General features: G+C 63.3%; 57 protein-coding genes (1 of these 57 running past the window's edge). 34 read left to right on the top strand and 23 right to left on the bottom strand.

Annotation, left to right across the window (positions count from 1 at the left end):
• The 6 genes from C7441_RS23880 to pqqE form a co-directional block, all read left to right on the top strand.
• On the top strand, window positions 1-17 hold the 3' end of the coding sequence (locus C7441_RS23880; protein WP_146201542.1) for a hypothetical protein. The gene continues 172 nt to the left of window position 1, outside the view; 17 of the gene's 189 nt are visible here — the last part of the coding sequence; the start codon falls outside the window, past its left edge; the stop codon is at window positions 15-17.
• Window positions 14-109, top strand: a complete 96-nt coding sequence (locus C7441_RS21190; RefSeq protein ID WP_106725802.1) for a pyrroloquinoline quinone precursor peptide PqqA — start codon at window positions 14-16, stop codon at window positions 107-109. Before C7441_RS23880 ends, C7441_RS21190 begins: the two co-directional genes overlap by 4 nt.
• A gap of 144 nt (window positions 110-253) precedes the next feature.
• Entirely contained in the window at window positions 254-1,192 is a 939-nt protein-coding gene (gene pqqB, locus C7441_RS21185; protein ID WP_109614569.1) for a pyrroloquinoline quinone biosynthesis protein PqqB, read from the top strand.
• Window positions 1,189-1,947, top strand: coding sequence for a pyrroloquinoline-quinone synthase PqqC (gene pqqC, locus C7441_RS21180; RefSeq protein ID WP_109614568.1), 759 nt, complete (start codon window positions 1,189-1,191; stop codon window positions 1,945-1,947). Before pqqB ends, pqqC begins: the two co-directional genes overlap by 4 nt.
• Window positions 1,944-2,243 carry a pyrroloquinoline quinone biosynthesis peptide chaperone PqqD gene (gene pqqD / locus C7441_RS21175; RefSeq protein ID WP_019171279.1) on the top strand — a complete coding sequence of 100 codons (300 nt, stop codon included), beginning with the start codon at window positions 1,944-1,946 and terminating at the stop codon, window positions 2,241-2,243. The genes pqqC and pqqD overlap by 4 nt, the downstream gene beginning before the upstream one ends.
• Window positions 2,240-3,358, top strand: coding sequence for a pyrroloquinoline quinone biosynthesis protein PqqE (gene pqqE / locus C7441_RS21170; protein WP_109614567.1), 1,119 nt, complete (start codon window positions 2,240-2,242; stop codon window positions 3,356-3,358). The genes pqqD and pqqE overlap by 4 nt, the downstream gene beginning before the upstream one ends.
• 40 nt (window positions 3,359-3,398) lie before the next feature.
• Here the strand turns inward: pqqE and C7441_RS21165 are convergent, their stop codons facing one another.
• A complete protein-coding gene (locus tag C7441_RS21165) occupies window positions 3,399-4,040 on the bottom strand; it encodes an MBL fold metallo-hydrolase (protein ID WP_109614566.1) in 642 nt (213 codons plus the stop codon).
• A 327-nt stretch (window positions 4,041-4,367) separates the two neighbouring features.
• Here C7441_RS21165 and C7441_RS21160 point away from each other — a divergent pair, with 327 nt between their 5' ends.
• Window positions 4,368-4,643, top strand: a complete 276-nt coding sequence (locus tag C7441_RS21160) for a hypothetical protein (protein WP_146201541.1) — start codon at window positions 4,368-4,370, stop codon at window positions 4,641-4,643.
• A 129-nt stretch (window positions 4,644-4,772) separates the two neighbouring features.
• Here the strand turns inward: C7441_RS21160 and C7441_RS21155 are convergent, their stop codons facing one another.
• Both C7441_RS21155 and C7441_RS21150 read right to left on the bottom strand, forming a co-directional pair.
• Window positions 4,773-5,060: a hypothetical protein gene (locus tag C7441_RS21155; protein ID WP_109614564.1), complete on the bottom strand. Its 288-nt coding sequence runs from the start codon at window positions 5,058-5,060 to the stop codon at window positions 4,773-4,775.
• A gap of 153 nt (window positions 5,061-5,213) precedes the next feature.
• Entirely contained in the window at window positions 5,214-6,107 is an 894-nt protein-coding gene (locus C7441_RS21150) for a branched-chain amino acid aminotransferase (RefSeq protein ID WP_109614563.1), read from the bottom strand.
• A gap of 248 nt (window positions 6,108-6,355) precedes the next feature.
• On the opposite strand from C7441_RS21150, the gene C7441_RS21145 reads away from it, so the two are divergent.
• The 3 genes from C7441_RS21145 (at window position 6,356) to C7441_RS21135 (ending at window position 9,267) form a co-directional block, all read left to right on the top strand.
• Window positions 6,356-6,889 carry a MarR family winged helix-turn-helix transcriptional regulator gene (locus C7441_RS21145; RefSeq protein ID WP_019171274.1) on the top strand — a complete coding sequence of 178 codons (534 nt, stop codon included), beginning with the start codon at window positions 6,356-6,358 and terminating at the stop codon, window positions 6,887-6,889.
• On the top strand, window positions 6,876-7,595 hold the full coding sequence (locus C7441_RS21140) for a response regulator (protein WP_019171273.1): 720 nt from the start codon (window positions 6,876-6,878) through the stop codon (window positions 7,593-7,595). The genes C7441_RS21145 and C7441_RS21140 overlap by 14 nt, the downstream gene beginning before the upstream one ends.
• Window positions 7,596-7,854: 259 nt before the next feature.
• Window positions 7,855-9,267, top strand: coding sequence for an ATP-binding protein (locus C7441_RS21135; protein WP_109614562.1), 1,413 nt, complete (start codon window positions 7,855-7,857; stop codon window positions 9,265-9,267).
• Window positions 9,268-9,342: 75 nt separating this feature from the next.
• On the opposite strand, the gene C7441_RS21130 is transcribed toward C7441_RS21135, so the two are convergent.
• From C7441_RS21130 to C7441_RS21120, 3 genes are all read right to left on the bottom strand, one after another.
• A complete protein-coding gene (locus tag C7441_RS21130; protein WP_109614561.1) occupies window positions 9,343-9,705 on the bottom strand; it encodes a tRNA-binding protein in 363 nt (120 codons plus the stop codon).
• Window positions 9,706-9,728: 23 nt separating this feature from the next.
• Window positions 9,729-10,229 carry a type III secretion system chaperone family protein gene (locus C7441_RS21125; RefSeq protein ID WP_109614560.1) on the bottom strand — a complete coding sequence of 167 codons (501 nt, stop codon included), beginning with the start codon at window positions 10,227-10,229 and terminating at the stop codon, window positions 9,729-9,731.
• 321 nt (window positions 10,230-10,550) lie between these two features.
• The gene (locus tag C7441_RS21120; protein WP_109614559.1) at window positions 10,551-10,862 is read right to left on the bottom strand and encodes an accessory factor UbiK family protein; all 312 of its coding nucleotides are present in this window, start codon (window positions 10,860-10,862) and stop codon (window positions 10,551-10,553) included.
• Window positions 10,863-11,026: 164 nt separating this feature from the next.
• Here C7441_RS21120 and lgt point away from each other — a divergent pair, with 164 nt between their 5' ends.
• From lgt to C7441_RS21050, 14 genes are all read left to right on the top strand, one after another.
• Complete coding sequence (gene lgt, locus C7441_RS21115) at window positions 11,027-11,881, top strand: prolipoprotein diacylglyceryl transferase (protein WP_109614558.1); 855 nt, start codon at window positions 11,027-11,029, stop codon at window positions 11,879-11,881.
• Window positions 11,878-12,966, top strand: coding sequence for a class I SAM-dependent methyltransferase (locus tag C7441_RS21110; protein WP_109614557.1), 1,089 nt, complete (start codon window positions 11,878-11,880; stop codon window positions 12,964-12,966). The genes lgt and C7441_RS21110 overlap by 4 nt, the downstream gene beginning before the upstream one ends.
• A 107-nt stretch (window positions 12,967-13,073) precedes the next feature.
• Window positions 13,074-13,868 (top strand): peptidoglycan editing factor PgeF, encoded by a 795-nt coding sequence (gene pgeF / locus C7441_RS21105; protein WP_109614556.1) that lies wholly within the window; start codon window positions 13,074-13,076, stop codon window positions 13,866-13,868.
• The gene (locus C7441_RS21100; protein ID WP_109614555.1) at window positions 13,868-15,019 is read left to right on the top strand and encodes a M24 family metallopeptidase; all 1,152 of its coding nucleotides are present in this window, start codon (window positions 13,868-13,870) and stop codon (window positions 15,017-15,019) included. Before pgeF ends, C7441_RS21100 begins: the two co-directional genes overlap by 1 nt.
• 48 nt (window positions 15,020-15,067) lie before the next feature.
• Window positions 15,068-15,640 (top strand): hypothetical protein, encoded by a 573-nt coding sequence (locus tag C7441_RS21095; protein WP_040692535.1) that lies wholly within the window; start codon window positions 15,068-15,070, stop codon window positions 15,638-15,640.
• Window positions 15,641-15,785: 145 nt separating this feature from the next.
• Window positions 15,786-16,721 carry a ribose-phosphate pyrophosphokinase gene (locus tag C7441_RS21090; protein ID WP_109614554.1) on the top strand — a complete coding sequence of 312 codons (936 nt, stop codon included), beginning with the start codon at window positions 15,786-15,788 and terminating at the stop codon, window positions 16,719-16,721.
• Between the two features lie 207 nt (window positions 16,722-16,928).
• Window positions 16,929-18,710 (top strand): DEAD/DEAH box helicase, encoded by a 1,782-nt coding sequence (locus tag C7441_RS21085; protein WP_109614553.1) that lies wholly within the window; start codon window positions 16,929-16,931, stop codon window positions 18,708-18,710.
• A 163-nt stretch (window positions 18,711-18,873) separates the two neighbouring features.
• Window positions 18,874-19,503, top strand: a complete 630-nt coding sequence (locus C7441_RS21080) for a 50S ribosomal protein L25/general stress protein Ctc (protein WP_109614552.1) — start codon at window positions 18,874-18,876, stop codon at window positions 19,501-19,503.
• 26 nt (window positions 19,504-19,529) lie between these two features.
• Entirely contained in the window at window positions 19,530-20,261 is a 732-nt protein-coding gene (gene pth / locus C7441_RS21075; protein WP_109614551.1) for an aminoacyl-tRNA hydrolase, read from the top strand.
• A gap of 123 nt (window positions 20,262-20,384) precedes the next feature.
• Entirely contained in the window at window positions 20,385-21,488 is a 1,104-nt protein-coding gene (gene ychF, locus C7441_RS21070) for a redox-regulated ATPase YchF (RefSeq protein WP_019171259.1), read from the top strand.
• Between the two features lie 56 nt (window positions 21,489-21,544).
• The gene (locus tag C7441_RS21065; RefSeq protein ID WP_109614550.1) at window positions 21,545-22,243 is read left to right on the top strand and encodes an adenosylcobinamide amidohydrolase; all 699 of its coding nucleotides are present in this window, start codon (window positions 21,545-21,547) and stop codon (window positions 22,241-22,243) included.
• 234 nt (window positions 22,244-22,477) lie between these two features.
• Window positions 22,478-23,449, top strand: a complete 972-nt coding sequence (locus C7441_RS21060) for a magnesium transporter CorA family protein (protein WP_109614549.1) — start codon at window positions 22,478-22,480, stop codon at window positions 23,447-23,449.
• A gap of 96 nt (window positions 23,450-23,545) precedes the next feature.
• Entirely contained in the window at window positions 23,546-24,007 is a 462-nt protein-coding gene (locus tag C7441_RS21055) for a MaoC family dehydratase (protein ID WP_109614548.1), read from the top strand.
• The gene (locus C7441_RS21050; RefSeq protein WP_109614547.1) at window positions 24,004-24,474 is read left to right on the top strand and encodes a MaoC family dehydratase; all 471 of its coding nucleotides are present in this window, start codon (window positions 24,004-24,006) and stop codon (window positions 24,472-24,474) included. The genes C7441_RS21055 and C7441_RS21050 overlap by 4 nt, the downstream gene beginning before the upstream one ends.
• A 170-nt stretch (window positions 24,475-24,644) precedes the next feature.
• Here C7441_RS21050 and C7441_RS21045 read toward each other — a convergent pair whose 3' ends face one another.
• The 8 genes from C7441_RS21045 to C7441_RS21010 form a co-directional block, all read right to left on the bottom strand.
• Window positions 24,645-25,190, bottom strand: a complete 546-nt coding sequence (locus C7441_RS21045; protein ID WP_026060205.1) for an adenine phosphoribosyltransferase — start codon at window positions 25,188-25,190, stop codon at window positions 24,645-24,647.
• A 249-nt stretch (window positions 25,191-25,439) separates the two neighbouring features.
• Complete coding sequence (locus C7441_RS21040) at window positions 25,440-26,303, bottom strand: cytochrome c1 (protein ID WP_019171252.1); 864 nt, start codon at window positions 26,301-26,303, stop codon at window positions 25,440-25,442.
• 26 nt (window positions 26,304-26,329) lie between these two features.
• Entirely contained in the window at window positions 26,330-27,634 is a 1,305-nt protein-coding gene (locus tag C7441_RS21035; protein ID WP_109614546.1) for a cytochrome b, read from the bottom strand.
• Window positions 27,635-27,654: 20 nt separating this feature from the next.
• On the bottom strand, window positions 27,655-28,218 hold the full coding sequence (gene petA / locus C7441_RS21030; protein ID WP_019171251.1) for a ubiquinol-cytochrome c reductase iron-sulfur subunit: 564 nt from the start codon (window positions 28,216-28,218) through the stop codon (window positions 27,655-27,657).
• Between the two features lie 226 nt (window positions 28,219-28,444).
• A complete protein-coding gene (locus tag C7441_RS21025; RefSeq protein ID WP_109614545.1) occupies window positions 28,445-28,759 on the bottom strand; it encodes a DUF6665 family protein in 315 nt (104 codons plus the stop codon).
• 64 nt (window positions 28,760-28,823) lie between these two features.
• Window positions 28,824-30,689, bottom strand: coding sequence for an ABC transporter ATP-binding protein (locus tag C7441_RS21020; protein ID WP_026060204.1), 1,866 nt, complete (start codon window positions 30,687-30,689; stop codon window positions 28,824-28,826).
• A 2-nt stretch (window positions 30,690-30,691) separates the two neighbouring features.
• The gene (locus C7441_RS21015; protein WP_109614544.1) at window positions 30,692-32,560 is read right to left on the bottom strand and encodes an ABC transporter ATP-binding protein; all 1,869 of its coding nucleotides are present in this window, start codon (window positions 32,558-32,560) and stop codon (window positions 30,692-30,694) included.
• A 20-nt stretch (window positions 32,561-32,580) separates the two neighbouring features.
• Window positions 32,581-33,021: a hypothetical protein gene (locus C7441_RS21010; protein ID WP_146201540.1), complete on the bottom strand. Its 441-nt coding sequence runs from the start codon at window positions 33,019-33,021 to the stop codon at window positions 32,581-32,583.
• 284 nt (window positions 33,022-33,305) lie between these two features.
• Between C7441_RS21010 and C7441_RS21005 the strand changes: the two genes are divergently transcribed.
• Window positions 33,306-33,764 (top strand): tRNA (cytidine(34)-2'-O)-methyltransferase, encoded by a 459-nt coding sequence (locus C7441_RS21005; RefSeq protein ID WP_019171246.1) that lies wholly within the window; start codon window positions 33,306-33,308, stop codon window positions 33,762-33,764.
• Window positions 33,765-33,940: 176 nt separating this feature from the next.
• Window positions 33,941-34,423, top strand: coding sequence for a redox-sensitive transcriptional activator SoxR (gene soxR, locus C7441_RS21000; protein WP_109614543.1), 483 nt, complete (start codon window positions 33,941-33,943; stop codon window positions 34,421-34,423).
• On the opposite strand, the gene C7441_RS20995 is transcribed toward soxR, so the two are convergent.
• Window positions 34,392-34,649 (bottom strand): hypothetical protein, encoded by a 258-nt coding sequence (locus C7441_RS20995; protein WP_109614580.1) that lies wholly within the window; start codon window positions 34,647-34,649, stop codon window positions 34,392-34,394. The two genes, soxR and C7441_RS20995, sit on opposite strands and share 32 nt — an antisense overlap.
• A gap of 120 nt (window positions 34,650-34,769) precedes the next feature.
• On the opposite strand from C7441_RS20995, the gene hemF reads away from it, so the two are divergent.
• The 3 genes from hemF (at window position 34,770) to C7441_RS20980 (ending at window position 37,169) form a co-directional block, all read left to right on the top strand.
• Entirely contained in the window at window positions 34,770-35,687 is a 918-nt protein-coding gene (gene hemF / locus C7441_RS20990; RefSeq protein ID WP_109614542.1) for an oxygen-dependent coproporphyrinogen oxidase, read from the top strand.
• A gap of 228 nt (window positions 35,688-35,915) precedes the next feature.
• Window positions 35,916-36,848 carry an alpha/beta hydrolase gene (locus tag C7441_RS20985; RefSeq protein ID WP_109614541.1) on the top strand — a complete coding sequence of 311 codons (933 nt, stop codon included), beginning with the start codon at window positions 35,916-35,918 and terminating at the stop codon, window positions 36,846-36,848.
• A gap of 135 nt (window positions 36,849-36,983) precedes the next feature.
• Entirely contained in the window at window positions 36,984-37,169 is a 186-nt protein-coding gene (locus tag C7441_RS20980; RefSeq protein ID WP_019171241.1) for a DUF1059 domain-containing protein, read from the top strand.
• A 106-nt stretch (window positions 37,170-37,275) separates the two neighbouring features.
• Here the strand turns inward: C7441_RS20980 and C7441_RS20975 are convergent, their stop codons facing one another.
• Genes C7441_RS20975 through C7441_RS20965 form a run of 3 tightly spaced genes read right to left on the bottom strand, consistent with a single transcriptional unit; the run spans window position 37,276 to window position 39,816 of the window.
• Complete coding sequence (locus C7441_RS20975; protein ID WP_109614540.1) at window positions 37,276-38,553, bottom strand: CCA tRNA nucleotidyltransferase; 1,278 nt, start codon at window positions 38,551-38,553, stop codon at window positions 37,276-37,278.
• Window positions 38,550-39,182, bottom strand: a complete 633-nt coding sequence (locus tag C7441_RS20970) for a CoA pyrophosphatase (RefSeq protein WP_109614539.1) — start codon at window positions 39,180-39,182, stop codon at window positions 38,550-38,552. The genes C7441_RS20975 and C7441_RS20970 overlap by 4 nt, the downstream gene beginning before the upstream one ends.
• 4 nt (window positions 39,183-39,186) lie before the next feature.
• Window positions 39,187-39,816 carry a DUF1285 domain-containing protein gene (locus C7441_RS20965; protein WP_026060201.1) on the bottom strand — a complete coding sequence of 210 codons (630 nt, stop codon included), beginning with the start codon at window positions 39,814-39,816 and terminating at the stop codon, window positions 39,187-39,189.
• A gap of 136 nt (window positions 39,817-39,952) precedes the next feature.
• Between C7441_RS20965 and C7441_RS20960 the strand changes: the two genes are divergently transcribed.
• The 4 genes from C7441_RS20960 to C7441_RS20945 are packed head-to-tail and all read left to right on the top strand — an operon-like array spanning window position 39,953 to window position 46,770.
• Window positions 39,953-40,957, top strand: coding sequence for an AAA family ATPase (locus C7441_RS20960; protein WP_109614538.1), 1,005 nt, complete (start codon window positions 39,953-39,955; stop codon window positions 40,955-40,957).
• Entirely contained in the window at window positions 40,957-41,874 is a 918-nt protein-coding gene (locus C7441_RS20955) for a DUF58 domain-containing protein (protein ID WP_109614537.1), read from the top strand. Before C7441_RS20960 ends, C7441_RS20955 begins: the two co-directional genes overlap by 1 nt.
• The gene (locus C7441_RS20950) at window positions 41,871-44,699 is read left to right on the top strand and encodes a DUF4159 domain-containing protein (protein WP_109614536.1); all 2,829 of its coding nucleotides are present in this window, start codon (window positions 41,871-41,873) and stop codon (window positions 44,697-44,699) included. The genes C7441_RS20955 and C7441_RS20950 overlap by 4 nt, the downstream gene beginning before the upstream one ends.
• A gap of 1 nt (window position 44,700) precedes the next feature.
• Entirely contained in the window at window positions 44,701-46,770 is a 2,070-nt protein-coding gene (locus C7441_RS20945; RefSeq protein ID WP_109614535.1) for a hypothetical protein, read from the top strand.
• 394 nt (window positions 46,771-47,164) lie between these two features.
• Here the strand turns inward: C7441_RS20945 and C7441_RS20940 are convergent, their stop codons facing one another.
• The 5 genes from C7441_RS20940 to C7441_RS20920 all read right to left on the bottom strand — a co-directional run bounded on the left by C7441_RS20940 (window position 47,165) and on the right by C7441_RS20920 (window position 53,537).
• Window positions 47,165-49,594 carry an autotransporter outer membrane beta-barrel domain-containing protein gene (locus C7441_RS20940; protein ID WP_210205689.1) on the bottom strand — a complete coding sequence of 810 codons (2,430 nt, stop codon included), beginning with the start codon at window positions 49,592-49,594 and terminating at the stop codon, window positions 47,165-47,167.
• Between the two features lie 195 nt (window positions 49,595-49,789).
• Window positions 49,790-50,413 (bottom strand): alpha/beta hydrolase family protein, encoded by a 624-nt coding sequence (locus C7441_RS20935; RefSeq protein WP_109614533.1) that lies wholly within the window; start codon window positions 50,411-50,413, stop codon window positions 49,790-49,792.
• Between the two features lie 53 nt (window positions 50,414-50,466).
• A complete protein-coding gene (choV, locus tag C7441_RS20930; protein WP_109614532.1) occupies window positions 50,467-51,651 on the bottom strand; it encodes a choline ABC transporter ATP-binding protein in 1,185 nt (394 codons plus the stop codon).
• Complete coding sequence (gene choW, locus C7441_RS20925) at window positions 51,648-52,502, bottom strand: choline ABC transporter permease subunit (RefSeq protein WP_109614531.1); 855 nt, start codon at window positions 52,500-52,502, stop codon at window positions 51,648-51,650. The genes choV and choW overlap by 4 nt, the downstream gene beginning before the upstream one ends.
• Before the next feature lie 87 nt (window positions 52,503-52,589).
• Window positions 52,590-53,537, bottom strand: a complete 948-nt coding sequence (locus C7441_RS20920; RefSeq protein WP_019171230.1) for a choline ABC transporter substrate-binding protein — start codon at window positions 53,535-53,537, stop codon at window positions 52,590-52,592.
• 323 nt (window positions 53,538-53,860) lie between these two features.
• On the opposite strand from C7441_RS20920, the gene C7441_RS20915 reads away from it, so the two are divergent.
• Complete coding sequence (locus tag C7441_RS20915; protein ID WP_019171229.1) at window positions 53,861-54,961, top strand: DUF2333 family protein; 1,101 nt, start codon at window positions 53,861-53,863, stop codon at window positions 54,959-54,961.
• Window positions 54,962-55,271: the final 310 nt, after the last annotated feature.

Raw genomic sequence — 55,271 nt, 5'->3', positions numbered from 1 at the left:
ACGGGAGAAGATCATGAAGAAGAACTGGACGAAGCCAAGCATGTGCCAGGTCGCGGCAGGCATGGAAATTTCGCGTTACCTGCCGGCTGAGATCACTCCGAAGAAGTAAGTCCAAAGGACGCGTGCTCGCCACCGGCGGGCACGCGTCGAACTGGTCGGAGGTGGTCAGGTCGGTTTCGACCGCATCCCTTGTGGCAAGCAGGACTTGCAACGGGGTCTTGCGGCCGGAATTCCCGTCAGTTTGGAATTTGCAATGCGTCTGAAGATCGTCGGGTCGGCGGCGGGCGGCGGTTTCCCGCAATGGAACTGCAATTACTATCTCAGCCGCGCCGCGCGCAGCGGGGTGGTGGGGGTCTGGCCGCGCACGCAATCCAGCCTTGCAGCCTCTGCCGACGGGCAAGGCTGGGTGCTGTTCAACGCCTCGCCCGACATCCGCCAGCAGATCGCAGCCACGCCCGAGTTGCAGTCGCAAGCCGGCCGGGGATTGCGCAACACCCCGATCCGGGCCGTGGTGCTGACCAATGCCGATGTCGATCACATCGCCGGCCTCCTCAGCCTGCGCGAGCGCGAGCCTTTCGCGATCTACGCCACAGACCGGGTGCTTGCCACGCTGCGGGCCAACTCCATTTTCAACGTGCTCGACCCCGCCTTTGTGCCACGGCGGCAATTGCAGGAAGGCGAGGATATCGAGATTACCGATGCGGAAGGCCAAGGCACCGGCGTGAGGGTCGAGGCATTCTCCGTGCCCGGCAAGGTCGCGCTCTATCTCGAAGACACCGCACGCCCGGATGAGAATTACGGCTCCGAAAGCGGCGACACCGTCGCCGTGCGCATCAGCAATACGCAGGGGAACCCCGCGGCTTTCTATATCCCCGGCTGCGCGCGTATCGACCCCGGCTTGCGCGAACGGGTGTCGGGTGCAGCCTGCCTGCTTTTCGACGGTACACTCTATGACGATGACGAAATGATCGCAGCCGGCGTCGGGCCCAAGACCGGCCGGCGCATGGGCCACATTGCCATGTCCGGCGTTGATGGATCGGTAAGCAGCCTTGCCGATGTGCCGGTCGGCCGACGCATCTTCGTGCACATCAACAACACCAATCCGGTGCTGGATGAAAGCTCGCCCGAACATGAAGCGATACGTGCCGCGGGGTGGGAAATAGGTCGCGACGGGATGGAGATAAGATTGTGAAGGATTTTCACGACGCTGCCAAAGGAGGACTTTCGGCGTCGCAACTGGAAACGGTGCTGCGTGAAGTCGGCGCCGAGCGCTATCACAACCGCCATCCGTATCACCATCGCATGGTGGCCGGAACCTTGAGCAAGGGCGAACTCCAGGCCTGGGCGCTCAATCGCTATTGCTATCAGGCGGTGATCCCGCGCAAGGATGCGTCCGTACTCGCGCGCGCCGAGGATCCCGCCTTCCGCGCCGAATGGCGCAAGCGCATCGAGGACCATGACGGCGAGGACGGCTGGAGCGGCGGCATCGCCCGCTGGCTGAAGCTTGCCACCGGCCTCGGCCTGCCCGCCGACATGGTGAAAAGCCAGCGGCTGGCCCTGCCGGCCACCCGCTTCGCGGTCGGTGCTTATCTGAATTTCTGCGCACAGCGCCCCCTGCTGGAGGCCGTCGCCTCGTCGCTCACCGAGCTTTTTTCTCCGGTCATCATCGGCGAGCGCGTGCCGGCGATGCTCGCAAAATACGATTACGTGACAAAGGAAACGCTGGCCTATTTCGACAAGCGCCCGGAGCAGGCCTCGCGCGATTCCGATTTCGCGCTTGCCTATGTGCTCCAGCATGCAGACACAACGGAGCGCCAGCAGTCGGTCATCGATGCGCTGGTCTTCAAATGCGACGTGCTGTGGGCAATGCTGGATGCGCTGATGCACGCCTATGGCGAGGCCGGTCACATTCCACCCGGTGCGTTCCGGCCGGAGGAAGGCCGATGATGATCTCCCGGCCGGAACGGAGTACCATAACGACGCTGTCGATGCCGTCCCTGCCGGATCATGTGAGGATTCAGTTCGACCCCATTCGACAGGCCTGGGCGGTTCTCTCACCCGAACGGGTGTTCTGGCCCAACGATGTCAGCCTCGACATTCTGCGGCATTGCGACGGGCAGACCACGGTCGCCGCCATCATCACCGCGCTGGCGGGCGAATATGACGCCCCCGAGGAAGATGTCGCCGCTGATGTCCTGGATTTCCTTCAGGAGTGGAACGACAAACTGCTGGTGAAGTCATGACTGCCCCCCTCTTCCCACCGATCAGCATGCTGGCCGAACTGACACACCGCTGCCCGCTGCAATGTCCCTACTGCTCCAATCCCGTCGAACTGATGAAGGCAAACAGCGAGCTCGACACGAAAACCTGGCTCGACCTGTTCCGGCAGGCCGCCGACCTCGGCGTGTTGCAGGTGCATCTTTCCGGCGGCGAGCCGACCCTGCGCCGCGACCTGGAGGAGCTGGTGGACGGGCTCGCCATGCGTGGCGTCTATACCAACCTCATCACCGCCGGCGTGCTCATCCCGCCAGGGCGCATCCATGCGCTGGCGGAAGCCGGCCTCGACCATGTGCAGCTAAGCATCCAGGGCGCGCATGCCGACACCACCGAACTCATCGGCCATTATCGCGGTGCCTACGAGCAGAAGCTGGAGACCGCGCGGCGCGTGCGTGCCGCCGGCCTGCCGCTCACCGTCAACGCGCCCATCCACCGGCACAATATCGAACAGGTTCCGGAATTCATCGAGCTGGCGCTTGCGCTCGGCGCCGAGCGGCTGGAAATCGCCAATGTGCAATATTCGGGCTGGGCGCTGGTCAATCGCGACGCGCTGATGCCGGATCGCGAGGCGGTCGACCGGCAGGTCGAGATCGTGACGGCGGCGCAGGAGCGCTTGCGCGGCATCATGAACATCGATTTCGTCACGCCCGACTATTTCGCCACCTACCCGAAACCCTGCATGGGCGGCTGGGCACGCGACGCCTTCGTCGTGGTGCCGGATGGCACGGTGCTCCCCTGCCATGCCGCGCAGACGATCCGCTCGCTCAGCTTCGCGCGCTTCGGCGAGCACTCGCTTGGCGATATTTGGGCCAACTCATCGGCCTTCAACGCCTTTCGCGGTACGGACTGGATGCAGGAACCATGCCGCAGTTGCGAACGCCGCGAGATCGATTGGGGCGGCTGCCGCTGCCAGGCCATGGCGATTGCCGGCGATGCTGCCGCCACCGATCCGGCCTGCATCAAGTCACCCATCCATGCGCGCATGGCCATGCTGATCGAGGATGCGCAGACGGCCGCCCGCGAGCACAAGGGCGACGAATTCGTCTACCGCCGCATCACGCATGCGCGCGAGCCGGTGTGAGATAGCTCAACACCTCCGCAGATCGCGCGTTCTACCGGGTTTACACCAGAAACGGATTGTTGCGCCGTTCCTCGCCAAACCGTCCACCGGGACCATGGCCACAGATGAAGCCGATGTCGTCGCCCAGCGGCAGAAGCTTTTCCTTGATCGAGCGGATCAGCGCGGCGTGGTCGCCGCCGGGCAGGTCCGTGCGGCCGATGGAGCCATGGAACAACACATCGCCGACATGCGCGAACTTTGCGTCGCGATTGTAGTAGACGACATGGCCCGGCGCATGGCCGGGGCAATGCAGCACCTCGAAGCTGTGATCGCCGAACGAAACCGTCTCGCCTTCGGTCAGGAAGCGGTCGGGCACGCAGTTGCGCACCTCGCCGGGCAGGCCGAAGCGCTGCGCCTGGCTTTCCAGATTGTCGAGCAGCGGGCGGTCGGCCTCATGCGGGCCGATGATATCGACGCCGAGCGCGTCCTTCAGTTCCATCGCGCCGCCGGCATGGTCGATATGGCCATGTGTCAGCCAGATCGCGGTGATCTTGATGCCGTTGCCTTCGATTGCCGCAAGAATCTGCTGAACATCGCCGCCGGGATCGACCACCACGCCGGTCTTGTCATCGGCGTCAAAGAGAATCGTGCAATTCTGCTGGAAGGGCGTGACCGGCACGATCCCCGCATTGAGCTGGCCCATGATGTTCCTTTCATTCGTTCGGCGCTCATTTAGAGCATGATCCCGAAAAGTGGAAACCGGTTTCGGAAAACACTGTGCCCAACAAATAGGACGCCGGCGACGTGCAGGTTGTCGAGATCGTCGAGGACCTTCCCGCGCACTGACCGTGCCTCAAGCTCAACGCGTGCCCATGCGTGCCAGCATGGCGGCGTTCCGCCGTATTTTCGCTTCACGCCGGCGGCTTCGTTTCCTTGCAGTCTGACCTGAATGCTCTCTGAACGCCCCGTTCAAACCGAGTTCAAGGCGCGAATGACATTCTCCTATTGTTTCCAACAGGAGGAGAATGTCATGAACTTCAGGAATATCGTCAAAGCCGCCATCGCATCCGCCGTGATGCTTGTTCCGATCTCCAGCGCCTATGCATATTCGATTCACGTCGTGGACGGCGTTTATACGATAGAATGCGCAAACGGTGTGAAATCGACCGGTAGCACTTTGCAAGTATCGCATGCACAGGCCGCATATTTCTGCAAGGTTCGTGGCAGCAGCATCACAGTGCCGGGCGGCAAATCACCGAAGCCGGACAGCATGAAAAAGGCTCCGGCCGTTTTGAAAACCAATTAGAGTTTCAGTCCCGGCATTTGCCGGAGTGGATTTAACGTGAAACGTGCCGGCGGGACTGTCCAGGTCTGAAAACGGGCGACCACAAGGTCGCCCGTCAAGAGATCGGTCGCGACTATCGTCAGCGGTTGTTCAGGCCCGCTTGCCCATGGCGTTCATGACGGCTCCGACAATGGCCGTCAGCACGCCGCCACCGACGAGACCGCCAACGCCATCACCCAGGGCGCCCGAGAGCGCGCCCTGCACGTTCGGATCGGTGAGGACATTGGTAAGGATCTGACCGCCGGCCACGCCGCCGATCGCACCTGAGATAATCTTCACTGCTGCACTCATCGCCGCCTGTTTGAATGCGGCTCCGACACCAAGACCACCGATGGCGCCGGTTACAAGCTGTATAATGATGGGAAGAAGCGCTTCCATTCTACTTTCCCTCCAACAGTAAGACCGACTCGCGCGAGTCGATAATATCATGAGACGCGAAATTGAATGAAAGTCAAATAGTTGCATTGAAACAGAAGGCGGCCCGAAGGCCGCCTCCATACCGTGGTGACAATCGAATACTGCCTGCCGATGCTACTCGGCGGCAACCGCCCGCCGCGGCTGCACGGCCTCCATATAGTCTTCCATCATCGTCTCGCAGAGCGGACCGGGCCGGAAGCGGTAAGGCCCGATTTCAGCCACCGGCGTGACTTCGGCGGCCGTGCCGCACAGGAAGCACTCCTCGAAATCTTCCAGTTCCTCCGGCATGATCACCCGCTCCGCCACCTCGATGCCGCGCGCCTTCGCCAGCTCGATAACGGTGCGCCGCGTGATACCGTTGAGGAAACAGTCCGCCTTCGGCGTATGCAGCTTGCCGTCCCTGGCGAAGAAGATATTGGCGCCGGTCGCTTCCGCCACCTGGCCGCGCCAGTCGAGCATCATCGCGTCGGAATAGCCCTTGGCTTCCGCCGCATGCTTGGAGATGGTGCAGATCATGTAGAGGCCGGACGCCTTGGCATGGGAGGGCGCGGTGCGCGGGTCGGGCCGGCGATATTCGGCAATGTCGAGGCGAATGCCTTTCAGCCGCTGCTCCGGATCAAAATAGCTCGGCCACTGCCAGATGGCGATGGCGCAATGGATGCGGCTGTTAGGTGCAGAGACGCCCAGCGAGTCGCTGCCGCGCCAGGCGATCGGCCGCACATAGGCGTCCTGGAATCCCTGTTTTTTCAGGAGTTGCCGGCATGATTCGTCTATTTCCGCCACCGAAAACGGTATTTTGAAGCCCATGATGCGGGCGGATTCATGCAATCGCTCGGTATGTTCGGTCAGTTTGAAGATCTCGCCGCCATAGGCGCGCTCGCCCTCGAATACGGAACTCCCATAATGCAGTCCGTGGGTAAGTACGTGGATTTTGGCCTCGCTCCATTTGACAAACTCCCCGTCCATCCAGATGAAGCCGTCAAGCTGATCAAAAGGAACCGATGCCATAATAAACCTCCGGCGAGCCCTGCCCGCACAAGTTCATTGTTTGAGATGAGGACAGCCTTGAAGGCTGCTGCTGATGGAAAAGACGGATCGTTCGGAACTGCGTACGATTTTGCACGAAGTTCCGCAGAACACGCCATTGTCTTGCATTTTCGTTCGCTTTCGGCCGAAAAGCTTGGCAAAAATTACCAGCGGCTCCTAAATATGTCAACAAGGCTGACATAAATTTGGAAATCATGCTAAGGAAAGCCATGACGGATCGAAACGGCGCGGAAATCCGCCCAGCCACAGACGCGAGCAGCACCGAGGACGCGGTCGATTTTTCCATCATCGAACTGCTCTTCTTCGCCTATCGCGACTTCACGTCCGATCCGGACCAGATGTTGGCGGACTATGGATTCGGCCGGGCGCACCATCGGGTATTGCACTTCGTCAACCGCATGCCGGGACTGACCGTCGCCGAATTGCTGGACGTGCTCAAGATCACCAAGCAGAGCCTTGCGCGCGTGCTCAAGCAGTTGATCGATACGGGCCACATCACCCAGGTGCCGGGGCCGCGCGACCGCAGGCAACGTGAGCTATACTGCACCGACAAGGGCCGCATGCTGGCCCTGGCGCTGGCGCGGCCACAGTCACGCCGCATCCGTGAGGCATTGGGAAATGCTTCCGCGACCGAGCGCGAGGGGATCGAACGGTTTCTCAAAGCGATGGTCAACCCCGAATTGAGAGCGCAGATTGACAAGTTACCCGGAAACACGTCAGGAAAAGATCATGGAAACGAATGAGATTTCCGATAATCCCGTGGCGCCGGACGACGACGCCCCGCATCTTCTGGTTGTCGATGACGACACCCGCATCCGCAACCTGCTGAAGCAATATCTGAGCGAGAACGGCTTCCGCATCACGGTTGCCGGCACCGCCGCCGAGGCGCGCCGCAAGCTGGCCGGGCTCGATTTCGACCTGCTCATCCTGGACGTGATGATGCCCGGCGAAAACGGCGTCGATCTCACCAAGTCGCTGCGCGAGCAGAAATCCGTGCCGATCCTGATGCTGACGGCGCTGTCGGAAACCGACAGCCGCATCACCGGCCTGGAAGCAGGCGCCGACGACTACCTGCCCAAACCCTTCGATCCACGCGAGTTGATCCTGCGCATCAACAATATCCTGCGCCGCGGCGGCCCCCCGCCGACGCCGAAGGTGGAGCAGATCGTTTTCGGTCCCTACACGTTCCAGATCGCGCGGCGCGAGTTGAAGAAAGGCGGCGAGCCGCTCAAGCTCACCGACCGCGAACAGGAAATCCTCGCAATCTTCGCCGAGCGCGCAGGCGAAACCATCCCGCGCCACGAACTGGTGGGCGAGGAAGCCGAAGTGGGCGAGCGCACCATCGACGTGCAGATCAACCGCCTGCGCCGCAAGATCGAGCGCGACCCGTCCAATCCGGTCTGGCTGCAGACCGTGCGCGGCATAGGCTATCGGTTGAGCGTGGAATAGCATCCTCGCCGGCTCCTGCTGGCCGTTCGTCAAAGCCGCCCGGACCACGGCTTGGAGGCCCAAGCGCGCGGCCTATATAGAACGGGCCACGCGAGCGGCTTCAGCGGCAGCCAAAATCTCCACCTGCGGGATCGGGTCGCATGGCTTTCGCGCCTGTGCGGCTTCCCGAAGGCTTCTTTGCCCCTGTTGCCGGTCCCACTCGTGGCGTAAAGTTTTACCTGATGCCCGGCGCGCCCCGATCGCCGGCAATGGAAAAGCGATGACAACGTCGGAACTGAACGGCCCCGAAGACGATAGCCTGATGGCACGCGCCCGGCGCGGTTTCATCTCCGTGCGCCGCAACTGGAAGCGGTTCTGGCGGCTGGTTTCGCTCTACATGCCCAAGCGACTCTATCCGCGGTCGCTCATCATCATCATCACGCCGATGATCCTGCTGCAATCGGTCGTCGCCTTCAACTTCATGGAGCGCCACTGGCAGACGGTGACGTTGCGCCTGTCGCAGGCCGTCACCCGCGACATCGCGGCAATCATCGACATGATCGAGACCTATCCGCATGACGACGACTATGCCAACGTCATCCGCATCGCGCAGGATCGTCTGGCGCTGAAGGTGGATTTGCTGCCGCCCGATCCGCTGCCGCCGCCGGGACCGAAGCCGTTCTTCTCCATCCTCGATCAGATTCTGTCCTCGGAGATCACCAAGCAGATCAACCGGCCCTTCTGGATCGACACGGTCGGCAACTCCAACATCGTGGAGGTGCGCATCCAGCTCAAGGACAAGGTGCTGCGCGTGTTCGTGCGCCGCAGCCAGGCCTACGCCTCCAACACCCACATCTTCCTGATATGGATGGTGGGGACGTCGCTGGTGCTGCTGTTGATCGCCATTCCCTTCCTGCGCAACCAGATCAGGCCGATCCTGCAGCTTGCCGAGGCCGCCGAAAGCTTCGGCAAAGGCCGCCCCGCGCCCCGCGATTTCAAGCCGCGCGGCGCGGAGGAAGTGCGCCGCGCCGGCCTTGCCTTCATCCAGATGCGCGAGCGCATCGAGCGGCAGATGGAGCAGCGCACGGCCATGCTGACAGGCGTGAGCCACGACCTGCGCACCATCCTGACCCGTTTCAAGCTGCAGCTTGCGTTGTCGGGCAAGAAACCCGATCTGGCCGCGCTCAATCAGGACATCGAAGACATGCAGTCCATGCTGCAGGGCTATCTGGACTTCGCCCGTGGCGAAGCTTCCGAGGATACCGGCCGCTTCGATCTGGAGAGTTATTTCGCCAAGATCACGGAAGAAGCGAGGTTGCGCCAGCGCGAGCTCGTCACCTCTCTTACCGGCACGAGCATCGTGCATGTGCGGCCCAACGCCTTCACCCGGCTGCTTGCCAATATCGTCGGCAATGCGTTCCGCTATGCCAGCGAAGTTCATGTCAACGCCACCCACACACGCGGTTCGCTCACGATCATCGTGGACGACAACGGGCCGGGCATACCGGAGGATCAGCGCGAAGAGGTGTTCAAGCCGTTCCTGCGTCTCGATGAAGCCCGCAATCTGGATTCCAGCGGAACCGGGCTCGGCCTGCCGATCGCCCGCGACATTGCCCGCAGCCATGGCGGCGACATAACGCTGGACGACAGCCCGCTGGGTGGCTTGCGCGTCATCATCCGGGTGCCGGCGTAACGGGCGGTCACATCGGCCAGGGCCCAAAAGATTGCGTATGCGGCAGTATCCGGGCTTTACGTCAGGGTAATAATCTCAAAAAAGGCGCCCGCCATCGGGCACCCGGCGCTCGATGGCGCCCAGAACGACTTCCCCGTCTTCATCCGGAAAGCCCAGCGTCAGCACCTCCGACATGAACTTGCCGATCTGGCGCGGCGGGAAGTTGACCACCGCGAAGACCTGACGGCCGATCAGCGTCTCCACCGTGTAGTGCTTCGTGATCTGGGCGGACGACTTCTTTATGCCAATCTCAGGGCCAAAATCGATCTTCAGCTTGAACGCAGGCTTGCGCGCCTCGGGAAAGGATTCGGCCTCCACGATGGTGCCGGCGCGGATATCGACACGGTCGAAATCGGCGAAGGTGATCTCGGCTTTTCTTCCGGTGCTATGCGCAGTCATTCCAAACGTCCCGATCAGGCGTCTCAGGCATTGCCGTGGGTTTCGAACAGGACGCTTGCCAGCGCATCCCTTGCCGAAGTGCCCGACCAGACCACGAACTGGAATGCCTGGAAATAGCATTCGCAGGCTTCAAGCGCGGAGGAAAGCAGCACTTCGACCTGCTGGCTTGTCGGTTCGACCCCGCCGGCCAGGAGAAGCGACTGGCGGAACATGATGGCGCCCTCCTGCTCCCACAGGTCGAAATGGCCGAACAGCATCTGCTCGTTTATCAGCGACAGCAGCCGCATGATCTCGACGGCGCGCGTCTCGGGAACCCTGATGTCGAAGGCGCAGGCCAGATGCAGCGCCTCGAAATCCTCCATCCACGAGAAGGATACATGGTAGTCCGTCCATGTACCGGTAACGGAGATGGCGATCTCGTCGTCGCCGGTGCGCTCGAACGACCATTCATTGTTGTGCGCGACCTGTTCGATCACATCCACCGGGTGGATCTCGCGTGCGAATTCCAGTTCGACAAGTTCCATAAAAGCTTCCTGACGTTCTCGGAGCACAACTTGCTCCGCGGGACGGGCACACGCGAACGCATACGTAATCTGAAAATTCGGTCGGGAGGACAGATCAACACAGGAACACTTGAACCGGAGCCCCACCGCCCGGCACATGATCCGGTTCCGAATCATGCAACAAATTCAGTGTATTGATGCAGAGTCGCGTGACCAGCCCCTTTTTGTCGGGCAGGCCAGAAGGGTGTGGAAAGTGGCTGACTCAGAATTTCATGCAAGCCGGATAAGCGATTCAGCCGAAAGCGCTTTTTCAGATATGGCTCTGTGGATAAGGTTAATGAATTATTTTTTGGATGAAGTCTTTGCCGAGCGCCTGGCAACCGTATCCGGCGCATCATCGGAAGAATTCGCCAGTTTTGCTTCGAGTTCCGCGACCCGCGATGCCAGCCGCTCGTTCTCGGCACGGACCTTCAACGTCATTTCGCGCAGCGCCTCGAACTCCTCGCGCTGCACCAGATCCATCGAATTGAGGACACGCTCGGCCTGGCTCTTGAAAGCGGTTTCGACCTCGCGGCGAACCCCTTGCGCCGCGCCCGCGGCATCGGTCACCAGCTTGGCGAATTCATCCAGAATACGGTTCGGACCGGTCGACATTGCAGCACCTCACGTTTGCCCCTTCGAGTTAGTGCCGTGACGCCATGAATGCAAGACTGTAGCGTTGCGCAGACACCGAATGCCATGAAGCCGCACTGCCTTGACCATGCCAAAAGCCTGCCGCATGGTCCGCGCCGAACCGTTCGTCCGACCGGGAGACCTTCTTGAGCGAATATCTTGCCCTGCCGCTGGCTGCCCTGCCCTTTCCGAATATCGATCCGGTCATCGTTCAAATCGGACCGCTGGCGATCCACTGGTACGGCGTGGCCTATATTGTCGGCATCCTATTCGCCTGGTGGTATGGCCGCCGGCTGGTGACCAATCCCAGGCTGTGGACCGACGGCAAGCTGCCGATGAAGCCGGAAGACCTCGACGACTTTCTCGTCTGGGCTGCGGTCGGCGTGGTTCTGGGCGGCCGCACGGGCTATGTGCTGTTCTACGATTTTGAACGGTATCTGGCCAATCCGCTCGACATCTTCGCCGTCTGGCAGGGCGGCATGTCCTTCCACGGCGGCTTTGCCGGCACCACACTGGCGATGATCCTGTTCGCGCGCTCGCGCCGCATTCCCGTCTGGACCATGTTCGACGTGATCGCCGCCGGCGTGCCGGTGGCGCTCGGCCTCGTGCGGCTCACCAACTTCATCAACTCCGAGCTGTGGGGCAGGCCGACCGACGTGCCCTGGGCAATCCAGTTCCCCAATGGCGGCCCGTTCACCCGCCACCCGAGCCAGCTCTACGAGGCGGCGCTGGAGGGGCTGGTGCTGTTCGTGCTGCTGCGCATTCTCACCCACCATTTCTTCAAGCTGAAGTCGCCCGGCTTCGTCGCGGGTGCCTTCGTGGCCGGCTATGGCGCATCGCGCATCTTCGTCGAGTTCTTCCGCGAGCCCGACCAGCAACTCGGCTACCTGTTCGGCGGCTGGCTCACCATGGGCATGGTGCTCTCGACGCCCATGGTGCTGATCGGCCTGTGGGCCATGTTGACCGCCAAGCCCACCGCCTCCGAGCCCAAGACGGCATGACCGGCCTGAAACAACGCATCGCCGATCTGGTGCTCGCCAGCGGTCCCCTTTCGGTGGCCGATTATATGGCGCTTTGCCTGTTCGATCCGAAGCAGGGTTATTACACGACCCGCGAGCCCTTCGGCACGGAGGGCGACTTCACCACGGCTCCCGAAATCAGCCAGATGTTCGGCGAACTGGTCGCGATATGGCTGCGCACGGCATGGGATGCGGCCGGCCGCACCTCCCCCTTCGTGCTGGCCGAAATCGGCCCCGGTCGCGGCACGCTGATGAAGGACATGCTGCGCACCCTGTCGAAGCTCGATCCGGCCTTTGCCGCTCAGGCAAGCGTCGCCATGGTCGAGACCAGCCCGCGCCTGACGGACATACAGAAGCGAACGCTCGGCGATGCCGCAGCCCGCGCAAGCTGGCACCACAGCGTCGATGCGCTGCCGCACCTGCCGCTGTTCATCGTCGGCAATGAGCTTTTCGACGCCATTCCGATCCGTCAGTTCGTCCGCGCTGGCGGCGCATGGCGCGAACGCGCGATCGATCTCGACGACGCGGGAAACCTGCGCTTCGTCGCGGGCGCCGGTTCGGTCGACCCCGCATTGCTGCCGACCGATGCCGCGACCGCGCCCGAAGGCGCTGTCGTGGAAGTTGCACCGGCCCGCAGCGCCCTCATGGAGACGATAGCCGCGCGCATCTCGTCCTCCGGGGGCGCCGGGCTGTTCATCGACTATGGCTATCTCGAGCCCGGCGTCGGCGACACGCTGCAGGCGCTGCGAAAGCACCGTTACGAGGATGTTCTGGAAAGTCCCGGCGAGGCTGACCTGACATCCCATGTCGATTTCCACGCGCTGGCGATGGCCGCGCGCGTCCACGGGCTCGCGCCACATTTTGCCACGCAGGGCGACTTCCTGCTCGGCATGGGTCTTCTGGAACGCGCCGGCAGCCTCGGCGCACCTCTCGACGCCGCGGGCCGAGAGAAAATCCACAGCGAAGTGGAGCGCCTTGCCGGACCCGACGCGATGGGAAATCTCTTCAAGGTGCTTGCCGTGGCACGCCCGGAAATCCAGCTTCCGCCCTTCTCCAAGGCGGATTGACTTGACCTGTCGGCTGCCCCACTGTCCCATGCTCGCGAGCGAAGGCCCCGGCGGCGTGAATGATTTTCGCCTTGACGGAACCGCCTTTGCAAAGAACAAGGCGGGCCATGTCAGATCGATCGACGCTCAATCCAATCCGCTCCGCGCGTCTCGACGAAGCTGAGCCCAACGGCATCCGGCACGGCTATTTCACCCGCGTCGGCGGCGTTTCCGAAGGCATCTATCAAGGCCTCAACATCGGCACGGGTTCGTCCGATGACCCCACCCTGGTGCGCGAGAACAGACGCCGCGTGGCTGCATGGATGGGAGTGACCGCCGATTCGCTGCTGAGCGCTCATCAGATTCACTCCCCCGATGTCATCGTTGCGCGCGAGCCCTTCACCGGCGAGCGCCCGAAGGGCGATGCCATCGTTACCGATCGGCCCGGCATCGCCGTCGGCGCCTCGACCGCCGATTGCGGACCGGTGCTGTTCGCCGACCCGCAGGCGCGCATCATTGGCGCGGCGCATGCCGGCTGGAAGGGCGCTTTCGGCGGCGTGCTCGAAAACACCGTCACCACCATGGAAAGCCTGGGCGCGCGGCGCGAGAACATCATCGCCGTGCTCGGCCCCTCCATCGGACCGGAGAACTATGAGGTCGGCCCGGAATTCGTGGAGCGCTTTCTGGCCGCCGATGCGGACAATGAACGCTATTTCGCGCCTTCGCAAAACGCCGGCCATTCGATGTTCGATCTCAATACCTACACCGTGGATCGCCTTCGCAGATTCGGCGTCGCGGCCGAATGCCTCGACCGCTGCACCTATGCGGAAGAAGATCTTTTCTATTCCTACCGCCGCTCCACCCACCGCAAGGAGGCGGATTACGGCCGGCAGATTTCAGCAATCGTTCTGGAGGGGAATTGATGGCGCTGCATTTCGAACGCTCCGAATTTGACGCACGTCGCGACCGCCTGATCATCGAAATGGCCGAGAAGAAGCTCGATGCCGTTCTGCTGTTCGCGCAGGAGAGCATGTACTGGCTGACCGGCTACGATACGTTCGGCTTCTGCTTCTTCCAGTGTCTCGTCGTGAAGGCAGACGGGTCGATGACGCTGCTGACGCGCTCGGCGGACTTGCGGCAGGCGCGCCAGACCTCGATCATTGACAATATCGTGCTGTGGACCGACCGCGACGGTTCCAACCCCGCGCTCGATCTGCGCAACCTGCTCAACGACCTCGACCTGCTCGGCGCGCGCATCGGCATCGAATACGACACGCATGGCCTCACCGCCTACAATGGTCGCCGGCTGGACGAGTTGCTGCAGACCTTCGGGCAGATCGCCGATGCTTCCGGCATCGTCTCGCGGCTGCGCCTGTTCAAGAGCCCGGCCGAAATCAAGAAGGTGGAAAAGGCCGCCGAGCTTGCCGACGCGGCGCTCGACGCCGCCTTGCCGCTCATCAGGCAGGGCGGCGACGAAGGTGCGATCCTCGCCGCCATGCAGGGCGCGATCTTCGAGGGCGGCGGCGACTATCCGGCCAATGAATTCATCGTCGGATCCGGCCCGGACGCGCTGCTGTGCCGCTACAAATCGGGCCGCCGCAAGCTCAACAAGAACGACCAGCTCACGCTGGAATGGGCCGGCGTCTACAATCACTACCATGCCGCCATGATGCGCACCGTGCTGACCGGCAAGGTCTCCAAGCGCCATCAGGAATTGTTCGAGGCAGCCCGCGACGCGCTGCTGGCGGTCGAGAAGGCGATGAGCCCCGGCAACACCTTCGGCGACGTATTCGATGCGCATGCACGCACCATGGAGGCGCATGGCCTGACCAAGCATCGGCTCAACGCCTGCGGCTATTCGCTGGGCGCGCGCTTTGCGCCGTCCTGGATGGACATGCCCATGTTCTATCAGGGCAATCCCGAGCCGATCGCGCCGGACATGACGCTTTTTGCGCATATGATCATCATGGATTCCGAGACCGAAACGGCAATGACGCTGGGGCGCACCTATCTGACGACGGATACGCAGCCGCGGCCACTTTCGCGCCATGATCTCGACCTGATCGTGCAGTGAATCCGGCAGGTTGCAAGAATCGTGGAGCATTTGCATGCAGGGGGTGAAATGACGTCGAGGCGGTTGCCTTTCGCGGCGCTGGCACTGTTGGCCGTTGTCTCCCTTTCCGCCTGCACGAGCACCCAGGACGTGCTCGAGCCTTCCGCCATCGCTGCCCAGCAGCAGGCCGATGGCTCGGCAATCGCATCCACTGTGACATCGTCGGTCACGGCTTCGAGCGATGCGACTGCCCCCACGAGGCCGATTGCACAAAATATTCGCATGCAGATCGCCCCCATCGTCGGCCCCAGCGTGGAGGCTGCCGCGCCGCTCACCGAACGGCTGGCGCTCAAGGCGCGCGAGCGCGGCATCCGTCTCGCCGGCTCCACAGACACGGCGCCCACCACCCATGTGCTGAAGGGCTATTTCTCGGCTCTGACGGAAGGCAAGGAAACGACCGTCGTCTATGTCTGGGATGTCTACGACCCGGACGGCAATCGCCTGCACCGCATCAACGGCCAGCAGAAGGCAGCGACCTCCGGAACCGAGGGCTGGGGCGCGGTTCCGCCCGCCGCCATGCAGGCTATCGCCGACTCGACAGTGAGCGAACTGGCGAGCTGGCTCAGCGGCCAAACCGGTTGAACCGATTTAACCCCACAATCGACTCGGGCGTTTGGACGCATTTGCGGCAAAAATGGTCGAAAAGCGACGACTCCGCTTGCATTGACGGCACAGCCCGCTAAAAGCCCGCTAAATTCTTCCTCTGAAATTTCCGCCAGGGTCGGTCATGAAACTCTTCGCAGGCAACTCCAACCGGGCGCTGGCAGAAGCCGTCGCACGCTATCTCAACATTCCGCTGGGCAAGGCCAGCGTTCGGCGCTTCGCCGATCAGGAAATCTTCGTCGAAATCCAGGAAAACGTTCGCGGCGAAGACGTCTTCATCCTCCAGTCCACCTCCTTCCCGACCAACGATCATCTGATGGAACTGCTCATCATGATCGATGCCTTCATGCGCTCGTCGGCGCGGCGCATCACGGCGGTCATCCCCTATTTCGGTTATGCGCGCCAGGATCGCCGCGCGTCGGGCCGCACACCGATCTCGGCCAAGCTGGTGGCCAACATGATCGCGCGCGCCGGCGCCAACCGCGTGCTGACGCTCGATCTTCACGCTGGCCAGATCCAGGGCTTCTTCGACATCCCGACCGACAACCTGTTCGCCGTGCCGGTCATGGCGCGCGACGTGAAGGCCAAGTACAAGCAGCTCAACAACGTCATGGTCGTCTCGCCGGACGTCGGCGGCGTGGTGCGCGCCCGTGCGCTGGCCAAGCGCCTCGATGCCCAGCTCGCCATCGTCGACAAGCGCCGCGAACGCCCGGGCGAGTCGGAAGTCATGAACGTCATCGGCGACGTGCGCGGCAAGGACTGCCTGCTCATCGACGACATCGTCGATTCCGGCGGCACGCTGTGCAACGCGGGCGACGCGCTGCTTGCCAACGGCGCCACCAGCGTCACGGCCTACATCACCCACGGCGTGCTTTCGGGCGGCGCGGTGGAGCGCATCGCCGGCTCCAAGCTGCAGGAACTGGTCATCACCGATTCCATCCAGCCCACTTCCGCCATCGATGCGGCCCACAATGTGCGTGTCCTGTCCATCGGCGACCTGATCGGCGAAGCGATTTCGCGCACGGCTTCGGAAGAATCCGTCTCCAGCCTGTTCGACTGATCGCAGCTCGATCGAACCACATTGCAAAGGCGCGGATGGCAAAACCGTCCGCGCCTTTGCCGTATCCGGAGGTCAAAATCGCTTCCGGTAGCGGTTAATTGAAGCGACCCTGCTTGCCGAAATGGCCGGCAACAGCTAGGGAAGCCGCCAACCGAAATGCGCGCCGCTGACCGAGCGGCCTGTCGCCCCCATACGAAAGCCTGACCTTTGACTGAATTCGCCATGATGGCGCCCGCGCTGGCGGCCGCTCTCGCATCGCGTGGATATGAGGCGCTGACGCCCGTCCAGAACGCCATGCTGCAACCGGAAGCACGCGATGCCGACCTTCTGGTTTCCGCCCAGACCGGCTCCGGCAAGACCGTCGCCTTCGGCATCGCCGTTGCCCCTACCCTGCTCGGCAGCCGCGAGCGTTTCGACCCCGCCGGTCTGCCGCTGGCGCTGATTGTCGCTCCCACGCGCGAACTGGCCATGCAGGTGCGCCGCGAACTCGAATGGCTCTATCGCGAAACCGGAGCGCGTATCGCCTCCTGCGTCGGCGGCATGGACATGCGCCGCGAACGTCGCGCGCTCGATGAGGGCGCCCACATCGTCGTCGGCACACCGGGCCGCCTGCGCGATCACATCACGCGCGGCTCGCTCGATATTTCGGAACTGCGCGCGGTCGTGCTCGACGAGGCCGACGAGATGCTCGACCTCGGCTTCCGCGACGATCTCGAATTCATCCTTGCCGCCGCCCCTGCCGAACGGCGCACGCTGTTGTTTTCTGCCACCGTGCCGCCGCAGATCGAGCAGCTTGCCCGGCGTTTCCAGCAGAACGCGCAGCGCATCGTCGTGCAAGGTTCGAGCGACCAGCACAGCGACATCGAATATCAGCAGATTTTCGTTGCGCCGGCCGACCGCGAGAATGCCATCATCAACACGCTGCTTTTCCACGACCAGCAGAACGCGATCGTCTTCTGCCACACCCGCGAGGCGGTGAAGCATCTGACCAGCCGCCTCTCCAATCGCGGCTTTCCGGTGGTGTCGCTGTCGGGCGAACTCAGCCAGGCCGAGCGCACCAATGCGCTGCAGGCCATGCGCGACGGCCGCGCCCGCGTGTGCGTGGCCACCGACGTGGCGGCGCGCGGCATCGACCTGCCCAATCTCGGGCTTGTCATCCATGCCGATCTGCCGAGCAATCCCGATACGCTGCTGCACCGTTCCGGCCGCACCGGTCGCGCCGGCCGCAAGGGTATCTGCGCGCTGATCGTGCCGCTGCATCGCCGCGGCGCCGCCAACCGCGTGCTGAAACTGGCAAAACTCACCGCCACCGTCGTCCCCGCGCCGACAGCCAGCGACATCGAGCATCACAACCGGCAGCGCATTCTCGACGATCCGGCACTCGCCCTCGCCCCGAGCGAGGACGAGATCACCTTCGTGCGCGAACTGATGGAGGCGCATGGCGCCGAAAACATCGCCGCCGCCTATCTTCGGCTGCAGCTTTCCTCGCGACCCGTGCCGGAAGAGCTGTCGGAAGTGCCTGCCTATGTGGAAAAGGCACCGCGCGGCAAAGCGCGCGAGGATTTCGCGCCCCGCGACCGCAGCGATTTCGACAATGGCGTCTGGTTCCGCGTCACTGTCGGCCGCAAGCATCGCGCCGAGCCGCGCTGGCTGTTGCCGATGATCTGCAAGGCCGGGCACATCACCAAGCGTGCTGTCGGCTCAATCAGGATCAACGACGCCGACAGCCACTTCGAGATCGCCGGCGACAAGGCCAACGCTTTTTGGGCAACCGTCCAGGAAGCCGGCACCGGTGAAAAAGGCGTGACGATCCAGCGGATCGACGGCAAGGCACCCCCGCGCGAAAAGCCCGTGCGTGAAGCGAGCGGCTGGAACAGCGAAAAGAAGGGCAAGTTCAAGCCGAAGCCGAAAGGCAAGGCCGCCAAGCAGGCCGGCGCTCCTGCCCCCAGGAAACCGAAGAAGAAGTTTTCGAAGGCAAACCAAGGTTGAACACGCCAAAACCTTGCACTGCCAGCCACCTTCCGCTATAGAGCCGCCACCCGCGTAGACACCCTTGGAGGCAACGCGGATGGGGGCGGCCAGCGGCCGCTTTCAACGTTTGAGGCGGGCTTTTGCCCTCTCAGGCGCTCCAATCAACCAGAAAGGAAATGCCATGAGCGACACCAACGTGCTCAAGGCCGAGGCACGCGAACGGGTCGGTAAGGGGTCCGCCCGGGAACTTCGCCGCAACGGCAAGATACCCGCAGTTATTTATGGTGATAAGCAGCCCCCGCTGGCCATCACCCTGTCCTACAAGGACATCTTCTACAAGATTCACGGCGGCGGCTTCATGACCACCGTGGCCACGATCGAAGTCGACGGCCAGAAGATCCAGGCTCTGCCCAAGGATTACCAGCTCGATCCGGTCCGTGACTTCCCGCTGCATGTGGACTTCCTGCGCGTCGGCAAGAACACCGAAGTCAACGTGAACGTGCCCGTGCGCTTCATCAATGAAGAGAAGGCCCCCGGCATCAAGCGCGGCGGCGTGCTCAACATCGTGCGTCACGAAGTCGAGTTCCACTGCCCGGCCAACGCGATCCCGGAGTTCATCGAAGTCGACCTCACCGGTCTCGAGCTCGGTGCCTCGGTCCACATTTCGTCTGTGAAGCTGCCGAAGAACGTGAAGCCGATCATTTCCGACCGCGACTTCACCATCGCGACCGTCGCGGCGCCCGCCGGCCTCAAGAGCGAGGAAGGTGCTGCTGCCGCCGAGGGCGAAGCGGAAGCTGCTTCCGAGGAGTAATCCTCGGCGTCTGGAGGACCCTCTCGATGCTGCTTTTCGCAGGTCTTGGCAATCCGGGCGCGAAATATGCCAACAACCGGCACAATGTCGGCTTCATGGCGGCGGAGGCGATTGCCCGCCGCCATGATTTTTCGCCCTGGTCGAAGAAATTCCAGGGCCAGGTCGCCGAAGGCAGGATCGGCGACGAAAAGGTCATCCTGCTCATGCCGCAGACCTTCATGAACCTGTCCGGCCAGTCGGTCGGCGAGGCGTTGCGCTTCTACAAGCTCTCCCCTTCCGATCTCACCGTCTTCTACGACGAACTCGATCTTGCCGCCGGCAAGGTCCGCGTGAAGGTGGGCGGCGGCGCAGGCGGCCACAACGGTATCCGCTCCATCGACCAGCATTGCGGCAAGGAATACCGCCGCGTGCGCATCGGCATCGGCCATCCCGGCGTCAAGGAGCTGGTCCATGGTCATGTGCTGGGCGACTTTGCCAAGGCCGACCGCGAGTGGCTGGACGTCCTTCTCGACTCCATCGCGGACAATTCCGATCTGATCGCCAAGGGCGACGACAACGGCTTCATGAACCGTGTGACGCTGGCGCTGCGCGACAAGCTGCAACCCACTGGCGCGGACGACACCCCGCCGCCAAAGCCGAAGCCCGCCAAGGCGCAGAGCCATATCCGCCAGGCGCGCCCGCAGGCGCCGGCCGCCAAGGTTCCCGAAGGCGGCCCCATGGCCGCCATGCTGAAGAAGCTCTTCGGCAACAAGGACTGATGCGCGTTTACGCGTCCCACCACCTGCCCACACCGGGTGCGGCGCCGAAGGTGCTTGACGATCGTCGACCCTTTCGCCCATAGCCCTGAGCAAGTTTTCGTATCTCGATAAGGCTAGATCACCATGGGTTTCAAATGCGGCATCGTCGGGCTGCCCAATGTCGGCAAGTCCACGCTCTTCAACGCGCTGACGCGCACGGCGGCGGCGCAGGCCGCCAACTACCCGTTCTGCACCATCGAGCCCAACACCGGCGAGGTGGCGGTGCCGGACTCGCGCCTGAAGAAGATCGCCGAGGTGACGAAGTCGAAGGAGATCATCCCGACCCGCATCTCCTTCGTCGACATCGCCGGGCTCGTGCGCGGAGCCTCGAAGGGCGAAGGCCTGGGCAACCAGTTCCTCGCCAACATCCGCGAGGTCGATGCGATCGTGCACGTGCTGCGCTGCTTCGAGGATGACGACATCACCCACGTCGAGGGCCGCATCGACCCGGTCGCCGACGCCGAGACGGTCGAGACCGAGCTGATGCTCGCCGACCTCGAAAGCCTCGAGCGCCGCATCGTGCAGATCCGCAAGCGCGCCACCGGCAAGGAAAAGGAAGCGCTGACCATCCTGCCGATGATGGAGCAGGCATTGGCGCTGCTGCAGGACGGCAAGCCCGTGCGCATGCTGCTGGACGGCATCGCCCATGAGGACCTCGTCATCCTGCAGGGGCTGAACCTGCTCACCTCGCATCCCGTGCTCTATGTCTGCAACGTGTCGGAAGCCGAAGCCGCGACCGGCAACGAGCACACCGCCGCCGTGGAGAAGATGGCTTCCGCCCAGGGCGCGCGCACCGTGATCATCTCGGCCGCCATCGAGTCGGAAGTCGCCCAGCTTCCCGACGAAGACGCCAAGGAATTCCTCGATGCGCTCGGTCTGGAAGAACCCGGCCTGGATAAGCTCATCCGAGCCGGTTACGAGCTCCTGCACCTCATCACTTATTTCACCGCCGGTCCGAAGGAAACGCGCGCCTGGACCATCCAGAAGGGCACCAAGGCGCCGGGTGCCGCCGGCGTGATCCACACCGATTTCGAGCGCGGCTTCATCCGCGCGCAGACCATCGCCTACAATGACTACGTCACCCTCGGCGGTGAAGTCGCGGCTAAGGAGGCCGGCAAGGCGCGCGACGAAGGCAAGGAATATGTCGTCCAGGACGGCGACGTGATGCTGTTCAAGTTCAACACCTGAGCGATAAGCGCACCGGCGGCCTTGCAGCGGTCCGTGGAGAATGTGAAAAGCGCGGCATGAGCGCCTTTTCCGTTTCCTGCCACGGGCCGTTTCTCGTTGCCGAGTTTGCGGCCCCGCAATCCATGCTGAGCTGGTCACTGACACGGCCGGGTTTCGTCACGGCGCGCAAGGTGGCGTGGCTGCATGTGCGAAACGACGACCTGGGGCCGGACGTGGATGCCGAGGCCTTTCTCGATACGCGGATGACGGCCGCCGGACATGGCGATGCCGTCCATCTCATGACATCACGCGCCGTCTCGAACCATGAAGCCGCCACGGCGACGGTCGGCGACGCAAGCGCCTCGTGCCTCGCCACCGTTGGCCTTGGCAATGCCGGCAGGGTCGGCGCTGCACCGCAGGCGGCCGCGAGAGCAGGAACGATCAATCTGCTTGCGCATTGCGGTCGCCCGCTCACCGAGGCAGGGCTGATCGAGGCATTGTCCATCGCCACGGAAGCCCGCACTGCCGCGATCATGGACCTCTGCTGGCAAGTTCGGGACGGTGTGGCAACCGGCACCGGAACGGATTGCATCGTCGTGGCCGCGCCCGCACGCGGCGCCGGCGAGCGTTTCGCTGGCCTGCATACGGATATTGGCGCCGTCATCGGCCGCGCCGTCTACGACGCCGTCCTTCGCGCCGGCAAGCAGTGGATCGAGGAGCAGCGGCATGCCGGCATGTTCGCACTCGCCCCTGCCGCCGCGGCGGAAATCCGGTGATCCGCCTGCGCGGACACACCGCGTTCATACCCAGAGCGCATCCTTGACGCGTCGAATCGCAGCGGCTAGAGCATGCCCCACGTGCGAGGGAACCGGTTTTCGGAAAAAGATCATGCTCAAACAAATAGATAGAGCATGATGACGTTTCCGGGAAAGGCCATTACCCTCTAAGCGATACGACTTCGATGCGTCCGCTACCGGCGCGCTTCCCTCCTCGATCACGGAGAAGTAACGATGATCAGGGCATATGTGGTCGATGGCGAGCGGCTGCGCCCGGTGGATGACCTCGAGCAGCACAGGGATGCCATTGTCTGGGCAGACCTTCTCAACCCCACGCGGGAAGAGGAAGCCGAGGTCGAACGCTGGCTGGGTATCGGCGTGCCCACTCGCGAGGAGATGGAGGAAATCGAGATTTCCTCACGCCTCTACATCGAAGACGGCGCCAACTTCATGACCGCCACGCTGCCGGCGCAAACTGAAGGCGACCACCCGGTCATGTCTCCAGTTACCTTCGTACTGGCCGGCAAGAGGCTGATCACCGTGCGCTATCACGAGCCGCGCGCCTTCCTCACCTTCCCCATGCGAGCCGAGAAGATCGCCATGGGCTGCACCAGCGGCGACACCATCCTGATCAGCCTGCTGGAAGCGATCGTGGACCGCCTTGCCGACGTACTGGAGCGCATCGGCGGCGATATCGACGGCATCTCCCATCGCATCTTCAAGCCAAACTCCGACAAGCCCTCCAAGCGTGACCGCGATTTCCGCCGCATCTTCCAGACGATCGGGCGCAAGGAGGAACTGACTTCCAATATTCGCCAGAGCCTGATGACCCTGCAACGCCTGTCCGGCTTTCTCGGCAACGTCCTGCTGCAAAGCAAGAACAAGGATCTGCGCGCACGCATCAAGACCCTGTCGCGCGACATCGCCTCGTTGACCGATCACGCCTCGTTCCTGTCCAACAAGATCGTCTTCCTGCTCGACGCCACGCTCGGCATGGTCAATATCGAGCAAAGCGCCATCATCAAGATTTTCTCGGTCGCGGCGGTGATCTTCCTGCCACCCACGGTGGTCGCGTCCATCTACGGCATGAACTTCGAAATCATGCCCGAATTGAAATGGGCGCTCGGCTACCCCTTCGCGCTGTTCCTGATGGTGCTCTCGGCCGTGCTGCCATATCTCTATTTCAAGCGGCGCGGCTGGCTGTAACAAGCGGAAGACCGGCGGTGGCTTCACGTCATGGCTTGCCCGCCCTGCCCCCAACCGTCACAATGAAAAAGTTCAAAACTGAACGGGATTGCGTGAATGACGGACAAGAAATGGGCTTATGAGGATTTCGCCGAAGGACTGGCGATCGACCTCGGCACCAAGGACGTGACGGCCGCGGAAATCATCGAATTCGCATCGGAATTTGATGCCCAGCCGATGCATCTGGATGAGGAGGCCGGAAAGGCCAGCATATTGGGCGGCCTTTCGGCCTCCGGCTGGCACACATGCTCGATGTTCATGCGCATGATGTGCGACGCTTTCCTGCTCGATTCGACGTCACAGGGCGCCCCCGGCATCGAATATGCGCGCTGGAAGAAGCCTGTGCTGGCCGGCGACACGCTGACCGGCCGCTCGACCGTGGTTGCGCACAGAACGTCCAATTCACGCCCGCAACTTGGGCTCGTCACCTTCCGCCATGAACTGTTCAACCAGAAGGGCGAAAACGTGTTCGAGCTGGAGAACACGGGCATGTTCCTGAAGCGCGGGGTGACGGCATGACGCTCGACGAATTTTTCGAGGTCGGCGTCACCGTCACGCTCGGCTCGCATACCTTTACGGCCGAGGCCATCAAGGATTTTGCCCGCAAATACGATCCGCAACCCTTCCACGTGGACGAAAGGAAGGCCGAAGGCACAGTGTTCGGCAGGCTGTGCGCCTCCGGCTGGCACACGACAGCCATGTGGATGCGCTACAGTCTCGCGCATCTTGCCAAAACCGGCGCACGGCCCTGGACCGGCCCCGGCGAAGCGCCCGAATTCGGCCCCTCCCCCGGCTTCAAGAACCTGAAATGGCAGAAGCCCGTCTATGCTGGCGAAACCATCACCTTCACCCGCACCGGGCTAAGCCATCGCCCGATTGCCAGCCGCCCCGGCTGGCGCGTCTTGCTGCTGCTCGCCGAGGCTCACGATTCCACCGGTGACAAGGTGATGGAATTTGAAAGCGCGGTGCTGGTGAAGGCCGGCTGATTTTTTGCCAGTCCGGCATGAGGTGGACGGCGTTAAAGCATTTTGTAGCCAGGCGCAATCGCCTGGCGTCGCACAGATGCGGCTAAGAAAACCAGGCGGTACAGCGGAACCATGTTCGTCAGAACGCCCACGATCATCGGGTAGAAGAAATCCACCCGCCTGCTTCCGTTTCAATGTCCCTCGAATTCGATCAGCGTGCGCACCGGCACGCCTAGCGCCTCGAGCTTCTGGCGGCCGCCGAGTTCGGGCAGGTCGATGACGAAGCATGCGGCCACGATGTCCGCACCCATCTGGCGCAGCAGCTTTGCCGCAGCCTCCGCCGTGCCGCCCGTGGCGATCAGGTCGTCCACCAGGATCACCTTCTCACCCGGCTCGATCGCATCCTTGTGCATCTCCATCTCGTCCAGGCCGTATTCCAGGCTGTAGGCGATGCGCACGGTGTCGTGCGGCAGCTTGCCCTTCTTGCGGATCGGCACGAAGCCGGACGAAAGCTGATGCGCAATGGCGCCGCCAAGGATGAAGCCGCGCGCCTCGATGCCGGCGATCTTGTCGATCTTCGATCCCGCATAGGGGTGCACCAGTTCGTCTATCGCCCGGCGAAAGGCCCGCGCATTGCCCAGCAGGGTGGTGATGTCTCGGAACATGACGCCGGGCTTGGGATAGTCGGGGATGTTCCTGATCGAGGAACGCAGCATTTCTTCGAGTGATGGCTTCATTGTCAGGAATCCCGTGGTCGGCCGGAAGAACGGGCGAGCGGCTTGATCGGCTCGCGGCGTTGAAGTCATTCCGCCGAAAATGGCGAAGGTTGATATAGGGCGGCGCTGCCAGCGGCTGAAACCTCTTCGCCGGCGGCGAATGGCGACTGCCGAAAGCTGCATCCTTCCTCATCGTTGTGCCGCGATATGCGCAAAAAGAAAAGGGCGCCGAAGCACCCTTTTCATCCATATCGTCCCCGAAAGACGCGATCAGTGCGCGACGTTCGACCAGACCTTGCGCTTGGTCAGATAAACCAACGCGCCGAACAGCAGCACGAACACCATGACGCTGAAGCCGGTCTGCTTGCGTGCCTCCAGATGCGGCTCGGCGGCCCACATCAGGAATGCCGAAACGTCGCGCGAATACTGGTCTACAGTCTCGGGCGAACCGTCGTCATAGGTCACCTGGCCGTCCGAGATCGGCTTGGCCATTGCCAGCGACTTGCCGGCGATGAAGAACGGGTTGTAGTGCGTTCCCTCGGCGACTTCCATGCCAGCCGGCGGCTCGTGATCGTAACCGGTCAGCAGGGCATGGATGTAGTCCGGGCCACCTTCCGCATACTGGGTGAAGATGTCGAACACGAAGGTCGGGAAGCCACGCTCCACCGCGCGGGCCTTGGCCAGCAGCGACATGTCGGGCGGAGCAGCCCCGCCATTCGCGGCCGCGGCGGCAGCCTCGTTCGGGAATGGCGACGGGAAGTGATCGTTCGGGCCGGCCTTGCGGGTGAACATTTCGCCATCCGCGTTCGGGCCGTCCTCGACCTCGTATTCGGCGGCGAAGGCCTTCACCTGCTCTTCCGAATAGCCGAGGTCGGCCAGGGTGCGGAACGCGACCAGGTCCATCGAATGGCAGGCCGAGCACACTTCCTTGTAGACCTTCAGCCCGCGCTGGAGCTGAGCCCGGTCATAGGTGCCGAACGGGCCGGAGAAGCTCCACTTCTCCTGCGTCGGCTTCATGATCGGGAAATGTGTCGGTTCCGCCGCATTGTGCGCCTCTTCCGCGGCCGTGGCGGCGCCGAGCGCGCCGGCCATGACCAGACCGAAAGCAGCCAATCCGTTGAGAATCTTTTTCATCTGGATATTCCTCTCAAGATTCTCGCTTAGCCTTTGACTTCCGGCGATGCCGCGGCACCAGCGGGCTGAACCGAAGCGCCGGCCTTGTTCTTCTCAAGCACGGCTTCGGTGATCGAGTTCGGCATGCGCCGGGGCGTTTCGATCAGACCGAGCACCGGCATGATGATCAGGAAGAAGGCGAAGTAATAGAAGGTCGAGAACTGAGCCATGATCACATAGCTGCCTTCCGCCGGGCGCGAACCGAGCCAACCCAGGAAGATGGCGTTGGCCACGAACAGCCAGAAGAACAGCTTGTACCAGGGCCGATAGACCGCCGAGCGCACCTTCGAAGTGTCGAGCCACGGCACGAAGAACAGCACCGCGATCGAGCCGAACATCGCGATCACGCCGCCAAGCTTGGAGTCGATCGGACCGATGTTGAAGGTGATGGCGCGCAGGATCGCGTAGAACGGCAGGTAGTACCATTCCGGAACGATATGCGCCGGCGTCTTCAGCGAGTTGGCCTGGATGTAGTTGTCCGGGTGGCCGAGGAAGTTCGGGATGTAGAAGATGAAGTAGGCGAACACGAACACGAACACGATCATGCCGAACGCGTCCTTGATGGTCGCGTAGGGCGTGAAGGCGACGACGTCGGTCTTCGACTTCACTTCGATGCCGGTCGGGTTGGTCTGGCCGACGACATGCAGCGCCCAGACGTGCAGGACCACGACGCCCGCGATCATGAACGGCAGCAGGTAGTGCAGCGCGAAGAACCGGTTCAGCGTCGGATTGTCCACGGCAAAGCCACCGAGCAGAAGCTGCTGGATCCAGTCGCCCACAAGCGGAATGGCGGTGAAGAAGCCGGTGATGACGGTTGCGCCCCAGAAGCTCATCTGGCCCCACGGCAACACGTAGCCCATGAAGCCGGTCGCCATCATCAGGAGATAGATGATGCAGCCCAGGATCCACAGCAGCTCACGCGGCGCCTTGTAGGAGCCGTAGTAGAGGCCGCGCATGATGTGGATATAGACGGCGATGAAGAAGAACGATGCGCCGTTGGCGTGCATGTAGCGCAACAGCCAGCCGGAGTTCACGTCGCGCATGATCTTTTCGACCGACTGGAAGGCCAGCGTCGTGTCGGACACATAGTGCATGGCCAGCACAATGCCGGTGATGATCTGCGCAGCCAGCATCAGCGAAAGAATGCCGCCGAACGTATAGGCATAATTCAGGTTGCGCGGCACGGGATAGGAAATGAAGGAATCGTGGATGAGACGCGGCAAGGGCATGCGCGCATCCATCCAACGACCGATGCCTGTAGTAGGTGAATAGGTAGAGTGTCCACCGCTCATGGAATTAGGTCCCCTCTGCCTCAGCCGATCCGGATGGTGCTGTCGGAAATGAATGAGAAGGTCGGGATCGCCATATTTTCAGGCGCCGGACCTTTGCGGATACGGCCTGCGGTATCGTAATGCGAACCGTGGCACGGGCAGAACCAGCCACCGAAATCGCCCTGCTGGCCGAGCGGCACGCAACCCAGATGGGTGCACACGCCGACCATCACCAGCCAGTTTTCCTTGCCGTCGCCGGCCGAACGATCGATGTCGGTCGCCTGGGCATCGCCGGACAGGTTGGCGTTGCGCGCCACCGGGTCTTTCAACTCGGCCAGCGGCACTTCCTGCGCGGACTTGATTTCTTCCGGCGTGCGGTTGCGGATGAACACCGGTTTACCACGCCACTTGACCGTCAGAGACATGCCCGGCGTCAGCGACGAGACATCGACCTCGATGGACGACGCGGCCAGCGTCGAGGCATCGGGGCGCATCTGGTCGATGAAGGGCCAGGCGACAGCCGCCGCGCCCACGACACCGGCCATGCCGGTCGCCACATAGAGAAAGTCACGACGGGTTGGGTCGATCGTATCGTTTGCGCTCACGGGATTATGATCCTTTCGCCTTACCCTCGCCGGCGGCAGAGCCTGGTCCCCGCTCATTTATCGACGGCCCGGCCCGCATAGCGGAACAGGCTGACGAAATCCTCCGGCATTCGGGATCGGTTTATGCGTGAAGAACACTCTTGTCCAGACGGGACAACGAGGTGAGGGCAGATTGTCGCGGGTTAGGCACAGTAGCCGGCGAAAGCGGCGAAATGGCGACCCGTGCCTACTTTGCCCCCAATCGGGCAAGCACCGCGCGGGGGATCCGGTAGTCGCGGATCACATCGTCATGCTTGCGCAGGCCGCACAGCTCGCGCTGGATGAAATAGGCATGGACCGATTCGGCTGCGGCCTTCAGCAGCAGCAGCCGCTCGTCTGCCGCTCCCTGATGCTCGCGCAATTGCGTCAGCGCCAGCTCTGCGCGGCGCCCTGCCCTGCCCAGCGAGATCGCCATCTCCTCCAGCAATTCGCGCTGGAGAACGTCCTGCCCGCTTTCCGGATTCGGCAGGTGGGAACGTCGGCCCGGCGGTCGCAGCGTCATCGCGCGCGCTCCCCGCCGGCAGCGACCGGCGACGAAAACACGCGATGTGGCAAAGCTTGGCGCGTCATGCCGGCCGTGTGGCCTCCTCGTTGAACAGGAAACCGCCGGACTGCCGCTTCCAGAGCCGCGCATAAAGCCCGTCGAGCGCCACCAGATCGTCATGGGTGCCCTGCTCGACGATGCGCCCGCCTTCCAGCACCACCAGCCTGTCGAGGGCGGCGATGGTGGACAAACGATGCGCGATGGCGATGACCGTCTTGCCGTGCATCAGCGCCTGAAGGTTTTCCTGAATCGCGGCTTCCACATCCGAGTCGAGCGCGGAAGTCGCCTCGTCCAGCACCAATATAGGCGCGTCCTTGAGGAAAACACGGGCAATCGCGATGCGTTGGCGCTGGCCACCGGAAAGTTTTACGCCCCGCTCGCCGACAAAGGCGTCATAGCCGGTACGGCCGCGATTGTCGCGAAGCTGCAGGATGAATTCATGCGCCTCGGCCTTCTTGGCCGCCGCGACCACTTCGGCATCCGTGGCGTCGGGCATACCGAGCCTGATATTGTCGCGCAGCGAACGGTGGAACAGCGCCGTATCCTGGCTGACAACGCCGATATTGGCGCGTAGCGAATCCTGCGTGACCGTGGCGACATCCTGCCCGTCGATCAGGATGCGCCCGCCCTCCATGTCGTAGAGCCGCAGCATCAGATTGATGAAGGTGGTCTTGCCGGCGCCGGAAGGCCCGATCAGGCCGACCTTCTCGCCCGGCTTCACCACCAGATCGATGCCGTTCAGCACGCCCGAGCCCTTGCCGTAGTGGAACACCACGCGCTCGGCCCGGATTTCGCCGCCCGTCACCACGAGATCGGTGGCCCCCGGCTTATCGACGAGGCCCAGCGGCTGCGAGATCAGCGCCTTGGAGTTTTCCAGCACGCCGAGATTTCGCAGGATGCCATTGAGCTGCATCATCAGCCGGCCGAGCAGCATGTTGAGCCGCAGAACGAGGCTCAGCGTGAAGGCCACCGCGCCGACCGTGATCGAACCCTCCACCCACAGATAGATGGCAAAGGCGGCAATGACCGTGATCATCACGCCCGACAGCGCCGTCAGCGCCATGCGCACGCCGGTGAGCCGCCGGGTAAAGGGGCGCAGCGCCCCGAGATAGATGTCGAAGCCGCCCCGGATATAGCGGTCGTCGCCATCGGCGGCGAACAGCTTCAACGTCTGGATGTTGGAATAGGAATCGACAATGCGCCCGTTGATCATCGAGCCCGCTTCCGCCGTCGCTTCGGCATGGCGACGGATCGAAGGAAGGTAGCGGCGTGCGAGGAAGCCGAAAGCAACGATCCAGATAACCACCAGGCCGGCCAGCCGCATGTCCAGTCCAGCCACCAGTATCAGCGTCGTGACCGTATAGACGATCATGAACCAGACGACCTCGATGAAGCTTTCCATCAGGTCGCCGGTCGCCTGCCCCGCCTGCCATACCTTGGTGGCGATGCGGCCGGCGAAATCATTCTGGAAGAAGGCGTAGGACTGGCGCGAGACATGCCGATGCGCCTGCCAGCGCACCAGGTTGTAGAAACCCGGCGTTATCGTCTGCTCGTCGACCAGGGCGGAAAGGCCGACCACCACCGTGCGCAGGAGAAGAACGGTGGCCGCCATGAACAGCAGCTCGGGGCCGGCCGCCTCCCACAGCCCCGACCAGCTACGCTCACTGGACGCGTTGTCGAGAATATCGACCACGCGCCCGACGAAATAGAACAGCCCCGCCTCAACCAGCGGGGCGATGCCGCCGATGACGAGCATGGCGAAGAAGGCCAGCTTCGCCTGCCCGACATAGTGCCACAGAAAGCCCCGTACTGTTGTCGGCGGTCGAAGATCGGCGGGTTCCTTGAAGGGGTTCACCCATTTTTCGAACACCTCGTAAACAGCACGCATGCTCATTCTGCGGCAATGTCCTTTCCGGCAGTTGTGGTTTCGACCTCTTGCGGCAGGAAGCCGCCCGACTGGCGCGACCATAGCTGGGCATAAAGCCCGCCGCGCGCCACAAGTTCCTCGTGCGAGCCTTCCTCGATGAGGCTGCCCTTGTCCATCACCACAAGGCGATCCATCGCCGCAATGGTGGAAAGACGGTGGGCGATGGCGATGACGGTCTTGCCCTCCATCAGCCGATAGAGGTTTTCCTGGATCGCCGCCTCCACTTCCGAATCGAGTGCGGAGGTCGCTTCGTCGAGGATCAGGACCGGTGCATCCTTCAGCATCACGCGCGCAATGGCAATGCGCTGCCGCTGTCCGCCGGACAGCTTCACGCCGCGTTCGCCCACATGCGCGTCGAAGCCCGTGCGGCCCTTGGCATCGACGAGCGTGGCGATGAAGTCCTCTGCCGAGGCGCTGCGCACTGCTTCGACCATCTCTTCATCGCCAGCGTCGGGGCGGCCGTAGAGGATGTTCTCGCGCACCGAACGGTGCAGCAGCGAGGTGTCCTGCGTAACCATGCCGATCTCGGCCCTCAGCGAATCCTGCGCCACGGCGGAAATGTCCTGCCCGTCGATCGTAATGCGGCCGCTTTCGAGATCGTAGAAACGCAGCAGCAGGTTGACGAGCGTGGATTTTCCCGCGCCGGAACGCCCCACCAGCCCCACCTTCTCGCCGGGCTTGATGGACAGCGACAGCTCCTCGATGACACCCTTGCCCTTGCCGTAGTGGAAGCCGATGCGGTCGAACTCGATCCCGCCCTTGTCGACGACGAGATCGGGCGCGCCGGGCCTGTCCTCCACCAACCGGGGCAGCGAGATCGAATTGATGCCGTCCTGCACCGTGCCGATATTCTCGAACAGGCCGGAGACCTCCCACATGATCCATTGCGACATGCCCCACAGCCGAAGCACGAGGCCGATCGCCACCGCCACCGCGCCGATCGACACGACCTCGCCGAGCCACAAATTAATCGCAAGCGCGCCGACCGACAGAAGCAGGAGCGAGTTGAGAGCGTAAACCACCAGATAGAAGGCCGTGATCAGCCTGCCCTGCGCATAGGCCGTCGTCATGAAATCGCTCATGCCTTCGCGCGCATAGTCGGCCTCGCGCCGCGCGTGCGAGAACAGCTTCACCGTCTGGATGTTGGTGTAGCTGTCGACGATGCGCCCCGTCATCAGCGAGCGGGCGTCGGCCTGCGCCGCCGCCACCTTGCCGAGCCTCGGCACGAAGAGCCGCAGCACGACCAGATAGCAGAGCAGCCAGATCAGCAGCGGCGCCACCAGCCGCCAGTCGGCCGAGCCGACGATCACCAGCACGCCGATGAAATAGACGATGACGTAGTTCAGCACCTCGACGAACTTGATGATCGTCTCGCGCACGGCCAGCGCCGTCTGCATCAGCTTGGTGGCGATGCGGCCTGCGAACTCGTCCTGGTAGAAGGTCATCGACTGGTTGAGCAGATAGCGATGCACCTGCCAGCGGATGCGCATCGGGTAGTTGCCGAACAGCGTCTGGTAGGTGTTGAAGGACGACAGCGCCACCGTCGCCGGCAAGACGATGCCAACGACCAGCGCCATGCCCACGAGCTTCCACCACTCGGTTTGCAGGAAAGTCTCGCGGTCATGCGCCGACAGCCAGTCCACGATATTGCCGAGGAAGCCGAACATCCAGACTTCCATGATGGCGATCAGCGCCATGGTGATTGCCGCCAGCAACACGAAGGGCCATGCAGGCTTCGTGAAATGCCAGCAGAACGCGGCCAGCGTCCTAGGCGGCTCCACGGGCTTGCCCGCGGGAAACGGGTTCAGTCTCTGTTCAAACCAGCGAAACATGTCATTCTCTCGAAGTCTTGTCAGGCGGCCCGTTCCAGCGGGCGCGCGCAGTCGTCTTTGTCGTCACCGGTTCGGCCGGGGCCGCGCTCTGAGTCGTGGCCGGCCTTCCCTATGTAGGATGCGCAGCTCGCGATGCCGACCCCCTCGCCGGTCCCTGCTGACACGGTCGCGACAGGAGTTGGCCGGGAGGCCATCCGCAGGACGATTGCGCCCAATCCGTCGAGCAACCTGCGCAGCGGCGAACGGTATCCCGGATCGGGGCCGGCCCCCGAAAGGTCGATGTCGGGCAGACCGCGGCGGCGGCGCGTTTCATATGGCTGATCAAGCGGCACCCGCGCGCCGATGGTCAGCGCCCAGGCGGCAAGCTTACGCTCCTGCAAGCTGGTGCGCCCGTCGGGAGGAAAGTTATAGTCGGGCAGTTGTGGCGGGGTACCTGGCCCCCTGGAACGGGAAAATGGCATCGCGAAAATTCCTTCGGAAACGGAAAAAGTGTCCGGCGGAATTCGAGACGATGCTGCTTTGGAATGTCAGGAAGTAAAAAGCGTCGAACCGAAACCGCCGTCAGGCCTTATGGCCGTGCATTGGGAGCAAAAAGATACGAACAGTCATGACTTTCTCCCTCGGTTCGAGTTGACAATGCAGGCTCTATAGACCCATTGCGCCCAAAACACCATGCCGGCGGCCTGGATTTCCGCTGCGGCAGCAACGCTGTTGCCAGCATGCAACAGATTAGCGGAGGCAAATATTGAACGAAGGCATCCGCATCGCGCTCTATCAGCCCGACATCGCCGGCAATACCGGCACCATATTGCGCATGGCCGCCTGCCTCGGGCTCGCCGTCGACATCATCGAACCCGCCGGCTTCGACCTCTCCGACCGCAATCTGCGCCGCGCCGGCATGGACTATCTCGAAATGGCTGCCCTGACGCGCCATGTCGATTTCGCGGCCTTCGACGCCTGGCGCGTCGCGGAAGGGCGCAGGCTGGTGCTTTTCACCACCAAAGCAGCGATCCCCTATACGGATTTCAGCTATGCCGATGGCGACATAGTACTTTTTGGCCGCGAATCTGCGGGCGTACCCGAACATGTGCACGCGCGCGCCGATGCCCGCCTTCTCATCCCAATGCGCGGCGGCGGCCGCAGCCTGAATCTCGCGCTCAGCACGGCCATGGCCGCCGGCGAGGCGATGCGGCAACTCGGCTGAAACCTCTTCCTCCACTCCCACGATCACTGCAAAGCGGCCGACGCGACGCCCGCGCACCGTCACCCAGCCTGCGATTCCCAACCTGACAAACATGCCTTCATCCTTCGGTTTGCGTGGCGAAGGATCCACTGATACAACCTCAACAATACTTGAGGTCAAGCAGGGACGGACAGGTCATGGGCAGGGAGCTCTCGGTCGGCGAAGTCGCCAGGCGCAGTGGCGTCGCCGTGTCGGCGCTGCATTTCTACGAAACCAAGGGGCTCATCCGCAGCCACCGTACCGGCGGCAACCAGCGCCGCTACAGTTCCGACGTGCTGCGCCGGGTGGCGGTCATCCGCGTTGCGCAGGAAGTGGGCATTTCGCTCGCCGACATCGCGCATGCGCTCGCCTCGCTGCCGGACGGACGCACGCCGACCCGCGCGGACTGGCGCATGCTTTCGGAAGGCTGGGCCGCCGATCTCGACCGCCGCATCCTGCAACTGCAGAAGCTGCGCGAGGGCCTCACCGGCTGCATCGGCTGTGGATGCATGTCGTTGGATCACTGCCCGCTGCACAATCCCGACGACAGGCTGGGCGCCGAAGGAGCCGGCCCCCGCCGGTTGCTGGTCGCGGCCGCGCGCAATGGCGTCAATCGGAGGAAGGCAGCCGCCGGATCGTGAACTCGATGACGTCGCCCGGCCATTCGAACCAGCTTTCGATGGCGGTCCAGTAGGCCTGCTTCGGCCAGCGCGCGAACCATTCCTGCGCCTTGGCGCGCGCGTCCCCGCGTGGCAGCACGAAAGTTTCGCGCAAGAACCCGTCGCGCGGCTGATGCGCACGCGCGGCCCGGCTTTCGTCCAGCCTCTTCTTTAGACCATCGAGCGGCGGTCTCGTCGGGGTACGCACGAGGAACTCCTTGACCCTGATCACCAAGAGATTAGGGATCACGCCAACAAAAAACGAGTCATTTGTGCACGTTACCTCCCTATATGGGTGGGCAGCACCGCCAGAGTGAGTGGAGACCGCATGGAACGCCCCGAAATCCCCGCCGGCCTGCCAGCCGACATCGAAGCCAAGAAGGAACGCGCCCGCCTCTGGTTCGAGGACCTGCGCGATCGCATCTGCGCCGCCTTCGAACAGCTAGAGGACGAGGTTTCCATCGCCGAGGCCACATCCAGGGCACCGGGCCGTTTCCAGCGCACGCCCTGGCAGCGCGACGAAGGCAAGGGCGGCGGTGGCATCATGTCGATGATGCATGGCCGCGTCTTCGAGAAAGTCGGCGTGCACACCTCCACCGTGTATGGCGAATTCTCGCCGGAATTCCGCAAGCAGATGCCCGGCGCCGAAGAGGATCCAAGCTTCTGGGCCAGCGGCATCTCGCTGATCGCTCATCCCTGGAACCCCAATGTACCGGCCGTGCACATGAACACGCGCATGGTGGTGACTTCGCGCCAATGGTTCGGCGGCGGGGCCGACCTCACCCCGGTGCTCGACCGCCGGCGCGCGCAGGAAGACCCCGATACACAGGCTTTCCACAAGACTTTCGCCTTCACCTGCGGCAAGCACCCGGAGGTCGCCGACTACGCCAGGTTCAAGGCCTGGTGCGACGAGTATTTTTATCTCCCTCACCGCAACGAGGCGCGCGGCATCGGCGGCATCTTCTACGACTGGCTGCATTCGCCTGAAGAGAAGGGCGGCTGGGAGGCGGATTTCCGCTTCACGCAGGATGTCGGCCGCTCGTTCCTCGTCGTCTATCCGCATCTGGTGCGTCGCAACTTCAACACCAGTTGGTCGCAAGCCGACCGCGAGGAACAACTCGTCCGGCGTGGCCGCTACGTGGAGTTCAATCTGCTTTACGACCGCGGCACGATCTTCGGCCTGAAGACCGGCGGCAACGTCAACTCCATTCTGTCGAGCATGCCGCCGGCCGTGAAATGGCCGTGAATTTTCTGCAACAGGTCTGACGCAATTGTCATCGGCCAACACGATTGGCCGATGACAATTCGAAACATATCGTGATAAACGCTCATCCGTTTCACCCCGCGCAATCTGGATCGATGCGCACGGGCTGACGAACACCAGCCGGTGCGCATTGCGTCCGGTGGCTGCCTGAACGAGGCAGGCCGATGCTTCCTAGAATGTTGGTTAACTTTTCGCTGACAGTGTCCGGGCATGGCTAAGAAAGCGTTTATCAGTACCCTCACCCTCCTTGCGTTCCTCGGCATGGCCGGCGCAGCCAGCGCCCGCGACCTTTCCGACTGCGAACGCAATGGCTCGCAGGCCCGGCTGGCCGCTGCCGCCACGAAGGTGGAACAGCAGCCCATGGCGGGGATACCCGCCCGCGACTGCCCGAGCCCGTCTGCCGATGCCAGGGCGGGCACGCCGGCCGAACCGATCGTCACCAACAAGGCTGCCTTGCCGAAAGTCCCGGCACCCACGGCTCTGCCAGCGGAAGTGGGCGCCAGTTCCGTAATCCACACCAGGGACTTCACAGTCCTCGTCAAGCAGCCGGAAAAGGCCACGGCCGAAACGCTGATATTGCTGCACGGCTCCGGCGGCGACGAAACCACGCTGATGTCGCTGGCCTCCCGCATAGCGCCGCGCGCGGTGCTGATGGGTGTGCGCGGACGCGTGGTGCAGGATGGGAAGAAGCGCTGGTACAAGCGCATCACGCCGACCAGGTTCGACCAGAACGATATTCGCGGCGAGGCCAACGCGTTCGCCAGTTTCCTGCAAGGCATGGTCAAACGGCAGAAACTCGACCTCGATCACACCACCTTCCTCGGTTATTCGAATGGCGCCAATCTTTTGGCGGCGCTTTCGGTCCTGCATCCGGGCCTGGTCGAGCGCGCGATCCTGCTGCGGCCGATGTCGGTGCTGGACAAGGTTCCGCAAGTCAGCTTGTCGGGCACGCGCTTCCTGATCATCGCAGGCGATACCGACCTGACCTATGCGCCACTCGCGCCGGCGCTGGAAGCGATGCTGCGCGACCATGGCGCGCGGCTGGACACGCACACCATCAAGGCCAATCACGGCCTGGGCGATGAAGACGCCAGGATCGCCGGAGAGTGGCTGACCCGCTCCACGGCAGTGTCGCTGAACTGAAGCACCTCCGGCGGGGATCGGCCATGGCTGCGAACCGGTCGCGGCCCCTCATCAGGATGTTTTGATCCGCCCTGTAAACGCTTGACGGTTTTTCATGCTAACATGCCCGCCCCAGAAGGAGGAAAGGAGAAACCGATGAAGGAATTTCACTGCGGCTCACTCGTCCCTGGATGCGACTGGCATACCCGTGCCGAGGAGGAAGCGGAGGTCATGCGCCGTGCCGTCGAGCACATGCGCGAAACCCATGGCGAAACCATCATCCGCGAGACGATGATCGAGGCGATCCGCTCGCGCATCGAGAAGGTTCGCGACGCCGCCTGAGAAAGCACTTTGCGGCCAGCTTGCGCCTGATGTCGCAAAAATGCAGCTAAAACAATGAGAAAGAGCGGAATAATGGCGTCCGTCAGAATTGCTGCCGCTCCGGTATCTACTCCACCGTTTTGAGGCTTTCGGCGGCGCGTTCGAGCAACGCGTCGCGTTGGAGCGCAAAGCCGGAATCCACCCAGGCATTTTCCAGCGCGCGCAGCATGTCGCCCATCTTTGGGCCGTTCGCGACACCCAGTGCGGCCAGGTCGCCGCCATTGAGCGGAAAATCCGGCCGCTGCCACTTCTTTTGGGTGAAGGCGAGCAGGCGCGAATAGCCGCCGGCCTCGATCATCGCCGTGTCGTCCTGCACCGCCCTGCCCCGCGCAGCCGCAAGCGCCAGCCTGAGGCGATCCGCGATGCCGCCCGGCGCACCGCGATAGAGCATTTTCGCGAACGCCCCCTCGGGCATGGCCGGTTCCGGCGTTGAGGAAAGCGCCCATTGCGTCAGCCGGTCGGCCTCGGCGCGCGACATGCGCATGCGATCGGCCAATGCGGCCATACGCGCGGCATCCGGCGGCACGATGGCCTCCAGCCGCAGCAGCGGATCGGCCGGCCAGCCGAGATCGGCTTCGGCGCGCGCCAGCGCATGGATCGCGTCGATGCCCCATTTCTCGCTCTCGGGCAGGATACGCGTAAGCACACCGGCCTGCCGCATCCACAACAGCGCCCGCGACGGGTCGGGTGCGGAAAGCAGTTTCTTCAACTCGCTCCAGACGCGCTCGGCCGACAGTCGGTCGAGCCCTTCCTTCAGCCGGGCACACGCCTTCAGCCCCTCGGCATCCGGCCGTCCTGCCCCATACCACGCAAAGAAGCGGAAGAAGCGCAGGATGCGTAAGAAGTCCTCACGGATGCGGGCCTCCGCATCCCCGATGAAGCGCAGCGTGCGGCTTTCCAGATCGGCCAGCCCGCCGACCAGATCGACCACGCGGCCGTCGGCTTCCGCATAGAGCGCGTTGATGGTGAAGTCGCGCCGCTCGGCATCCGCCTTCCAGTCGCGGCCGAAGCGCACCTTGGCGCGTCGCCCGTCGGTCTCGATGTCGGCGCGCAGCGTCGTCACCTCGAACGGCCTGCCATCCACGATCACCGTGATCGTGCCGTGCTCCGCCCCGGTCGGCACCGCCTTGAAGCCGGCGGCTTCCGCGCGGCGCGCGGTTTCCGCAGGCAGCGTCGTGGCGGCGATGTCCACATCGGCCACCGGCGCGCCCAGCAATGCGTTGCGCACCGCACCGCCGGCGATGCGCGCCTCCTCGCCATCGGCATTGAGCGCGGCAAGCAACTTCTGCAGCCCCGCATCCCCAAGCCAATCGGCCTTGCCCGCGATCGTCGCCTCTCCGCTCATGCATAATACCTTTCATAGAGAGTGCGGATGATGCCGGCGGTAACGCCCCATATCCTCTGCCCGCCATAGGGCATGTCGTAATAGACCCATTTGCGGTCATGCCACATGCGGCTGCCCTGATGATGGTTGGCCGGGTCCATGAGGAAGCGCAGCGGCACCTCGAAGGCCACATCCACCTCGTGCGGATTGAGCCTCAGATGGAAATCGGGCCGCACGATGCCGAGCACCGGCGCGATGCGGTAGCCGCTGCCCGAGACATAGTCCGGCATGCGGCCGACGATCTCGATACGGTCGGAACTAAGACCGATTTCCTCCTGCGTCTCGCGCAGCGCGGCAAATTCCGGCGACGGATCGGCGGCGTCGATGCGGCCGCCGGGGAACGCCACCTGACCGGAGTGATTACGCAACTTTTCCGTGCGCTTGGTGAGGATGACGCTTGCTTCTTCACCATGATCCACTACCGGCACCAGCACGGCGGCGGCACGCAGGTTGTCGCGCCGGATCAGGTCGGCGAAGCCGGGATTGAAATAATGGTCGCCATAGTCCCGGCTCACGTCTTCGGGATGCGCATGCAGCACGCGCTCGCGAAAATCGCGCGCGGAAAAATGCGATTTTGACAGCCGGTCCATGATCCTATGCGCTCAGCCGCCGCAACTTCTCGGCAGGCATGATGGGGAAAACCGCACCCTTCGAGCGTACCGCGAACATGGTCACGCCGTCGATCTCGATCTCCTCGCCATATTCGACGAGTTCATACATCACCGGCCGCGCCACCAGCGCTTCCAGCCGCCCGCGCACCAGCACATAGGGCTTCAAGCCCCCGGTGTCGTCCTCGTCCACGAAGCGCATGGGATGGTCGGGTCCTGCCTCCACCACATCGCCGACATTGGTGCGGAAGGTGACGACCCGTTCGTCGCCATCGCCCGTCACCGTCATCTCGACGGCCACGAAAGGCGCATCCACCACGCGGATGCCGACCTTTTCCACCGGCGTGACGAGATAGGTCTTGCCGTCCTCATCCTTGCGCAGGACGCTCGAGAAGAGCTGTACCAGCGGCATGCGGCCGATTGGCGTGCCGAGGTAGAACCAGGTCCCGTCCTGCCGGATTTCCATGTCGAGGTCGCCGCAAAATTCGGGATTCCAGCGCTCCACCGGCGCTGCCCCCTTGCCGGCACGCGTCGCGCGCGCGATGAGGGCCTGCAAGCCGGCGGTATCGCGAACGGCGGTAAGCTTCTCTTCAGTATCCTGGCTGTGCTGGGTCATCGTCACGAAATAGTCACTGTTGTTGCGCTTGTCAGCCGGGTTGGGTGATTTAAGTTCACCTGATTGGACTGCAAATGAGCGAATCGTAACTGCCATCATTGGCGATATGGTTGCCAGAAGCGAGGATCGAAGCGGTATGAGCGTAATGATCAAGGATCCCTCGATCGGCGAAAAGGAGATGATCGCGGACGCCGAGAAGGCGCTGCACGATATTTCCAAGATTCGCGAAGGCATCGGCAAGGTTATCTTCGGCCAGGAAAGCGTCATCGAACGCACGCTGGTGGCGCTGCTGGCCGGTGGCCATGCGCTGCTCGTCGGCGTTCCCGGCCTTGCCAAGACCAAGCTGGTGGAGACGCTGGGCATCGTGCTTGGCATGGATTCGCGCCGCGTCCAGTTCACGCCCGACCTGATGCCCTCCGATATCCTCGGCTCCGAGGTGATGGAGCAGGACGAGAACGGCAAGCGCTCCTTCCGCTTCATTCCCGGCCCGATCTTCGCGCAACTGCTGATGGCCGACGAGATCAACCGCGCAAGCCCGCGCACGCAGTCGGCGCTTCTGCAGTCCATGCAGGAATATCATGTCACCGTCGCAGGCCAGCGCTACGACCTGCCCGCGCCCTTCCATGTGCTCGCCACCCAGAATCCGCTGGAGCAGGAAGGCACCTATCCGCTGCCGGAAGCCCAGCTCGACCGCTTCCTGATGCAGATCGACATTCTCTATCCCGACATCGACGCCGAGCGCCGCATCCTGCTGGAAACCACGGGTATCGAGGAAGCGCAGGCCGCCAATGTGCTGCCGGCTTCCCGCCTGCAGGAGATACAACAGCTCATCCGCCGCATGCCTGTGCCCGAAAGCGTGGTCGAGGCGATCCTCGAGCTGGTGCGCTCGGCCCGTCCGGGTCAGGGCAATGCCGAGACCGACAAGCATGTCGCCTGGGGCCCCGGCCCGCGCGCCAGCCAGGCGCTGACGCTGTGCGCCCGCGCCCGCGCGCTGTATGACGGCCGGCTCGCGCCGTCGATCGACGACGTCAAGGCGCTCGCCGAGCCGGTCCTGCAACACCGCATGGCGCTCACCTTCGCCGCCCGCGCCGAAGGCATGAGCGTGCGCGACGTGGTGGCGCGGCTGGTGAAAGGAATCTGATGGCACGCATCGGCGCTGCCTCGCCTCCGGTCGGTACGAAGGACGCTCTTGCCCGCGCAAGGCAGCGTGCCTTTCTGGTGCCCGATCTGCTGATCGAGGCGCGCCGCGTGGTCAATACCGTCATCTCCGGCTGGCACGGCCGCCGCAAGCGCGGCATCGGCGAGAATTTCTGGCAGTTCCGTCCCTATGTCGACGGCGAGACGATGGCGCGCATCGACTGGCGCCGTTCTGCCCGCGACGACCATATCTATGTGCGCGACCGCGAATGGGAAGCCGCCCACACCATCTGGCTGTGGGCCGACCCGTCCGCCTCCATGCTCTATCAGTCGAATGCCGCGCGGGTTTCCAAGGAATCGCGCGCGCTGGTGCTCATCCTGGCGCTGGCCGAGCTTCTGTCGCGCGGCGGCGAGCGCATCGCCTGGCCGGGCCTCACCGACCCCTTCACCACCCGCAACGGCGCGGAGCGGCTGGCGGCTCACCTCACCCATGCCGGCCCGCTGGCGGCGAAGCCCGACCTCACCGGCATCCGGCGCTTTTCCGACATCGTGATTGCCAGTGATTTCCTCGATCCCGTCGAGGAGACCATGGAATGGCTCGACGCGCTCGCCCGGCGCGGCGCGCGCGCGCATCTGATCGAGGTCGCCGATCCGGCCGAGGAGAGCTTCCCCTATTCCGGGCGAACGGAATTCAGCGATCCGGAGACCGGCGACAAGATCACCGCCGGCCGCGCCGAACAGCTCGCCGAAGACTATCGCCGGCTCTACATCGCCCGCCGCGAGGAACTTGCCGCCTGGTGCAAGCGCCTGGGCTGGAGCTACACGGTCAACCACACTAACCATCTGGCCTCGGAAGCACTGGTGCAGGTGCACATGGCCATGAGCGCCGACAGCGGCTACGCCTCGGGGGTGCGGGCATGAGCTGGTTGCCGCTCTCCTTCGGCTTCCCCGCGATCCTGTGGGGCCTGCTGGCGCTGCCGGTCATCTGGTGGCTGCTGCGGCTCACGCCGCCCAAGCCGCAAGCGGAAGTCTTCCCGCCGCTGAAAATCCTGGCGCGCGTGCTGAAGCGCGAGGAAACGCCTCGCCAGAGCCCGTGGTGGCTGACGCTGCTGCGGCTGCTGATGGCCGCGCTGGTGGTGATGGCGCTGGCCGAACCGATCTTCAACCCACGCGAAAAGCTGCCGACGACGGGCAGCGCGCTGGCGCTGGTGATGGACAATGGCTGGGCCGCCTCGCCCGACTGGGATCGCCGCGTTGCCACGGCCGAGCGGTTGATCGACGATGCCGCGGCCGGCGGCGTGCCGATCCTGCTGGCCTTCACCGCCGAGAAGCCGAATGCCGACATCGGCCCCTTCTCACCGGAAGCTGCCCGCGACAAGCTGCGCGCGACCCAACCGCGTCCGATCCCCACCGACCGGCCCGGCGTCTATGCCCGCGTTGCGGCCGCGCTCGATACGATGCCCGGCGCAAGCGTGGCCGTGCTGGCCGATGGCCTTGCCGCGCAAGGCGACGACGCCGCCTTCAAGGCGCTGCTAGGCAAGGACCCATCGAGCGTGGTCTGGGCGGTTCCCGACAGGCTGGCCACGGTTGGCCTCACCGATGCCGAGAACCAGATCGACGGCTTCGCGCTCACCGCCATTCGCCCGTCGAGTGATGCCACTCCCCGTCAGGTCACTGCCGGCGCCTTCGACGACAAGGGCCGCCGCATCGCCGATGCGACGGTCTCCTTCGGCATGGACGAAACCAAGGGAACCGGGCTGATGAAGGTTCCCTTCGAGCTGCGCAACGACTTTTCCGCAATATCGATCGACGGCGAAAATCATGCGGGCGCAGTCCGGGTGCTGGACGAAAGCTCCAAGCGTCGCCGTGTCGGCCTCATCTCGCAATCGGAGGCGGATCAGGCGCAGCCGCTGCTTTCGCCGCTATACTATATCCGCCGTGCCCTGCAGCCTTTCGCCGACCTCGTCGAGCCGCAGAGCCGCGACCTCGCAGATGCCATTCCGCAGCTTCTGGAGCAGAAGCCGGCGATGATCGTCATGGCCGATGTCGGCAACATTCCCGAGCCTGCCCACCAGAAGCTGGTGGAGTGGGTGAACAATGGCGGCATGCTGGTGCGCTTCGCGGGCTCGCGCCTGGCCGCCGCCGGCAATGACGACGAGCTTTTACCGGTCCGCCTGCGCACAGGCGAGCGCTCGCTGGGTGGGGCGCTGTCCTGGACCGAGCCGCAGCCGGTCACCGAGTTCCCCAAGACCGGCCCGTTCTCCGATCTTTCACCGCCGGCCGAGGTTACTGTTACCCGCCAGGTGCTGGCCGAGCCTTCCGCCGACATCGTGGATCGCACCTGGGCCAACCTTGCGGACGGCACGCCGCTGGTCACTGGCGCGCGACGCGAGAAAGGCACCCTTGTGCTCTTCCACACCGCGCCGCAGGCGACATGGTCCAACCTCCCGATCTCCGGCAGCTTCGTGGAGATGCTGCGGCGCCTGGTGCAGATGTCGCGCAACCAGGGCACCCTCGCCGCCGGCGCCGAGGGTCAGGTGGCATCGCTGGCGCCCTATCGGATGATCGCGGCCAATGGCGCGTTGGTGCCGCCGCCTGCCGAGGCACGGCCGCTGACGGTCGGGCACGGTCCGGTGCCTGTGACCATCGAGAACCCGCCCGGCCTCTATGGCAGCGAGGAAGGCGTGGTCGCGCACAATCTGCTCGACGCGGACACAACGCTGACCCCGCTGATGCGCCCGCAGATCGCGGCGCCCGTCACCGAGATGCGCTATGCTTTCGATGAATCCCGCGACCTGAAGGGTCCGCTCGTGGCCGCCGCGCTCATTCTCATGCTGCTTGACACGCTGGCCGTGTTCTGGCTCGGCGGCATGTTCGCCGGCCGCCGCACCCGCGCCGCAGCGCGCGGTGCCGGTGCCGCTGCCGTGGTTCTCGCCGCTGGCGCACTGTTCTTCGCCCTTGCTCCGCATGCCCATGCCGACGACAGCAAACCGGGCGATCAGGCGGCAATCGACGCCGTATCGAAGACCCGCCTTGCCTATGTGATCACCGGCGATTCCTCGATCGACGCCGTCAGCCGCGCCGGCCTCGAAGGGCTGTCTCGCTTCCTCATCGACAAGACCGCGCTGGAGCCGGGCGACCCGGCGGGGGTGGACATTTCCCGCGACGAACTCGCCTTCTACCCGATCATCTATTGGCCGATAGATCCCAGGGCGCCCATGCCTTCACAGGAGGCCATCGGCCGTATCGATGCCTATATGCAGCAGGGCGGAACGGTGCTGTTCGACACGCGGGACCAGTATGCAAATGGCATCGGCGCGGATTCGGCAAGTCCCGCCACGGAACGGCTGCGCGACATCCTGTCCAACCTCAACGTGCCGCCGCTGGAGCCCGTGCCGGCCGACCATGTGCTGACCAAATCCTTCTACATCCTTCCGGAGTTTCCCGGCCGCTTCAACGGCAGTCCGCTCTGGGTGGAGGCTTCGCTGGACGCCAGCAACACCGAGCATCGCCCGGTGCGCACGGGCGACGGCGTCACGCCGATCATGATCACCGCCAATGATTTCGCGGGTGCCTGGGCCATCGACGCCAGCGGCGCGCCGATGTTTCCCACCGTGCCGGCCGATCCGATGCAGCGCCTGCTCGCCTATCGCGCCGGCGTCAACATCGTCATGTATATGCTGACGGGCAACTACAAGTCCGACCAGGTGCACGTACCTGCTCTGCTGGAAAGGCTGGGGCAATAGCATGAACAGCTGGTCGCTCTCCTTCGAACCCCTGCTGAGCTGGCAGTTCCTGGCGCTTATCCTTGTGCCGCTGGCGATCCTCGCGCTTGCCGGGCTGTGGTTTCGACGGCGCGGCGCGCTGTTGCGTCTGGCCGCGCTGGTGGCGCTGGGCGCAGCCCTGCTCAACCCGGTTCTGCTCGACGAAAACCGCGAACCACTGCAAAGCGTTGTGGCGCTGGTCGTGGACCGCAGCGCCAGTCAGGACATCGGCGACCGCACCGCGCAGACGGATCAGGCGCTCACCGTGCTGCAGGAAAAGCTTGCGCACCTCAAGCAGTTCGAGGTGCGCGTGGTCGAAACCGGCAGGGCCGACGCCGCCGACGAGCGCACGGAGACACGCCTGTTCTCCGCCCTCGACGGCGCCTTCCGCGACGTGCCGCCCTCGCGCATCGGCGGCGCGATCATGATCACCGATGGCGAAGTGCATGACGTTCCGGCAGGCGCGCCGGGCTTCCACGCGCCACTGCACGCGCTGATTACCGGCCGCGAAGGCGAAAAAGACCGCCGCATCCGTTTCGAAAAGGCACCGCGCTTCGGCATCGTCGGCAAGCCGCTCGACATGACCTATCGCGTCATCACCTCCGGCGGCGAAGCCGGACAGGTCGATGTGCGCGTGTCGGTCAATGGCCAGCAGGTCTCGGTCGAGCGCGCCGTCATCGGCCAGGAAATGCCGCTGCGCCTCACCATTCCCAATGCGGGCCGCAACATCATCGAGGTCGCGGTCGACCATGAGGATGGCGAAATCACCGACATCAACAACCGCTCCGTGGCGCTGGTCGACGGCATCCGCGAGAACCTGCGCGTGCTGCTGGTTTCGGGCGAACCACATGCCGGCGAGCGGACCTGGCGCAATCTCTTGAAATCCGACGCCTCGGTCGATCTGGTGCACTTCACCATCCTGCGCCCGCCCGAAAAGCAGGACGGCACGCCGATCAACGAACTCTCGCTCATCGCCTTCCCGACGCGCGAACTGTTCGTCGACAAGATCAACGAGTTCGACCTCATCATCTTCGACCGTTACCAGCACCGCGACGTGCTGCCGATCCTCTATTACGACTACATCGCCGAATATGTCGAAAAGGGTGGCGCGCTCTTGATCGCCGCCGGCCCGGAATATGCCGGCCCGCAGTCCATTGCGCGCACGCCGCTGCTGCCGGCACTGCCCGCCATGCCCACCGGCGAAGTAGTTGAAAAGGGCTTTTATCCACGCCTCACCGATCTCGGCAAACGTCACCCCGTGACGCGCGGGCTGGAAGGCTCGACAGCCGAGCCCCCCCATTGGAGCCGCTGGTTCCGCACCATCGCGGTGGATCATCCCGAAGGCGAGGTCGTCATGAAGGGTGCCGACGACCGGCCGCTTCTCGTGCTCGACCACAAGGGCGAAGGCCGCGTCGGCATGTTCCTGTCCGACCAGGGCTGGCTATGGGCGCGCGGCTTCGAAGGCGGCGGCCCGCATGTTCCCCTCTACAGGCGCATCGCCCATTGGCTGATGAAGGAGCCGGAACTGGAGGAAGAGCGCCTCACCGCCGACGGGCGAGGCATGACGCTGGAGGTTCGCCGCCAGACCATGAGCGACAATCCCGGCAACGCGCAGGTCATCACCCCGTCCGGCAAACCCATGACCGTGCCACTGACGCAGAGCGAGCCCGGCATCTTCACGGGCAGCGCGGTCACCAAGGAAATCGGTCTCTATCAGGTTGCCAACGGCAATCTGAGCACGCTTGCCCATATCGGCCCGATCAACGCGCCTGAATTCGGCGACATGGTTTCAACCGAGGATGTCCTGAGGCCACAGGCGGAAAAGACCGGTGGCAGCGTGCGCCGCCTTGCCTCTACTTCAAGTGTAAACGTGCCCGGCATCGTGCCCGTGCGCGGCAATGCCGATGCTTCGGGCCGCGACTGGATCGGGCTGAAGACCACGAATGACAGCGTTCTGAAGTCGGTCGGCCGTGTGCCGCTGTTCGGGGGCTTCTTCGGGCTGGGCCTGCTTCTGATGGCGCTGGGCGCCATGTGGTATCGCGAAGGGCGGTAGCTACGGGGAGCGTTGAACAACGTAAGCGCTGCCCGTGCAATCTCCCCAGACAGATCTGCGTCATGGCCCCCCTTGTGGGAGGACAATCGGACAAGACACGGCCTACCGATTCCGTCTCCCAGGGTCCCATTCCATCTGCTTCGGATCGTGTCCGGGTCGACACCTCCCCCCTCGCAAGGAGGGGGGCATCAGGGCATGCGGACGGTTTTCCCCTCCCCGTCGATCGCGGGCCGAAGGGCTGGTAAACTCGTGGCTCGCCCCGGAACGCTGGTTTGCCCAGCAAACCGGAGCGGGGTCGAACTCCAGAGTGCCCTGCCCCTTGGGGAGATGTCACGAACGCGCAGCCCGAGCCAATGGGCCGTGGCCTTGCGGTGCCTGATACAGCCGGCGTCCCTCAGAACGGAACGCTCAGCCCCGCGCGCGCCACGGCCGTGAATGCCTTGTCGCTGCCGTAGCCGGCCTCGACAGTACCGTAAAACTGCATTCTTTCGGTGGTGACGAAGTTGAAATCCGCCCCGGCAAAGCCGCGGATCACGCCCTTGTCGCCTGCCGGCGTGAAGACGATGTCCTGCCCGAGCAGCGTAGCCGATACCTTGCCCCCGCTGTTGGCGATGCCGTCGATACCAGCGCGCAGCGTCGTCGACCAGACGCCACTTTGGGTCTCCATCGGTGTCAGCGGCAGCGCGATCTGGCCACGCGCTTCGAACACGTGCACGTCCCGCGACCTTACGCTCAAGGCGTCCGAACCACCGGTTTCCGAATAGCTGTCGAGGAACAGCCCGGCATAGCGCAGGCGCAGGCTCGGAATGACGGTGGTATCGCCCATCGCCATATGCGTGCCGACCGTCAGGGCCGGGCTGACGAACACGCCATCGGATTTCGCATGCGCGCTCTCCAGACCACCGATCACCATGTTGTTGGCGATGCGGCGGTCGCTGTCCTGTCGCAGCGAGCCTATGGAAACGGAAAGGTCGGCAAAGTTCAGGCCGGCCGTGTAGCCGAGATAGCCGCCACCGAAGAAGCTGCGATGGTCGATGTCCTGCGCTGCGCCATCGACCCGCACCGAGCCACCCGATGCACCGAGGAATGCGCCGCCGCGCCAGTTGTCCGACAGGTCCGTATCGACGCCGACAAGCACGCCGCCAAGCTGATTGCGGAAGCCGGCATCACTGCCCGTGCTGTCCTGGTCGCGATAGCCGCCGATGGCCGTCGCCCAGAACGCAGGCCCAAGGCCCGTTGCAGCCGAACCACCCTCGCCGATGCCTGCACCGTGGTTGCCACTCAATCCCAGGGCAGCGCCGCCCGTGCCCTCACGGGCCGCCGCCAGTCTGTTTTCGACAGCACCGGCGATATTGCCGGTCAGGTCGGTCACCACATCGCGGGCGCTTGCGAAACCGGCGGTGTCCAGCACCGCAATCGTCGATCCGTTGATCGCGAACGGCCGTCCTTCAGTCAGGACCGTGTCGGGGAAATTGCCGGAGAACGTGATGACCGCATTCAGACCCGGACCGAAATAAGCCGTGTTGTTGGCGCCGAAGAAAGCGATATGGCCCTGTATAGCGGTCCGCGCCAGCAGGTTCAGCCGTGCATCATCGCCGCCAAAAGCGATGGCGACGCTGTCGCTCAGCAATGTGCCGGAATTGGTGACTGTGACATTGTCGCCGCCGGTGCCGATGCCAACCGTGCCGACACCGCTGGCAATAATCCGGCCGCTGTTGGTGATGGTGCCGTTGGAAAATTCACCCCCGAACATGCCCCCGGCGATGGCGGTCGTGCCCTCGCCCGAAACATTGATGGAGCCGCTGTTGACGATGCGCGCCCGGCTGCCCTCGACCACGATGCCATTGGCGCCCTTGCCGGAAGCGTTGAGCGAACCGCCGTTGGAAACGTCTGCATCCGCCCCATAGACCAGTATGCCGGTTGCTCCGTCCCCGCTGACGCCGATCGAGCCGCTGTTGACGACCGAAACGGAATCGACAGGCGCAAACGTCGTGCCGCCGAGATAGCGGCCGGCCAGAATGCCGAAGGAAGCAAGGCCGTTCGTGCTGATGGTGCCGGTGTTCGTCACCGTCGTGCCGGCGCCCTCCACCCCTATGCCGATGGTGGTTTCGCCCGTCGTGGCCAGCTTGCCGCTGTTGGAGATGTCCGCATCCGCGCCGATCGAACTGATCGCGATGGCGCTCGTGCCGTTAACGGTTATGGAACCGCTGTTCACGAGCCTCGATCCATCTCCCTGCAGGGCGGCGCCGAAGGCGCCGTCGCCATCCACGCTGATGGTGCCGGAATTGTTCAGCAGCGCGCCATCGCCGAGCATTACCATGCCGAAAGCGTCCGGCCCCGAAAGATCGATCGTCCCCTTGTTCGTCGCCTGCGCATTGAGCCCGGTCGCAACGATGCCGCCAAGTGCATCATTTGTCGCCTCGATCGTACCGTTGTTGACGATGTCGACATCCGCACCTGAACTGAAGATACCGACCGAATCCGAGCCGGTAGCGCGCAACAGCCCGTTGTTGGTTATCTTCGCGCCGTCGCCTTCGCTGTAGACCCCTGCACTGTTGTCTCCCGAAGTCTCGATGGTACCGTCATTGGTGAGCGTCTGGTTGTCGTTCAGCATCTGGACGGCTATATCGCCGGCGGCGGTCGTGCTGATCGCGCCCCCTTGCGCAACCGCGCCGGTATCCCCGACAGTGCTCATCGTCTGCGCGCCTGCGGTCTGCCCTGCCGGAATGCTGAAACTCTGGGAAAAGGCGGAAGACGAACTCAGCGCCGTTGCCGCAAGAAGCAGCGACAAAACAGTCGATCGTTTCCCCACACGCAGTGCCATTTCCATGCCATCCCTCACGAATACGCGCTGTGTTCTATATTTACTACGTTACTACCTTACTTCTGCCTGTATTCGACACGCTCTGGCAAGCATTCTTGAACGTTCCAATGCATAGACACCGCAAGAAAATAAGAATTTGGCCCGAAGCGTTCCATTTCGGCAACGTTTCAGGCAGTAGAAACGGCCTGTATGTCGCTATCCTGCCCTGTCCATCCAACCTGCCGCGCCGGCTGTGGCAAGGTCGAGATTCGCGTCGAGCGTCAGCGGTTTGCGCGGCTTGAAGTCATGGTTGCCATCGTCGAGCCACAACAGCGAGATTCGGGGCGATAGCGTGTAGCCTGAAACCTCCTGCCGTGTGCCGAACGGATCACGCTCGCCCTGACAAATCAGGGTCGGCACTGAAATATCCAGCAAATGCGCGGTGCGAAGCTGTTGCGGCTTGGCAGGTGGATGGAACGGGTATCCAAAGCAGACCAGCCCGAAAATCCTGCCCCGGTTGAACAGATCGTCGGCCACCATACTCGCCACGCGACCGCCCATGGATTTGCCGCCGATGAAAAGCGGCCTTGCCGACCCCACCGCCTCCACGGCCTCACGATACTCGCCAAGCAGCGTTTCTGCGCGCGGCGGCGGCTTTCGCTGCCCCGAGCGCCGCGCCGCCATGTAGCCGAACTCGAACCGCACGACATGGACGTCATGCTGGGCGAGCCTGTCCGATGCCGCGTTCATCCAGCCCGAATCCATCGGCGCTCCCGCACCATGTGCGAGAACCAGCGTGAACCGTGCATCTTCGGGTCCGGTCAGAAGAAGATCCGGCATTGGGCAACTTCCGGCTAGCGCGAACGGAACGATCCGTTCGACTTGATTTGGCGCTACCTTCTCAGCACCGCCGACAACACGTCGCGAATGCCGATTGCTCCGACGAAGCGCGATTGCTCATCGAACAGCGCCACCGGCGAGGTTTGCGAACGATGCATGGCCAACATCACCGTCTTCAGCGATGTGCCGGGCCGCGCCCAGAACACGCGCGGCGCATCTGGCGGCAGAGCCTCGACCTCGTCGCAGGAAAGCCAGATCGCCGGCTGCCCATTGCGTTCGGCCGCTGCCACCAGCCCGTCGGCGTCGATCTTGAAGCGTGTCGTCTGGCGTCTGTCGAGCCACAACCAGCCATCCTCGCCCGCATGTTCGAGGTCGCGGCGGTCGCGCATCACGTTCCAGGCCGTCAGGACCGAGAGCGGATTCACATTGGAGATGAACTCGCGCACATAGTCATTGGCGGGTCGCAGCACGATGTCTTCCGGCGCGCCGGTCTGCACGATGCGCCCCCCCTCCATGATGGAGATGTGGCTGCCGATCTTCAGCGCCTCCTCCAGATCGTGGCTGACGAAGATGATCGTCTTTTTCAGCTTCTCCTGCAGTTGCAGAAGCTCGTCCTGAAGCTTGGTGCGGATCAGAGGATCGAGCGCGGAGAACGGCTCATCCATCAGCAGGATCGGCGCTTCCGTCGCGAAGGCGCGGGCAAGGCCGACGCGCTGCTGCATGCCGCCGGAAAGCTCATGCGCGTATTTCTTCGCCCACTGCTCCAGGCCGACAAGTGCCAGTTGCTTGCGCACACGCTCCTTGCGCTCGGCCTCCCGCACCCCGGAAAGCTCCAGCCCCAGGCCGACATTTTCCTCCACCGTGCGCCACGGCAGCAGGCCGAACTGCTGGAACACCATCGCCACCCGCGTCTGGCGGATATGGCGCAATGTCGCGTTATCACAGCTCGCGACATCCACCTGCCGGCCATCGTCCGTGACCATGACGCTGCCGCGCGCCGGCACGTTGAGCCGGTTCACCGCGCGCAGAAGCGTGGACTTGCCCGAGCCCGAAAGCCCCATCAACACGGAAATGTCGCCTTCGTTGACGGTAAGGTTGCATTCGGCGCAGCCCAGCACCGCACCGGTCTTCTCGAGGATTTCGGCCCGTGTCGCGCCCTTGTCAATCAGTTCCAGCGCCTCTTTCTGGGCCGCGCCGAAAACGATGTCGACATTCTTGAAATCGACGGCAGCGTTCATTTTGCGCCTCCGTTGCCGATGCGGCTCATGCGATCGAGGATGATGGCGAGAATGACGATGGCGAGCCCCGCCTCCAGCCCGAGCGGAATATTGACCGAGTTCAGCGCGCGCACCACCGGCTTGCCGAGACCGTTGGCGCCGATGAGGGCGGCAATCACCACCATCGACAGCGACAGCATGATGCACTGGGTAAGTCCGGCCATGATGGTGGGAAGTGCGGCCGGCAGTTCCACCTTCCACAGAAGCTGGCGCCTGGTGGCGCCGAAGGCCTCGCCAGCCTCGATCATCGGTGTCGGGACCGAGGTGATGCCGAGATAGGTGAGCCGGATCGGCGCGGGGGCCGCAAAGATGACCGTGACGATCAGGCCCGGCGCGATGCCGAGGCCGAAAAGGATCAGCACCGGAATCAGATAGACGAAAGTCGGCATCGTCTGCATCAGATCGAGAATTGGCTGCAGAAAGCGATAGCCGCGCTCACTATGGGCGGCCCATATGCCGATCGGCACGCCGATGGCCATGGAACAGGCGGCGGCGGCCACCACCAGGACCAGTGTTTCGACGGTTTCCTTCCACAGCCCCTGATTGACGATGAAGAGCAGGCCAATGGTGACGCCAAGCGCCAGCTTCCATGAGCGCTGCAGATACCAAGCAAGTGCCGCAATCAGCAGGATCAGCGCGATCGGCGGCAGCCACAACAGCCCGTCGACTATCCCTTCCAGCGCGGTCGCCAGTCCCGACGCGATCGAATTGAAGAACCACTCGAAATTCGTGGTCAGGAAATCGAAGAACTGCTTGCCCCAGCGCCCGATCGGTATCTTGAAACCTGAAATGAATGCCGAAACCGGATCCACCGAACCCCTCCTGCTATTTCGGGATCGAAACGGCGGCCATCCATAGGGACGGCCGCCGCGAGAATGTCACAGCGTCACGACTGGAATTCAGAGGCCGAGGGCCGACTTCACGGCAGCCGTCGCATCGCCGCCATCGAAGGTCGTCACGCCGGAAAGCCAGGGTGTCAGCGCATCGGGATTGGCCTTCAGCCAGGCGGTCGCGGCGGCCTGCGGCTCGGCGCTGTCGTTGAGGATGGAGCCCATGATCTCGTTTTCCATCTTCAGCGAGAAGACCAGGTTGGTCAGGAACTTGCCGACATTCTGGCACTCATCGGCATAGCCGGCGCGCACATTGGTGGAAACCGTCGCGCCGCCGAAGTTCGGACCGAACACGTCATCGCCGCCGGTCAGATACTTCATGTCGATCATGGTGTTCATCGGATGCGGTTCCCAGCCAAGGAACACCACGTCCTTCTTGGAGCCGGAGGCCTTGCTGACGGCCGACAGCATGCCCGCCTCGGAGCTTTCCACCAGTTCGAAGCCATTGAGGTCGAACTGGTTGTCCTCGATCATCTTGAGGATCAGGCGGTTGCCGTCATTGCCCGCCTCGATGCCGTAGATCTTGTTGTCGAGCTTGTCCTTGAACTTGGCGATATCGGCAAAGTCCTTCAGGCCCTGGTCATAGGTATAGGTCGGCACGGCCAGCGTGTATTTGGCGCCTTCCAGATTGACCACGAGCGTATCGACCGACTTGTCCTCCTGATAAGGCTTGATGTCGGCCTCCATGGTCGGCATCCAGTTGCCCAGGAAGACGTCGATGTTCTTGGCCTTGAGCGAGGCATAGGTCACAGGCACCGAAAGCACCTGCACATCGGGCTCGTAACCCAGCGCTTTCAGGATCACGGAAGCCGTTGCCGTTGTTGCGGTGATGTCGGTCCAGCCGACGTCGGAGAAGCGCACTTTCTTGCAGCTGTCAGGTTCGGCGGCGAGTGCAGTTCCCGAATAGAGGATTGCCGCCATACCGAGCGATATGGCGAAATTTTTCATACGCGACATGCGTTTCTCCCATTATGGATATGCGTTGGATCGGCTTGCGGATTCATCCGTTCGTGTTTTTAAGCCAAACATCATTTTTGAATCGTTTCAAGCTTCGCAGCAACGCCGGCCACGGCGTGAACCTGTCTGCCTGCGACACAAACCGCCTTCAGGCGCGACTTGCGGCGTTCGATACGCAACCGCACAGGTTGTGGAGCACGTGAAAACCACATATCTGGAATGCAGCGGCCTGCCGGCGGCCCGCGCTTTCCGGCCCGCATGAATAGTTGTGAACGCGCGCCATTGATTCGGCGCCGCCTGCCGGAACGAAGGATGCGGACCAGATGATCGAGCCCAACGGCAATCTCTTCACGCGGGTTCTCAAAAGCATCGGGCGCGTCATCGCCTGGCCGTTCGTCCGGCTCTGGCGCTGGTACGCGAAGCGCGGCTGGATCGCGCAGGCGGCAATCGGCGTCTGCGCCATCGGGCTCATCGCCCTCTATGGCTATTTCGTCTGGGTCACGCAGGTCTGGACCAACTTCAACCCCGACTATGCCGACGCCTATCAGATCGAAAAGCGCAATCTGAGCGCGGGCGAGCAGGTCGAAGCCGGCGCGACCACCGCAGCCAGGGTCTGCGGCCGCTCGGCCATCGCCGACGTCTCGGCCGACCTCACCGATTTCAACGTCAATCAGAATGCCTGGATCTCGTCGATGATCCTCTACAAGCTCGGCTTCTTCGGGCTTTCCTGGGACAACACGCCGTTCCTCGACAACAAGGCCTCGTTCCAGCGCGGCATCAATCAGGCCGTGCGCCGCACCACCACGGAGCTGGCCGACAATCTCGGCCGCCTGCGCGGCACCAGCCAGGTCGATTCGGACCTGCAATCGGCGCGCGGCAACATGCAGTTCGACGAATACACCTGGTATTTCGGCCTGAGCCCCTTCGGCCCCAAGACCCCGACGCCAAGCTTTTACCGTTCGGCCATCAAGAACCTGCGTGCCTTCAACACGCGGCTGGAGAAATGCGACGCCGTGTTCGACGCGCGCGCCGACAATCTCATCCAGTTCATCGACCGCATCGCCAACGATATCGGCGGCACGTCGGCCATCCTCAAGGATCGCGCCGAGAGCAACAGCGCCGGCTGGCTCGACCCGCGCGCCGACGACCGCTTCTGGTTCGCCTATGGCCAGCTTTACGCCTATTATGGGCTGCTGAAAGCCACCCATGGCGATTTCGAGGACGTGCTGCGCACGCGCAACCTCGACGGCCTCTGGAACCAGATGGAGCAGCAGACCCGCGCCGCGCTCAATATCCAGCCCTTCATCATCTCCAACGGGGCGGAAGCCGGCTGGATCATGCCCTCGCATCTCATCACCATGGGCTTCTACATCCTGCGTGTGCGTTCCAACCTCGTCGAGATCAGCAACGCGCTGTCGCGGTGACGGCGAGGTAGCGAGGGTTGGCGATCGGTCAAGCCTCTTTTCCCTATTCGCTATTCCCTACTCGCCAACTCGCTCTTATACCTGTCGCATTCCGCGCATTGAGCGGCTGTTTTGAGACGGCGGATATGCGCGCGAACGCGCTTCTATGCCGGCGACCGGCGTCGAGGAACGGAACGCCAGGATTTAAACGAACGAGGGACATTCAACCGATGGCGGAATTCAAGAGTGACATCGAGATCGCGCGGGGGGCCAGGAAGCGGCCGATCCAGGAGGTTGGCGGCAAGATCGGCATTCCCGGCGAGCATCTTCT

The sequence above is a fragment of the Pseudaminobacter salicylatoxidans genome (genome assembly GCF_003148475.1).
Lineage (GTDB): Bacteria > Pseudomonadota > Alphaproteobacteria > Rhizobiales > Rhizobiaceae > Pseudaminobacter > Pseudaminobacter salicylatoxidans.
The sequence above is the reverse complement of the archived record's forward strand: the minus strand, read 5'-3'. Positions and strand labels throughout refer to the sequence as shown.

Excerpts from the sequence above, each read along its gene's own strand:
- C7441_RS21190 (WP_106725802.1), top strand. The coding sequence starts at position 14 with ATGAAGAAGAACTGGACGAAGCCAAGCATGTGCCAGGTCGCGGCAGGC.
- pqqB (WP_109614569.1), top strand. The coding sequence starts at position 254 with ATGCGTCTGAAGATCGTCGGGTCGGCGGCGGGCGGCGGTTTCCCGCAA.
- pqqD (WP_019171279.1), top strand. The coding sequence starts at position 1,944 with ATGATGATCTCCCGGCCGGAACGGAGTACCATAACGACGCTGTCGATG.
- pqqE (WP_109614567.1), top strand. The coding sequence starts at position 2,240 with ATGACTGCCCCCCTCTTCCCACCGATCAGCATGCTGGCCGAACTGACA.
- C7441_RS21165 (WP_109614566.1), bottom strand. The coding sequence starts at position 4,040 with ATGGGCCAGCTCAATGCGGGGATCGTGCCGGTCACGCCCTTCCAGCAG.
- C7441_RS21160 (WP_146201541.1), top strand. The coding sequence starts at position 4,368 with ATGAACTTCAGGAATATCGTCAAAGCCGCCATCGCATCCGCCGTGATG.
- C7441_RS21155 (WP_109614564.1), bottom strand. The coding sequence starts at position 5,060 with ATGGAAGCGCTTCTTCCCATCATTATACAGCTTGTAACCGGCGCCATC.
- C7441_RS21150 (WP_109614563.1), bottom strand. The coding sequence starts at position 6,107 with ATGGCATCGGTTCCTTTTGATCAGCTTGACGGCTTCATCTGGATGGAC.
- C7441_RS21145 (WP_019171274.1), top strand. The coding sequence starts at position 6,356 with ATGACGGATCGAAACGGCGCGGAAATCCGCCCAGCCACAGACGCGAGC.
- C7441_RS21140 (WP_019171273.1), top strand. The coding sequence starts at position 6,876 with ATGGAAACGAATGAGATTTCCGATAATCCCGTGGCGCCGGACGACGAC.
- C7441_RS21135 (WP_109614562.1), top strand. The coding sequence starts at position 7,855 with ATGACAACGTCGGAACTGAACGGCCCCGAAGACGATAGCCTGATGGCA.
- C7441_RS21130 (WP_109614561.1), bottom strand. The coding sequence starts at position 9,705 with ATGACTGCGCATAGCACCGGAAGAAAAGCCGAGATCACCTTCGCCGAT.
- C7441_RS21125 (WP_109614560.1), bottom strand. The coding sequence starts at position 10,229 with ATGGAACTTGTCGAACTGGAATTCGCACGCGAGATCCACCCGGTGGAT.
- C7441_RS21120 (WP_109614559.1), bottom strand. The coding sequence starts at position 10,862 with ATGTCGACCGGTCCGAACCGTATTCTGGATGAATTCGCCAAGCTGGTG.
- C7441_RS21110 (WP_109614557.1), top strand. The coding sequence starts at position 11,878 with ATGACCGGCCTGAAACAACGCATCGCCGATCTGGTGCTCGCCAGCGGT.
- pgeF (WP_109614556.1), top strand. The coding sequence starts at position 13,074 with ATGTCAGATCGATCGACGCTCAATCCAATCCGCTCCGCGCGTCTCGAC.
- C7441_RS21100 (WP_109614555.1), top strand. The coding sequence starts at position 13,868 with ATGGCGCTGCATTTCGAACGCTCCGAATTTGACGCACGTCGCGACCGC.
- C7441_RS21095 (WP_040692535.1), top strand. The coding sequence starts at position 15,068 with ATGACGTCGAGGCGGTTGCCTTTCGCGGCGCTGGCACTGTTGGCCGTT.
- C7441_RS21090 (WP_109614554.1), top strand. The coding sequence starts at position 15,786 with ATGAAACTCTTCGCAGGCAACTCCAACCGGGCGCTGGCAGAAGCCGTC.
- C7441_RS21080 (WP_109614552.1), top strand. The coding sequence starts at position 18,874 with ATGAGCGACACCAACGTGCTCAAGGCCGAGGCACGCGAACGGGTCGGT.
- pth (WP_109614551.1), top strand. The coding sequence starts at position 19,530 with ATGCTGCTTTTCGCAGGTCTTGGCAATCCGGGCGCGAAATATGCCAAC.
- ychF (WP_019171259.1), top strand. The coding sequence starts at position 20,385 with ATGGGTTTCAAATGCGGCATCGTCGGGCTGCCCAATGTCGGCAAGTCC.
- C7441_RS21065 (WP_109614550.1), top strand. The coding sequence starts at position 21,545 with ATGAGCGCCTTTTCCGTTTCCTGCCACGGGCCGTTTCTCGTTGCCGAG.
- C7441_RS21060 (WP_109614549.1), top strand. The coding sequence starts at position 22,478 with ATGATCAGGGCATATGTGGTCGATGGCGAGCGGCTGCGCCCGGTGGAT.
- C7441_RS21055 (WP_109614548.1), top strand. The coding sequence starts at position 23,546 with ATGACGGACAAGAAATGGGCTTATGAGGATTTCGCCGAAGGACTGGCG.
- C7441_RS21050 (WP_109614547.1), top strand. The coding sequence starts at position 24,004 with ATGACGCTCGACGAATTTTTCGAGGTCGGCGTCACCGTCACGCTCGGC.
- C7441_RS21045 (WP_026060205.1), bottom strand. The coding sequence starts at position 25,190 with ATGAAGCCATCACTCGAAGAAATGCTGCGTTCCTCGATCAGGAACATC.
- C7441_RS21040 (WP_019171252.1), bottom strand. The coding sequence starts at position 26,303 with ATGAAAAAGATTCTCAACGGATTGGCTGCTTTCGGTCTGGTCATGGCC.
- C7441_RS21035 (WP_109614546.1), bottom strand. The coding sequence starts at position 27,634 with ATGAGCGGTGGACACTCTACCTATTCACCTACTACAGGCATCGGTCGT.
- C7441_RS21025 (WP_109614545.1), bottom strand. The coding sequence starts at position 28,759 with ATGACGCTGCGACCGCCGGGCCGACGTTCCCACCTGCCGAATCCGGAA.
- C7441_RS21020 (WP_026060204.1), bottom strand. The coding sequence starts at position 30,689 with ATGCGTGCTGTTTACGAGGTGTTCGAAAAATGGGTGAACCCCTTCAAG.
- C7441_RS21015 (WP_109614544.1), bottom strand. The coding sequence starts at position 32,560 with ATGTTTCGCTGGTTTGAACAGAGACTGAACCCGTTTCCCGCGGGCAAG.
- C7441_RS21010 (WP_146201540.1), bottom strand. The coding sequence starts at position 33,021 with ATGCCATTTTCCCGTTCCAGGGGGCCAGGTACCCCGCCACAACTGCCC.
- soxR (WP_109614543.1), top strand. The coding sequence starts at position 33,941 with ATGGGCAGGGAGCTCTCGGTCGGCGAAGTCGCCAGGCGCAGTGGCGTC.
- hemF (WP_109614542.1), top strand. The coding sequence starts at position 34,770 with ATGGAACGCCCCGAAATCCCCGCCGGCCTGCCAGCCGACATCGAAGCC.
- C7441_RS20985 (WP_109614541.1), top strand. The coding sequence starts at position 35,916 with ATGGCTAAGAAAGCGTTTATCAGTACCCTCACCCTCCTTGCGTTCCTC.
- C7441_RS20980 (WP_019171241.1), top strand. The coding sequence starts at position 36,984 with ATGAAGGAATTTCACTGCGGCTCACTCGTCCCTGGATGCGACTGGCAT.
- C7441_RS20975 (WP_109614540.1), bottom strand. The coding sequence starts at position 38,553 with ATGAGCGGAGAGGCGACGATCGCGGGCAAGGCCGATTGGCTTGGGGAT.
- C7441_RS20970 (WP_109614539.1), bottom strand. The coding sequence starts at position 39,182 with ATGGACCGGCTGTCAAAATCGCATTTTTCCGCGCGCGATTTTCGCGAG.
- C7441_RS20965 (WP_026060201.1), bottom strand. The coding sequence starts at position 39,816 with ATGACCCAGCACAGCCAGGATACTGAAGAGAAGCTTACCGCCGTTCGC.
- C7441_RS20960 (WP_109614538.1), top strand. The coding sequence starts at position 39,953 with ATGAGCGTAATGATCAAGGATCCCTCGATCGGCGAAAAGGAGATGATC.
- C7441_RS20955 (WP_109614537.1), top strand. The coding sequence starts at position 40,957 with ATGGCACGCATCGGCGCTGCCTCGCCTCCGGTCGGTACGAAGGACGCT.
- C7441_RS20950 (WP_109614536.1), top strand. The coding sequence starts at position 41,871 with ATGAGCTGGTTGCCGCTCTCCTTCGGCTTCCCCGCGATCCTGTGGGGC.
- C7441_RS20945 (WP_109614535.1), top strand. The coding sequence starts at position 44,701 with ATGAACAGCTGGTCGCTCTCCTTCGAACCCCTGCTGAGCTGGCAGTTC.
- C7441_RS20940 (WP_210205689.1), bottom strand. The coding sequence starts at position 49,594 with ATGGCACTGCGTGTGGGGAAACGATCGACTGTTTTGTCGCTGCTTCTT.
- C7441_RS20935 (WP_109614533.1), bottom strand. The coding sequence starts at position 50,413 with ATGCCGGATCTTCTTCTGACCGGACCCGAAGATGCACGGTTCACGCTG.
- choV (WP_109614532.1), bottom strand. The coding sequence starts at position 51,651 with ATGAACGCTGCCGTCGATTTCAAGAATGTCGACATCGTTTTCGGCGCG.
- C7441_RS20920 (WP_019171230.1), bottom strand. The coding sequence starts at position 53,537 with ATGTCGCGTATGAAAAATTTCGCCATATCGCTCGGTATGGCGGCAATC.
- C7441_RS20915 (WP_019171229.1), top strand. The coding sequence starts at position 53,861 with ATGATCGAGCCCAACGGCAATCTCTTCACGCGGGTTCTCAAAAGCATC.